Raw genomic sequence first — 49,634 nt, 5'->3', positions numbered from 1 at the left:
CTTTGAGTTGCTCGAAGGAAATCTCGTCGTCGTAATAGGCGGCGGCAATCTCTTGGGTGAGTGCGTCGTCGTGAGCGGCGTCTTGGAGGTACTCCCGAAGCGCGGTCACGAGTACGTCTGTCCGGTCTTCCCCGAGGACTACGGCTAGCGCGTCGGCCCGGTCAATGAGCCGGTTGGGGGCCCGAAACTGCACGCGCTTCTTATCTGTACTCATGATGTGTACAATGCGAGCCAACGCACTTAGTCGTTTTCGTGTGTACAATGTGAGCCACACTCGGATCCTATCGAGCATGTTAGCCTCGATTTAGTATAGCAATATACGGTTTGTAATACCGAAATAGTTTGAAGTATATTTTATTGGTGTTCTCACAGACTCCACCAGTCTGTTAGTCCCCAAAACCTATATCTAATCTGGGAGAAACACGCTACTATCCGAATATGCCAGGTACAGAACCACAGCCTCACTCAGCGAGGCCCCTCCTTCCTGCTCACAGCAGTGAACAATCGATATCGTGGAGTACGACACTGTGAGCGACGTCACATCCACAGATTCCGACCGCGAGTGGGAAAGTGTCGATGATGTCTCCTGGACGCTGCTCAACCGCGAGGAGCTCGTCGAAGCATACTGGGCCGTCGTCGCTCCACTAATGACAGCCGATGACCTCGACCCAGAGCGTGAAAAACCGACATACAAATGGCTTCGTGAGCACGAGCTTCGTCCACTCCTCTATGCTCTGCGGGAGCATCATGACCGCACGTTCGCGGAGTTCTGGCGTGAGGATTTAGCGTTACAGGCTGAAGAAACAGCGTATGAGTGGGCAACAGACCACGAGCGGACTATCGAAGCACTCGAATCCTTCCTCACCTCTCGCCGGGAGCGCAAGGGGCTCGCAGAATCGTCGATCAAGACACTCCAATATCGACTCAACCGATACGTTTGCGCCTATCAGGCTGAGAACGAATCAGACGACCTCATAACACCGATAGCACGCGATAGCGACACACCAGCCTACAGAGCGGTTGATGCCTGTTGGGGGGCATTCGACCGGCTGCACGCAACGCTTGATGGCGGACAAACCAAGCGTCGGATTCACTCAGCTGTCTCAAACTGGTATGCTCATCTCGTTCGACGGAAATGGGCCGCTATCAACCCTGCAGATGGCCTTGATGACGAATTTGACTGGTCACAGGGCTCGTCTGATGATGCTGATACGCCATGTCTCGATACTACCCATGTCCGAGCACTCTACCAAACAGCGACTGAACAGGAAGAGCGTCTTCTCGTCCTCGCCTTATGCGCTTGGGGACTTCGGCCAAATGAGGTTGCCAGCCTCCACACTCGTCAATTTAACCTCGATGTCCCGACTGAGACAGTTCCATATATCGACTTCGAAGCAAGAAAAAACGGTCCTGGAGAGGTCTCGCTGCTCTATGGACAGGACGTCCTCGAAGAACGCCTTGCTACATTAGCTGACCGCGACGACTGGGATGGCTACCTATTCCCGTCACCACACGCCTCGAACGGCCACATCTCTCGATGGACAGTCTGGAATCGGTTCACAAATCTCGCTAGTCGGGCTGGACTACCTAACGAGATCGAAGGTGTCTCACCTACGCCAAAAATGGGGCGACGATTCTGGTACGATGCATATTCTGCGTCACTTGACGTCGTTCTCGGTAGTCTCGATGAAATTGCAGCCGAACAGGGGAGTGCCAGCGCCGACGTCGTTTTACAGAACTACCTCTCAGAAGCACGAGCCCGGAAGCTGCGGCGACAATATATGCATGATAAGCTCGCCGCCGCCTTCGACCCCGACATCGCGTAAACCGCCTCAGGTCGACTCCTCTTGCTTAGCGACAGACGACAGCGCAACTGGATTTCCCAGCTTTGAATTATAGAGCAACGTACTCAATGAATCTGTGAATCAATGAGTGTTACTTGAAGGGGCAGCGATGATACTGAAATTCGTGAATCAAGCCCCCATCGAGCCTGGAGTAGGCTCGAACAGCAGATCAGGGTTAGTAGAAATCAAGACGTTATTGAATTCGCGAATACAAGAATACATGAAGTCTTAAACCACTGAGTCAAGGAATCATAGATCCCAAGGATCAGTGAATTCGTGAGCTATTGATTATTCTATCAATGCTTTCAATAGTTACTGATTCGATGAGTCATAGATTCCATGAATACCAGAGTCGCAGAGTAGGGGAGTCCACGCAGCTTCTATATCGGAGTCAATGAATCCCTACATCATCAATTCAAAGATCTATCGAGCTTTGCTCCAAAACCTAAATGAGTCATTTTCCCCTGTTGCACGGGTGCTAGAACGGTATTGTTGAGGAGCCAAAAGTGAATAACGGTGGAATAAGATCCAAGAGTCAGTGAGTTATTGATTCACTGATGCTCTTCAAGATCCACTCATAATCGGACATGGTTTCGCGATAGCGCTCCGCTACAGGGCGAATAGGGGATTTCCACACAAATATCGGATAGCCAAATGTCTGCCGTAAATTTATGAGTCAGTGATTCAATGATTGGACTATGTCTGAGACACCGCGTGGCTGGGGAGTCTTTCCGTCAACTGGAATTCCCACGGTCGCGTTCGGGAACCAGAAAGGTGGCACCGGGAAAACAACTGCAACAATCAATAGCGCAGCAGCACTGGCAGCTCGCGGCCACGACGTGCTGGCAATCGATCTGGACCCGCAAGCTGACCTGACGAAGGGTCTCGGGCTCGGTCCCGGAGACGAGAACGATGCATCGAATCCAAAAAACGAGCTCCCAAATACGCTCACCACTGACGATGGGAACCTCCTGGACGTACTTGTCGACAACCCACGCACGCACGATACAGCGCTTTCCGAAATCGTGGTCGACGCCGACGAGTACGACCACCTGAACTTCGATATCGTTCCGAGTCACAAAGACATGGGACTCGCCCGTGACTGGATGGATGATGCGAGTGCTCGTCTCTCGCTGAAAGTCGCGCTTGATGAGCTAGTCGAGGAGGGCTATACCTACGACTACATCCTCATCGATTGCCCGCCAGACCTGTCGGTACTTACAGACGCCGCGTTTATCGCCGCCCAGAACGTCTTCCTCGCGGCTCAAACACAAGCGACCTCACGAGATGCACTTGACGACCTCTGGGACCAACTCGAGTCGATAGAGGATAATCAACAGGTCGAGATCGCTATCGTCGGCCTCTTGGCGAACATGTACCGGGACGACGGTCAGTCACAGAAGTTCCTGAAGGCGTTCGACGAGTCATTCGCATCGATGGCACCGATCTTCGAACTCCCAATGCGAGTAGCGATACAGCGAGCTTGGGACAACGGCTGTGACATCTTTGAATGGGAGGATTCGAACGACCAGCAAGTCGAACGGGACGTGTTCCTAGAAATTGCTGGGACGATGAAACGTGCATTCGACAAAGCAGAGGTGGAGGCCTAATATGCCACGAGGAATGGACGAGCGGTTCGACAATCCAGTTGACGAAGATAACGACGCGCCAGCGGATACAGATGAAGCGACCGAAGCTACCGAGACCACAGAAACGTCGGAAGCGACGTCAGCATCTGAAGAGCAGTCGTCACCGGACGAGACTGCGTCGTCGGACGAAGGTGACGACACTGAGGAGCTCAACATTCGCGAGGACTGGGACTCAGCGACGATATACGTCGAACCAGAACAAAGCGAAGATATCGAAGTTACGTTCACTCGCCTGAAAAAACAGCTGAAACGCGAGGACCTTACCCTCGAAAAGAACAAGCACTTCTACCGGGGAATTTTCGAGGTCGCGTTCGAGGAACATCGCGAGGAGACAAAGGAGAAAATCCGAGAACTGGCCAACGAAGCGAGTAATCAATGATTCAGTGACTCCGAGAGAAAGCGGTATAGGATACCAGTGATGCAGAGAGGGAACGTGGTAACTTTTGAGGAGAGGTGCTGTAAACCCTATTCCACAATAGATTCGAGACACCAGTTGTGAAGTTGAGACTATAGTGGGTTTAGCGGGCCTGTGATGCGCGAATTTGACCGGTTCAGTCAGCGGAAACTGCTCCAGATCACTCTCCAAGCGGCCATTATTATCAAATCTCCAACCGTATAGGCAGATTTTTCAGACGTCCAATAGTGTAGCCACTCAGACGGCGCGCTAACCCAGACAGAGTGTCTCTCTACCCGATTCCAGTTTCCTTCTTCAGCAGCGTCAGCGTGTTGTCCGCTGTAATCACCGGTGAGTGCTCATACTCGCCAGTCAATTCGGCTTGGACGAGGAGATCGACAGCTCGCCAGATCGAGTACAGCAGACACGCAAACGCGAAGTAGAAGAATCGCAGCCCAAAATTCTTCGACGTTGTCGCCGCCATGAACCGTTTGATCGACCTGTACCCACTCTCGATCTCCCACCTGTAGCCGTACTCCGTAAGGTGTCCGCTCCCCCGATTCGTCATGAACACCGAATACTGCCGGTGATCGTCGTGCTCGGAGTCCTCTTTCCGTCGGTAGATCAGCCTCGTCTCGTGCCACTCGTTCTTGCCGAGGTGGAGCTTCCGGTCAGTTTCATATCGGCCTTGATCGCGCTGGAGCAATCGCTTGGCCTGGGCTTTCTCGCTGGTCTGCATCCGCTTCGGAACGACGTAGGAGTGCCCGCGCTGACTAATCATCTCCAGGACGTGCTGGCTATCGAACTCCCGGTCCATCAGTACGTTATCGACGTGAACGAGCTCTTCAGCCGAATTCAGCAAGTCCTCGACGATTTCTAGTCGTGACTCGCCTTTCCGTACCGGGCGGGCATCGAGGACGAGTGGGACAGCGTTCCCGACCAGCTAGACGGTCGCCCACTGATAGGCGTACTCGTCGGTCTGTTCTTTCGTCCCGATGATCTCGTCCTCGTGGCCGGTCCGGTCGCCGGTGAAGGGAGCAGCCTCGGTGATGTCGATAGCGACGATCCCTGCCCGGAAGAACTTCTCCGTCTCTGCGACCTCATCAATGAGTCGTCGAATCGCCTGCCGGTACATCGCTCGAATCTGCTCGATAGAGAGATCACGAATGTGGTCGCGGTGGGCGTGTCCGAGTGGTGTCCGCTCCCGCGTTGACTCGTGGACGAAACTGCGAGCACCCTCGTTTGCAGCCAGCCGCTCGCGCAGTCCGAGATACGTCTGTAGGTCCCAAAAAGCGTGCTCGTGGACCTCACAGCCCTCGCCACGATTGAGCGAGAACGCAGGGAACACGACACGGCTGACGTGCTCGGTGACTCTATCGGCGTTGTCCAGAATGGCTCGGTCGTCTGGAACCGATTCGTCCACGTCATCGCAACGAGCCGGGAGGATCTGCTCCGGTTCGCGGGGGACGGTGACGTCGGCGTTCTGCGCTTTGATGAGAATCGTTCGAGCCGCTTTCTGGACCGTCTCGCGAAGCTCATCGTTGAAGCGCGTGTGCCACTGCGCCAGAGTGTCGATTGGTCGGGAACGGCACCCAGCCCAAGACATTCACAGAGTTCGAGATGGCTTTCGAGGTACTCGCAGAGTGCGGTCTGGTGCTCCCATCCGTGGAGTTCCTTCAGGACGAATAACCGAAATAGTGTGTCAATCTCGTAGCGAGTTGGTCCCACGTAGCGGTCGTGTACGTTGAACTGAAAATACGCTAGCGGAAGTGAGCAAACGAACTTCTCAACTGACTCGTGGTGGACGTGATCGAACCAAGCTCCTGCGACGGCGCGAATATCCGACTCTAATCCGGCAAGTGAAGCGCGGTCATACAGCGGGTTTGAAGTATAGACGGACCACTTGATAGTCGGTTGGCGAGCAATTCGACGGAAGACAGTCCGGCGTGACTCACGCGTCACACCCACATCAGGAGATAGCTGGAGAGGCTAAAGAGTCCGTCTAATCGGTGAACGAAATCAGTCTATGAAAGCCACCTCAGACCTCTGAAAAATTGATTCGAACTCAGGTCTGGCTCTGATAGAGGAGAACTAGGATAGCAAGTCCGATGAAGAAGTCCGGGAGAAACACGAAGGCGCCGATATTTGGGCGAGGGCGGAAGCCGAAGACGTTGTGTACTACTGGATTTGACGTACCCGCGTATAGGAGCAGCGCGAGGCTTAGCACAAGCAGGCTTGCTGTGTACTTGTTCGGAAGATCGCGATAAAGCTGCACGTAGATGACTGCGAGTGCCACCAGTAACACGAGGTTCAGGGTGGTAAAGAAAACCTCCATCCGAATGAGCAGTTCAACCTGGGAGGACAGCGCCCTCGACGGAGGGCCATGGGACGGAACTGATGTGAATAGTGCGACTAAGAGTGCGATACCACTCGCGGCGGTCGCACTCGCTACTGTCGTTCCAAGTGGACCCTTGATCCAGTTACGAATCATCATCAACTCCGGCCTGTTCCACCACGTCTTCCATGATGTCGAGGTTGTTCATCATTCTGTCTGAGAGGAAGTACATCTGCCCGTAATTGTCACCCTCCGTGGTCACAATATTGCTCTCCTCGAGGACTTCGAGATGGTGCTGCACTGTTTTGTAGTTCAAACCTAGGTCATTCGACAATTGATTGGTGTTTCGTGGCTGGTCGTTGAGTGCGCGGAGGATACGAAGCCGATTTCGGCCTCCACGAGACCCACCAATGAGCCACCAGAGCAACTGCCGCATCTATCGAGTATTCATTTGGTCGGTGCAAATACATTCTGTCTCGGGCCGAACGATACTACGGCCTCAAATCAGTCACTAATCCAGGAGATAATCCGATCAGCGATTTCACCGTTATTGTCGTCTTGCATCATGAGATGTGTATTTCCGGATATCCCTTCGTCCGGAAGGCTAAGCAGCGTCGATGCGGGACTTGTCTCTCCTGCGAGCTCTGCAGTTGTCTGGGTCGCTTCCTTGCGACCAGTCTGCCCACGCTCGTCGACATAATCGCCATACACGCCCATGAACGGTGCATCACCACCCATCTCCGCCACAGTTTGCGGGTCAGTCGGCGCACCGACCGGCTCAACTGCGACGATCCGTTCAACGAGATCCGGCATAGCTTGTGCAACCGTGAATCCGGAACTACCGCCCGCTGAGTGAACGAGCAGCACTGCCGGACCAACACGGTTGAGAAGCGCCTCTAGGGCGGCAGTCTCCTGAGGTGATGCGAACTGACTCCCACCGCCACCTCCGGTAGTCGTCCCTGGCTGAGTTCCAGTTGCTGCCTCAGTGGAATCCGCAGATGTGGAGTTTTGGTTGCCGCCACGTCCGCCCGTCTGGCCTCCACCTTGCCTACCGCCACCTCCGCCACTGGTGCTGACGTATGCGGGGAATGACGCAATGAGTTGGTCGACCGACTCGACCGGATATCGAACGTCATCGTACGGGTCACTGACTTCAGGTCCGAACCCCCATGTCGGCCATGCTCGATCGATAGACCATCGAGAGAGTGATGCAGAGTCAGAGTTCTGGAGGGCAGCAGTGTCTAAGCCACCTGAATCGACGTTTCGAGGCGGGTTGAATACATACACTGGATGGCCAGCTTCGGCAAAGTACTCCACCCAACCGCGTCGACCGTCAGGTGTCGTCCGGTAAATGTACGGTGACAACCCAAGGCCGGGCACCATTACAACGGGTGACTTGTCGGTGGCCGTATCGGGCCGTGTATATACGACTTCAGCACGTCCGTCGATGACCGTACTACTGCTTGTGCCTGCGTTGCCGACGTAGAAATTACCGAACGTCGGAGAGTCGTCATTCTGTTGTTCGGATTGCGGAGAGGCCTCAGGAGAAGTCTGTGTATCGGTGTTCGGTCCGCTGTTGTCAGTTATGCTATTGCACCCTGCGATAGTCGCAGCAAGTGCGACTCCACTTGCGCGAAGAAACGCTTTCCGAGAGATGCCCGATGACATACAGATCGTACTGACCGGGGAACTGACTTAGTCGATTGCCGAAATCGGCCACAGGTTAGGCACAAATTCATTCCAGTTCATGCAGAACGCCCGATATTGACAAATGATGTTAGATTGGGATAATACTGTATCGCCCAGAGCGTATGCATTGAGAGCGCCAGTCTCAACTACTGGACACCAGTTGGCCAGCGTTGAGAGCCCCACCGAATTATAGGCTCTCTATGCGACCCAAATTCCGTCGTGAATCGAGCGACTGGACCGCTTGTTAGCTTTTATCTCGCCACGGGGGATGTCAGTCGCTCGTTCCGGATCGTGGAGGACGACTCTCGCCCAAATATGACTATATAAAATATAGAGTTACCGTTCTGTCCACAGGTTTATATTTTGAGTGCTAATATACCCAGCTATGGACGAAAAGCGATTCGTTGTCGCCCTGTTTGGACTTCTTGTAACCGCCCTCCTTGGCGCACTTGCGTACCAATTTATTGCCCCACTAACACTATCTGTTTTTCTCTATTACTCGACCCGGCGCTATCACCACTTCTTACGGCGATTCCGCCTCCCCGCGCGAGTGCGTGCAGTCATCGTCATTGTCTCGCTTGCTCTGCCCCTCCTGCTGTTAGTGACGTATGCCGTTGTCTTACTCATCGTTCAGTCCCAACGTTTTGTCGAACAGTATGCACTGATCGACGTCGCCGCCACACACATTGAATGGCTTGGAGATATGGATTCAATTCCGGATTTAACTGTTCACGGGCTCTATGAGGCGTATCAATCCGGACAACTCTCACCACTAATCGAATTTCTCAGCACCCACGCCACACTGCTTACGTCCGTCGTCTCGAACCTCTTTCTCAACCTCTTCGTGACGACTATCGTCACGTATTATCTTCTCGTAGATGGGCAGCGTATCCGCGAGTGGTTGGTGCGATTCGACGATGGGGCCATTATTCGCGAGTACCTCGAAGCCGCTGATGCGGAGCTGGAAGCAGTTCTGTTCGGTAACCTCCTCAATGTCGTAGCCATCGCACTCATTGCGATTGCCGCGTTTTCAGGCTACAATGCGCTGGTCCCGACCTCCGTCCAGGTTCCGTATCCGGCACTGACTGGGGCGTTAACCGGCATCGCAAGCCTCGTCCCGGTCGTCGGGATGAAAATCATCTATCTACCGGTGACTGGGATCACCGCTCTTCCGGCGGTCCTCGATGGGCAATCGTCACTGCTTGTCTATACTGTCGGCCTACTTCTCGTAGCGGTAGTCGTAGTCGACACGATACCGGATCTGGTCTTGCGGCCGCTGCTGAGCGGTGAGCAAACACACGTCGGACTATTGATGCTGGCCTATACGCTTGGTCCGGTGGTGCTGGGGTTTTACGGACTCTTTTTCGCGCCGATACTGCTCGTCATTGTACTCACGTTTGCTAATACGGCACTGCCACGCCTCCTTGGGGCCGACGACCCCGATGGGCTCCATCAAGACCAGTTACGACTCAGCGACTTTCGGTGAGCAGGCATTATCGCTACTCTGGCGCGCTGAACCGATGCCTGAATCCGCTTGTGGGGCCACATTTCAATCTATCAACGCACAATGCTGACAAACTGATGGAAGACTATTGAATCCGCAGTGGAGTGAATCACTGAATCATTGATCCAGTGAGTCGATGAAGTGTACTATTAGAATACGTTCTTCCCGGTGGGCTTGTCAGTAGACTTCCGCTGTGAGCTACTCCGTCGTACTCATTCGATGAGGACAGAGCTTCCTACCGATAGTTCGAGAAACGCAACTGAGCGTACGTCCGCTACTTCTGGCCGCTTACGAGGGACTCGACACACTCAACTAGATCGTCCTCCGTTGACCAGTAGCAGAGTCGGCAAGCATCGTCAAGCATGTCAAAGAGTGCTGTCTGCATTCCGCTATACGAGCCGTCGATATCAATTCCCGTATCGATTGTATCTCTATCTAGTGTGTCGTATTCACGTTTGAAGACGTGGATCTTAGCAAAGTACTTCTCAAATCCCACAGCGGTCGCAGTCTCCACGGGCGTCAATTCGGTCTGTCCCAGACCTAACTTCTGAAGACCGCGGGAAAGAACGTTGTACGACGCATTCGCGTCCCTATCTGGCGTGAACCCGCAACTCGGACAGCTGTGTTCCCGCACCCATAATGGCTTGTCTGTCTCCACACCACATTCAGCACACTCTTTGGTCGTGCCACGCGCATCCACCTGGGCGACGTGCGTGCCGTACAGGTCGCCTTTGTACTCTAGCATTTCGATGAATCTTCACCACGCGGCGTCCTATTTATACAGAATCAAAGAGAATACCTGCGTCTTTAGCCGCAGAATGAATCTGACACTACTCGAGACAATCCACCGCTCGATAGCACTACAGAGTTTCCAATCCACAATGTCCAAGTAGTGCCACTTTGTAGCAGGGGGCAAGGTCAGGTCGGAACGGAGCGGATTCCGAACGACCTTCGGAGGCGGCCAGCCCGCCTACGATAACGAGGTCGTTCGAAAATCACAGATTTTCGTGATCACGAGAGACTTCGTCTCTCGGACGACAGTATCCGAAACGCCGACGCGGTGAACACGAATCCTCGAAGGGTTTGTCTTTCGTGCCTGTCGGTTGAGCAAAGCCTCAAAGATACCTCTGAGTCCGTTGAAGTCTGCCGGACTCTCCGTGGCAAAAATAACACGAAGAGTCCGAAGACGATGAAGGATAGGAGTACCGGCGGGTTGGCACCGCCAGACAGCCACCGACCACGACGACTGGGTTAGACGCGGACTCCCGTGAAGTGGTGGCGTCCCTGGTTGCAGACCTGAAACTCCCGCCGCTCGGGATTCCTCCGCGTTTACGCGGAGGAGGATGTCAATCTATCAGACTACACGCCTTGCCAGCGCCCGAGTGGCTGCTCTTGGGACCAACGTAGCTACAGAAACCTCACCACTGCTAACCAACACAGCAGCGACCTTCCAACTCATGTTGGTTAGCTATAGTCGCCTGCGAGTATCGGTGTACTCGATCTGACTCTACTACTGGCACCCTCACTGACGGAAGAAATCTTCTGCGGTGCAGCTGCGGTTGAGAAACGCCTGAGTAATCCTGTTATCGACGTAATACTCCCCAAATAGAGACCCATAGAGCGATAGGTCATATACTGGTTAGTGTCCTCATATAGCTGATAACAAAAACGTAACAAAGCACATCGTGACGCTACATGGGGGTATGGATTGGAATGCCGCCATCCAACGAAACTCTGGACGTGACTCCAGTGCCGCCTCTATATGGGCACTTGCCATTTTGCTCTTTGGGGTAGGTGACCTAATCACCACTGGCGTCGGGCTTCGTGTCGGGGGCGTCGTTGAAACAAATCCAATTCCTCGACTGTTCTTCCAATACTCAGTGCTTGGCGCAATGGGCGCGCTCAAAATTGCTGCCTTTGGGGGTTTCTATGTCTGCTGGAGGCTTGTGCCACGGCCCTATTCGATGGGGATTCCGCTTGGGCTCGCAGTACTCGGTGGGGTTGTCACTAGCTGGAATCTGCGTGTCGTGCTCTTGGCGCTGACAGCGTGAAGGTGCAGGACTGAACGGCGGCCTCTCGTTCCGGAGGCAAATGCGTGTTTATCACTCTAGATGAGGTGGTGATAGTGTTCAGCGGAAAACAATGGATCTGTCTCGTCTCATCTCAAAACACACTCACGCTTCACAGACGCACGTCGGACAGGTGAGCCCGAGTTCCGCACAAAGCTTCCAGATGAACGTGAGAAGCCAACAACGGGCCGTCGAAGACGCTAGTCGTCAGCAGGCGTGACGTTCACGTTCTTCGTGAGCGCATTCGCCGTGTCATATTGGGCCTTGACCCGAGCGAGTCGCTCGATATTGTCACCGTACACACGGTCGGTCACATCTTCAGTCTCGCGCGTGCTGACACCGGTGAACCCACCATAGGCACCGTACCCACCCAGACGCCGGAACCGATCGTCACTGTCCCGCGCCCACGTGATGTTCGCCGTGTCGTCGCCTTCCTCCCAGTTTGACTCGACTGTGACCATGTACTGTGCATCACGGTGTGGATACGCGGTCGCGTCACTGGCCGGCTCACTGATCGCCCCACCCATCTGCCAGATCCCGACACCGGAGAGGGGCGACGGTGCCGTCTCCGCCTCCTCGAGCATCGCATCGATCATCTCGTCCGAGAGTTCGTCGACGAAACACGATCGGTGACAGTAGTTTCGGCCCTCCGGGAACATCATCGACCCGAGCTGGTGGAGCATCAAATACGGCATCGGCTCACTCATGTCCAGCAGCGGCTCGGCTGCGAGGTCACGGAACGGCTGGAGCGCGTCCATGCCATCCTCGGGATCGCCGATATAGCAACCCAGCACTGCAACAGCTTCCTCGCCGACAAGGTCCGCGGGCATCGGCGGCAGATCGGGCACGTGGCTTCGCAAGGCAAGCGTCGTCACCTCGTCGGGTGCAGCTGCCGCTGCCGCACGATAGGCCTGCAACACAGCCTTCGACTGTGTGCCCGGATAGAACACACCCAGCCCAGCGACGATCGGGCCGACTTCGTACAACTCGAATTCGAAATTCGTGACGATACCGAAATTCCCACCACCACCACGGACGGCCCAGAACAGATCGGCGTTTTCGTCTGCACTGGCTGTGACGAGTTCGCCGCTGGGCGTAACGACGTCAACCGATCGCAGCGCATCGATACCAAGCCCGTGTTTCCGGCGCATCCAGCCGATGCCCCCACTGAGTGTCGACCCCGGAATACCGACGTCGCCTGCGCTCCCGGTCGGTGGTGCGAGACCAAAATGTTGCGCCTCGATGAGCACGTCGCGGGCTCTGCACCCCGGTCCAACCTGTGCGACCCGCTCGGTAGGATCGACGCGAACATGGGCCATTTCCGAGAGATCGAGTACGAGCCCATCCTCAACTATCGCACTGCCGGTCTGATGGTGAGCACCGCCACGAATCGAGAGTGGCAGGTCGTGCTCGTCGGCAAATTGGATTCCATTTCCGACATCAGCAGCCCCCCGACACTGAACGATGAGCTGTGGATGTTTATCGATAAGTCCGTTCCAGACCGTCCGCGCTTCGGAATAGCGGTCGTCGTCCTGTGAAATGATTTCCCCTCGAATCGTCTGTGCAAAATCGACAATGTCGTTACCGAGGTCACCCTCCATTTGTGATTCCCCTGATGACATTCAAATAAGCCAATTGTACTCTTTTTATATAACTTCTTTCTGACACGCAGAACTTGCCGACGCTGGTCGTCGCTGGGCCGATTCCCCCGTTCAATACAGCGCTACTCGACACAGCAGCGACTTCTGCCTCGTGTTGAGTAGCTAAATCTCGTCTCGTATTGGTTGGACAATCGTCGCCTCGGGAGACCCTCTCCAATTGACCTGACCAGCGGAGACGGTCCGCAGCTACTGTGTTCAGCCAGTTCGTTCGAGATACTCTGTTAACCGAGAGAATGTAAGCCCGTGTTCGGCTTGGAGCTTGTCGATCGGCGACTCGTATCCATGCTCGTTGAACCACTCGAACATCACACGATACTCTTCGCCGCCTTGGTCCATCATCTCCGCCAGGTCGGCCGGTGAGACATGGTTGGCAGTGACGTCGACGCCAGTCACGTCCGCCATTCGGATGGCAGTCGCGGTCAGCGTGAGCTCGTCGCTCGCCAGTTCGAACTCTTCACCGATGTACCGGTCAGGGTTGGCGAAAATCTGGGCAACGAACGTCCCGAGGTCGTCGACGTCGAGCATTTGTAGCGGGACGTGTCGCTCCATCGCGAGTGTAATTGTTCCGTCCATGACCTCCTCACGATTGCCCTCCAGATTCTGCATGAAGAACACCGGTCGGACGATGGTCGCGTCCAGGTCAGCCTCGTTGAGGTACTGTTCGATCTCCCACTTGGAATCGAAATGAGAGATTCCCGTATCGCGCTCAGCCCCACCGACAGAGCTGAACACAAAGTGATCAATCTCTGACGCGACGGCGGCATCGACTGCGTTTTTCCCATGTTGGACCTCGGTTTCATACCCATGTTCCCAGAAATTGGTGACACAGAACACGCCCGCAACCTCGTCCATAGCTGCTTCGAGCGTCTCAGGCTCGTCGAGATTGCCTTCGACAACGTCTGCACCGCGCTCTTCAAGAGACTGAGCCGCGTCACTCTCGGCATCGCGCGTGAGTGCGTACACTGTAACGTCCTCGTCCAGCAGCTGGTCGGCCACTGCGCCGCCTTGTGTCCCCGTGGCTCCAAGTACGAGAATGGACTCGCTCATAGCCTCAATATGGATTCAACAGTCAAAACCCTCCTTGCCGATTGGTACCCAGTCGCGAGACGAAAATACAGATTAGGAACACCGACACTACTGGGGAAGTGCTGGACCCACGCTACGTCGGATGACTCTCAGAGATCGGTGACTGCTCCCAGAGGACTCGCCGCGTCGCTAACCGCTCCTGCACTGTTGTCGTGCTGGTGAACCAGTAGTTCCCTGAGAGAGCCTTCTACAACCGGTGGCCCGGGTCGGCTAATCACATCTTCGCCGGCGGAAGACATCTTCTGCGGTGTGGGTGCGACTGCAATCGCGGTCGAAATTCTTATAGAAGCTTTTAGCAGCCACCCTTACGTGTTATCTATAATATCAACCAAACTGATGGAGGCTATCAAGAAGTCTCTTCGCCAGATGGGACTGAGTAATCCGGTATTGCCGGCCAGCACAAGCTAGTAATCTCCGTAGCAATGTTTCATGCTAGCTCATAACAAAGTCAGCGATACACCTACAAAGTAGCGCACTCAGTGCTCCCAGCAGCGGGGCCCGTGGTGCAGGAGTCTAACTGATGCCTTCACAAAACCCGGACGAAACCGCAACACGGGAGGAACCACGATTCCGACTGAACCGACGGGAGTGGCTCGCAGGCTCGGCAGGCGTACTCGGCCTCTGGAGCCTGGATACTGCGACGGCCCATCCATTGTCCGCTGCAATGCAGGAATCGGATACTGGCACCGAATCGTCCCAACAGCAACCATACGTCCTCGAAGACCTCGGCGATGGGCTGTACTTTCTGACCAATGGCACGTACCAAAATATGTTTCTCGTCACCAACGAGGGTGTCGTTGTCGTGGATGCACCGCCGTCACTCGTTACAAGTCTCTTTGCAGCCATCGAGGAAGTTACTAACCAACCGATCACCCACCTCGTCTATAGCCATTACCATGCCGACCACATCGGGGGCGCGAGCTTATTCGACGACGAGGTGGAAATCATCGCTCACGAGATGACCGAACAGTTGCTCTCGCAGTTCGACGACCCCAATCGACCGGCACCGACGAAAACATTCGCTGGGAGTTACAACCTCGAGGTCGGCGGTGGGGAACTCGAACTCGATTACCGGGGCCCGAACCACACGCCGGACAACCTCTTCATATACGCGCCCGACCAGGCGGTCTTGATGTTAGTCGACGTGATCTTCCCTGGCTGGATTCCTTTCAAAGCCCTCGCCGTCTCGCAGAACATTCAAGGCTTCATTCAGGCTCACGAGACCGCGTTACGCTACGATTTCGAAACGCTCGTCGCGGGGCACCTCGCGGAGCCGGGGACACGGGCAGACGTTCGAACCCAGCTCGAGTTCGTCACCGATCTGAAAGCTAACGCGGAGGCAGCGATCGAGTCGGTGAACTTCCAATCTGTCGCTCAGGAAGTTGGGACTGACAACCCGTGGGTGCTCTTTGACGCGTATCTGGACGCTCTGACCGAACACGCCGCGGCGGCAACACTCGAAACGTGGGCAGGACGGCTCCGAGGCGCCGAGGTATTCATGGCGAGCCATGCGGAGACGATGGTCGAGGCACTTCGGATCGATTACGGTATTCTCGGGCCATTCGGTCCTCCAGAGGAGGTCGGCGGAGCCTGACGTGGCGACGCGACCATTTCTCGCTGCTTGAATCGACGAGTGTTGATGCTCCCCTCTGAATCTTGCATGATCGGCTATGGCGACATGGCAAGAGACACGTTCGTCTCGTTGACGGCGTTGCAGAGATTACGCGCAGTTAGTGGGAATTCCCTGAACAGCGATGCTATTGCCGTACCGCGCCTCGGTAAGAGGGGACACTACTATGAACGACGTGACGGTCAGAACCCAAGCCAGTTTAGAAAAATCGGATGAGACGGCCGATGTCTCACGGCACACGATTTTCGAGACCGAGGATACCATCGTGGTGCAGTCGCGAGTCGCCGGTGGGATGACGACCGGGTGGCACCACAATAGCGACCGGCACGTCTACGGCTACGTGGTGGCAGGACACGCAAGACTGGAGTACGGACCAGCGGGCGATGACTCAGTTGCACTTGATGCGGGTGACTTCGTGTACGTGCCACCGCAAACAATCCGACGAGTGGTGAACCCGACCACCGAAGACTGGGTAATCGTCATTAGCTTCGTCGGCACCGGTCCACCTGCGATACCTGTTGCTGGGCCACGGCCGGACACCAAGTAGTCGACACACCCTCTGAATACTCTCGTGCCTCTCTTGTGCAACCAGCAGACACATCGAGGCGACCGTCGGACAGCAATATCTGCAAGACTATTACGCAGCAAATTTTAGAGAGAGTCGGTGAGTTAGCTTGGCAACGAATCTACTCTACGGACTCTATATTTTCACCTTCGCCGCCGCTGCGCTCGGCTGTTTCCTCAGTCTGCCGCGACTACGGCGCGTGCGAGACCGTGATACTCGCTGGGGTTTACTGACGCTTGTCGGCACGAGTGGGGGATGGGCGGCTGCCCAGGTGGGCTTTCTCATCGCACCAACGATCGCTCTCAAACTCGGCAGCTACGTGGTCGGTCTCGTTCTAGGATTCGCCGCAGTTGGCGCCTGGCTCTACTTCTGTTCTGCCTATACCGGGCGTGGCTACCATCACAACTCACCGTACCGACGGCTGGCCTTCGTCGTCTTCATCATGGTTGTCGCGGTCAAGATCACCAATCCACTCCATCACGAGTATTTCACGACCACGATCATCTCGACCCCGTTCCCGCATCTCTCCGTTCATACCGGGCCACTCCACTGGCCCGCGATGGGCCTGTCCTATGCGCTGGCGTTCGTCGGCTTCTTTATGCTGCTCGAACTGTTCACCGCCGTCGATTACGATACACGACCGCTCGGCGTGCTCGTCGGCCTTACCGGGCTCCCCGTCGTCTTTGACATCGTCGGGTACGCCACGCCCTATCTCATCGATATGACGTACGAACCGCTCGGTGTCGCCGTATTCGCCCTTGGTGTGGCCTTTGTACACTTGGATCGCTTCGAAGCGGTTCGCCTCGCGGCAGAACGGGATACGCCAATCATCGCTCTCGACCAGCAAGAGCGGGTTCGTGATACGAACCAGGCTGCACACGACCTCTTTCCCGCGTTGGATACTGCACGCGGACAACACCTTCGGACGGTCCTCCCATCGGTCGCTGCGTGTCTGCAGCGTGCCGAGCCGATCTTGAAACTCGAACAGAACAACCAGACCCGGTATTTTCACGTCACACAGAGTCCATTCAGTACCGCGAAAGCCGGCCTCGGGCGGACAATCGTCTTTACCGACGTGACTGAACGGGAACGCTATCGGACGGAGCTGGAGCGCCAGAACCAGCGACTGGAGCAGTTTGCGAGTATGGTGAGTCACGATCTGCGCAATCCACTCACCGTCGCTCAGGGGCGGCTCGAACTCGCCCGCGAGACACTCGACAGCGAAGACGAGGATCTGTCGGCTGTTCACCAGGCTCTTGTCCGCATGGACACTCTCATCGACGAGGTGTTATCGCTCGCTCGGCACGGCCAACCAGTCGACGAGACAGAGAAAATCACCCTCTCGACCATCACAGCAGACAGCTGGGCAATGGTTGCGACAGCGGAAGCCGACCTCACTATCGCAGCCGACGTCACATTCGCGGGAGATCGGAAGCGATTGCAGCGACTGTTCGAAAACCTGTTTCGAAACGCGATCGACCACGCAGGTACAGACGTTGCAATCACGGTCGGCAGCCTCGATGATCACGGCTTCTATGTTGAAGACAATGGCCCTGGCATCCCGTCTCCAGACCGCGAGCACGTGTTTGAGCCAGGATTTACTACACAGTCGGGCGGCACTGGGTTCGGGCTCGCTATCGTTGCCGAGATCGTCGCGGCTCACGGCTGGAACATCTCTATCACCGAAACCGACGCTGGCGGTGCACGGTTCGAAATTAGTGGGATTGAATCTATTGCCGAAGCCTAGTGAGCAAGGCGAAAGCCGCCTCTGAACATGAACGAGGCGACGCCAGTATTCGGGGAAATCACGGATCTGACGGATCGAACGGCGATCTCCGGTACAACTTATCCCAGAGTCTCGCCGCGTAGCTAACCAACACACATCGAGATTCTCCCGTCGAGTTGGTTAGCCAGCTGTAGCCTTAGCAAGCCACAGATTGCGACCCGAGTCGGCTGCTGACACTCTCGCCAGCTGAGGACATCCTCTACGGTATTGCTGCTGCGGTCGACAGATACTAGAATCACTGATTCAATGACTCAATGATTCAGTGAGGTGCTGATATGGGTGAACCAGAGCAAGCGCCGGAGATCGTGCCGCCGGGGTCCCAAGCATGGCTGACATCAACCACGGAAGAGAGCCACGTGACAGCAGATGAGACCGATTCTATGTACGCCACTCGGAAAGCGGTGGCCACGTTGTCGCCACTGTCTCTTCGATGAGTTGCGCGCTACATTGAGCAGGTCCTCCACCCCGACGGCATCGATGATCTCGATGCGTGGTTAGCAGAGTGGCCGGTCTGGCCGGACTGTGTGAAGCTCGCCGAAGAGGTCGTCCGAATGAACCGTGCCGTCGAACAGTACCAGCTACCTGCTATGCTCGATGTCCCCGCGCCCGTGCTCGTGATGACAGGCACGAACGGGCCGGACTTCCTTCGTGAGAGCGCCCGCGACGTTCACGAGGCGCTGCCATACAGCCGTCTCGTCGAATTCGACGGGATCAGCCACAGCGGCCCCGGCGAAGCACCGGGCGTGATCTCGGCGGAATTCGAGTCGTTCCTCCAGCAAAACCGATAGCGAGCCAGCGTTCGTCGAGATGGCGTGACTACTGCCGTTCTGCTCTCTTTCACTGGTTGGGTGCGATTCCACCCTCGTTTCTGGTCAGCACGTACAGAACGAACGATGAGAGCCAGTGTGCGCCCGCGTAGTCGTCGGTGAATGCCGGCTCCACACTCTGCTCGATATGGCGCTGTGCCGCTTGCTCAAGCGCTTCAGCGGTCGGCTGGTCATCGAGTGCACTAGCAATACCCGCCATCGACCACGCCTTCGAAAGATTCAGCCCCACAAAGTGGAGTTCGAGGCCGTCGTCGCCATCCGCATCAACGTCAATCGGTTGCAAGAGGGAATCGTACGGTGAATCAGTAATCGCGGGACTAAACGTTTCAAACCACTGCTGGAATGCTTCGCGGTCGAGTACCCGCCGCATTAAGTCCGCCTCAGTGAGTGCCGGTGAGACGAAGTCCCATCCGAGCGGTTCGTACTCGACAGGATAGTCCTCGTCGTCGAGAAAAAATTCGCGTGATGTCTCGACGATGGCTCTCTCAAGAGCGTCGTCAGCAACGACCCGTGCATAGTCGAGGGCAAATGCGAGCGCGAAGGCGGAATTGGTGTGGGTGCCGACCCGAAACGGCCGCTCCTGCGTGAGGAACTCGCGTTCGAAGAGTTCGACAATCTGCCGTTCAAGGGGTTCGAACATCTCTCGCCATGCTGCTGCGCGATCCTCATCCCAGAGGTGCAACTCTGCAACGAAGCGCAGGAACCAAGCCCAGCCATACGGCTTCTCGAAGGACGCGTTGTCCTCGAAATACGTGGCTTCCTGCACTATCTTCTCGCGAGTGAACCGGTCTTCTAGCAGCGAGACGATAGCGGACGCTTCGGGATGGTCCTCGAAGAGACGGAGTTGTCGAACGAGACACCAGTGGTTGTGAACGGCGGAGTGCCAGTCGAAACTCCCGTAGAAGACTGGGTGGGCCTCACTTGGCTGAACCATGTCGTCGGGCCCATCAACCGATCGCGCGAAGTGCGGGTATTCTGTGTTGATCGAGTCGAGTGGGTACTCCGACAGGGTTGAAAGCAACTCGGCGTCGATCCAGTCGGCGTGGCCCGATAGTATCGTTGTCGCGCCGTTCCTCTGAAGGGCGTCCATAGAGTGCGTATCGTTCGGTGCCTGTTTGATTAATTGGGTATCGGTTCGACTTACGGCGGGAGGAATCCGAGCGTAGCGAGTTGCCAGCAAAACCCAAGTCCCAGAAGCGCCAAGATTGTTTGGTGGATCCGGGCACGTAGCGACCAGTAGTTGTTCCACCACGCAAGTCCTGCCCCAACCGTCGTCACAGCAGTGAGAAACGCAATCACAGCTGGGAGTGCTAACGCCACCTGCATCGGGACTGGTCGCGCGATGAGCGTGAGATCGCCGCCGGTCTCCAGTACGAACAGGAAGAGCCCGACGAACCCGATGGAGACACTGCTCAAGCCGGCGCCCGCTGCACGGGCAAGCCACGGGAGACTCGTCAACCGACGTTTGACGTTATAGACGAACCCGCTACGATCGTTCCGTTCGTGCTGTTGTCCAGTTCCTTGCTGTGAGACGTGCTGGTCACTCATTCGAAGTCCTCCGTGTCAGGTCCGTCGTTGGTACGATACTGCTTCCATTGCTGCCAAACGCTGTGGCCGCCCCAGTCGGCAAGTGAGAGCCCGAACCCAGAGACTGCCATCCCGAGGACACTGCCAGTAACGAGCTGGCGTTCGTGGAACGGCACCGGCCGGTAGACGCCAGTGGGTTCGCTGCTCATATTCAGTACGTCAACCTCGCCATCTGTGACCTCAAAAGCGAGGACATCGTGACCGCTCTTTTCCCGATACACGTACGGGTCGGTCTCGACCCACTCCCGAGCATCACCCTCGAGAGTTGTTGTCCGCAACCCACCGTTGACTGCGGGTTCGACGGTCAGGTGTGCGAGTAAATCGACGACTTGGAGTGGTCCACTCTGCGGGAGAGACGTGCGGCTGTACTCACCGGCAACGATTTCAGCGCGCTCCTGACCACCCGATTTCGAAGTCGGTGTCGGCATAGTTGGCGCGTGCTGGAGCTCGTATTCCGCGACGATTTCATCGACGACCGCTTTCGGCCCCTCATTCGGATTACTGTTGTAGGCAACGAAGATACCGACATCGTGGTCCGGGGCGAGCAAGAGATAACTCGTGAAGTTCACCGTCGCACCCGAGTGACCGATAAGATTAGCATCCGGATTGCCGTACTCGTGGAATCCATATCGCCAATTCGTGACTGCTGGGTGACGGACGTGGTGGCGACTGTGCATCGTCTTGGCGGTTTCCACGTCGAAAATCCGCGTCTCGCCGATTGCACCGTCACCGAGGTGTGTACGCATGAACGCGGCCATATCCGTAGCCGTCGCACTCAGCGAGCCCGCAGGACGCATATTGATGTACACGTCATCAGCTACCTGAAACGACTCACCGTCGCGAATATGTGGTGCAGCGAGATCACCAGGTTGGTCGGCCGGGACGGGCTGAGCGAACGTACTGTGGGCCATCCCGAGCGGATCGAGGAGTTCCGATTGCACGTGTTTCTCGAACGTTGTATCATGAGCTTCGGCAACGATGTGGCCAGCGAGCCCTGCGCCGTAATTTGAGTACCCGACGAGTTCGCCGGGCGGACGGATGCGCGAGCGCTGTTGGTCGATGAGTACCGTCTCCAAGGAATCGAGAGCGGTTGGATCAGCGACGATCTCGGGGTCAAGCGTGGATTCGAAGCCGGCGGTATGGGTCCCGAGATGCCGGAGCGTCACGGGGTCGTCGTACGTATCCGGCACTGTGACAGCGGAGTCGCTGAGATACGAGTTGACATCGGTGTCGAGGTCAAGTACGCCCTGTTCGACGCCCTGCATAACGGCTGTGTAAGTCAGGAGCTTGCCGACCGACCCAACTCGGAATACCGTCTCGTCGGCTTGGACTGGGACACCCGCATCGACGTCAGCAGTGCCATATCCTTTAGTGAGGACAGGTGTGTCTCCCGAGATGATGGCGACAGTAGCTCCAGGCGTCGTCGTTCCGACCCGTTCGGCCATCACATCGTCGACGAACGCTTCGAGTTCATCCGAGTCCGTGAACGGACTTTCGCCTGGCTGTGACCCAGCGCTCTGAGGGTCGGTCTTGGCGCTCGTTCGGTTGACCGCAGTTCTACAGCCCAAGAGTCCGAGACTGCTGAGACCAGCGAGAAATGCTCGTCTCGTAGGTCTATCGGAGCTGTCGTTCGTCGTGGAGAGGCGTTGTCTCGTCATCAGGTGGTCACCGTGGAGTGGCGTCGATGGTGGTGATGAGACCACAGAACGCAGTCGAGACGTGCTCAATTGAGAGCCCCGCCTGTTCGACGGTCGTCAGCGGGTCGTGGTTCAACCGACAGCCGTTCTTCTGGTAATGAGCCTCGGCGCGCCAGTCTTGCAGCCAGGCGAGTGGCCTAAGGTCGCTGCGCCTGTGTTCGAGCAACAGGATCTCGCCGTCGGGGGCACAGACTCGCTCCATTTCGTGAAGCGCGGCGATCGGGTCCGGGAATGTGCACGTGGAAAACGACGAGATGACAGTGTCGAAGCTATCAGCAGGGAAATCGAGTGTCTGGGCGTCCATCTGCTGGACAGTGCCGTCCATTTCGAGTCTGCCGAGCTCTTTCCGGGCGTGAGCGAGCATCTTCTCACTGATGTCGATGCCGACGACTTCGCTCGCCGCCTCGAGATAGCGGAAGTTCCGCCCGGTGCCACAGGCGACGTCGAGGACGCGGCCGTTCGCGTCCTCGAACCGGCGACGACGATAACGCCCGGCGAAAAGCTGGTCAAGTCGTTGCCACCGGGCAAGTTTGTCAGCGACATCTGCATATGCGTCGGCGATCTCGTCGGTCGATTTTGGGCGGCGCTGTACTGACTGCTGGTGGTCGGTATTCTCACCATGTGTTCGATGCTGCTGGCCTGTTGAGTCGTGGGAATCGTTCGATTGCATGTGTTGGGCCTCCGATAGCTGCGAGTATGGGTCAGGCCCTCAACTCCAATAATAATATTGGAAATTTGATATCTTATCGGATCTGCTTCAAAATCTGCGTTGAGTAGCAAACCAGTATAACATAGTTCTACCACCGATACGCAGAGAACGACCCGATTAGCACTACCGTCTACTCAACACTGATTTCGTAAGAATTCTATCAAGAAGGTCGAAATTCACCACTCTCGCCTCGCACGCGTTCTGTCTGTACCACTGTCGCAGTCGAATCGAGATAAAGTCGAACTGCATCATCCCCGTGACGCAACACTACCTCGTATTCGTCAGGATCAGACGCTGTCTGTTCGGATGTCCACTGGCCCTCGTAGACGTACTCATGGAATTCCCAGAGACCGCGTGTCGTCACGTCGATGCCACGATCCCAGTGGAAGGCAATTGACGCCGGATGGTAAACAACACTGTAGGTCAACGGGCTGTTGTACTCTCGGAGACACGCGTTGCAGGTACTCGTCACCACGAACGAATCTGCAGCAGGTAACGGACTGTCGGGGACCGCAACTATGTCGGCAGCCAGCTGCGCCCCACACTCCGGACACATATCCTGTCGAATCTGCTTGGCAACCTCCGCACTACGTACCTTCACACTCTGTACGAGCGATTCGCTGTCCCGCGTCCTAACTTGTGCGGGCGTGATTGGTTGTCCCATGACCTGTTGGTCACAGGCCGTACAGTCAATCCGGAAAAATTGATGCGAGCGCTCCGCTTCCAACGCTTCCTCGCCACAGTAGACGCACGTTCCAGCAACCGGCTCAGGACCAAATGACTCCGGTTGCTCGTAGTTCCCCGACAGAATAAACCGAACAATCCGTTCACCAGCGTGCGAGAGCGAGTATCCATCGTCGCTTTTCCGCAGATAGGCCCCCGTGAGTTCGCCAAGGTGGTACGACAGTTTCGATGTGTTCTCCACGTCGACGTGATCGTAGATTTCAGAAAACGCGAGTTCAGCAGCCCCTGCCCCAACCTGTTCACCTTCGTATTGCGACACAGCAACAGCACGCAGGATGTCAATCCGTGTGTCGTCAGCGAGCAGACCAAAAATATCCGTCGCCGAACGGTTCTCGGTCATTGTCGTTCGTATCTACTTCCAGTTCAGCAGTGATATTGAAACCGCTAGTCGTTGTGCTTTCATAGGTTCTTCTCACTACAGAATGGTGGGTCGGCATCACCGTTTGACTCCCTCCCACCCCTGAAGGGGTGGGCTTCCGCTAACACCGTGTCACGTCTCCGAACTGATACTGCTCGAACGGATACGCTGGATAGAGCGTTGTCATGAGCCGCATATCCCGCGCGTCTCGAGACTCGAACGTGTATCGGTCGTCGTACATTCCCGACCGATATGCTATCTTCCTCTCTTCGGTACTCGGGCGCTCACCCCCTGCCACTGTGGTAATCTCTGGCATAGCTAGCTAAGTGTGTTACTAGATAAAGAATATTCACCGTATGCGACACTTTCAGACAGTCGCTACAATCCGAAGATAGTGTCTACGCCTATTTGTGATTCGTTACCAGTCCTCAAGGACGGCCCTACGCTGGTAATTTATGAATTATTAATAATCATGAACTTCTGTGGAGAGTACATGTACGAGGTTACCTGTGAAGAGTGTGGACAGATCGGTTCCCATCCAACACGAACCGCAGCGGAATCGAAAGCGGAACGTCACCAAGATGCGACTGAACATACACTGACAATCGAAACTACCGATCGCCTGTAAATCGCCAGTCTCTATTCCCGCTGAGGCGGCTGATTTCTGGCATAGGCACCAAGAAATCCGTCCGCCTCACTTTTCACGCTTAACTAAACACGGCCATGCTGAGACGCCTCAGGAATAGATGCGCGTAAAACGCAGATGATTGGTACAGAGGAGATCTCCACTACTTGTAATCAGTCGATAGATACCTCGCTATGCCCTACCCCGACAGGAAACTCCGTTGTGAGCTGTTGTCCGGCGAGGGTGACAGTGACTGTTATTGTCCGAGGTGCCACCGAAGTGAGTTGTTCGAGCGTTACGTTCGGTTCGCTACCTATCGAGCCGTCTCTATTTCGGGTAACAGTATGGTCACCAGTAATGACGGGGCCGAAAATCAGATACCGGACTCCTGAACCAACACCCGCTACTGTCGTTTCGAGACGGTCATCGACAACTGGGACGATTTCGTTTGCCCCGATCCCCGCACACTCTCTCCGTGCCCACTTATTGAATGGTTGAGTATGGCCGTTCTCTTCGACAGTATTCGTCGATTCCAGATACTCTACTGACTCACGGCTAATCGTTTTTGCTATTGTTATGGCTTCTCCCTCTCCTCGAGTCAGTTCGGTATCAGCGAGAATATCTGCTCTTGTTGCATCTGCGACCGCTGTGCCGCCCGCCAACGCTACGACAGTCCCACCCCCTGCGATGAGGAATTGACGACGGTTCATGTCCAATAGATAACCGGTATACCTGAATATATCTCTGGGTCAATCAAAGAGCCGTTTGAGCGATCCGCACACCTGCTGAAGGGACTGTTACTCTCCCTTCGCATAAAATGAAGGCACGCACCACGTCGAGAGAATGCGGTCTGTCATGTCTCAATAATCGACGGGGTGATTCATAGTAACTCGGGTACTGTGGACAGTGGCTCGGCTCCTCTACCGCGCTTCGTTCGTGTGGTCGTGGTCACTCTGCCAAACGATGAAGGACGTAGCCTCCGAAATTTCATCCAAGATGTATGACCATATCGTAATCGCTGTGGATGGAAGTGACGAAGCGAGGCAAGCAGCACGACGTGGACTCAAACTCGCTCGGGCCTTCGACGCGACCGTCACCGTCCTCTATGTTGTCCCACAGAGAGCAGTTCGGCTCACTAAAACGTCTGCTGAGAAAACTCAGCTGCACGAACGTGGAGAGATGACCCTTACGGAGATCGAGGGGCTGGCGTCAGAATTCGACCAGACCGTTACCACGAAACTGCTCGAAGGAAAGCCCGCTGTCCGAATCAGCGAGTTCGCAGACGAGCAGGACGCGGACTTGATCGTCGTCGGAAGACGGGGATTGACCGGGCTCGGTCGGCGTCTCTTGGGCGGTGTTACCGAACGGATCCTCCATCGAAGTGACGTCCCCGTGCTCGTCATCTCGGGCGACGACAACGAAGGCGAGAGGGAGACAGATCACTCACGAGTTCTCATCACGACAGACGGTAGTGAAAACGCTCAAGCAGCGGTTCCCTACGGAACAGCCATCGCGCAGCGCTACGGTTCTGACGTGCACGTGTTGAACGTCGTGGATATTCAGGCAGCAGCAGGCCCGTTCAACGCGGGGGGTCTCGAAGAAGAATTCCTCGAACGGCTCGACGCGAGAGGACAAGACGCCGTGGACAGCGTTGCAAGCAATATTGAGGAATCTACCCCCAATTTGACTGTTGAGACTGCCGTCGAACGGACCGCGTCGTTCAAGGGGGCGGCTGCCGGTGTCCGTGAGTACGTCGAGGAAAACGAAATCGATTTCGTCGTAATGGGGTCACACGGCCGGTCGAATCTCAAACGCCAACTTCTCGGCAGTGTTGCGTCTACCGTACTTCGGACCGTTGACGTTCCGGTTCTCGTGGTTAAGCGGTCTGATTGACCCATAGCAGTATCGACCAACTTAGAGTAGGATACCGCAGAGGGAGGCTTTTTGCAGGTTCGGCAAATCGTCAGTTCCAACTTATAAGAAAGCCGCCGAGGTTGTAATATGGAACTCCCTGACTCAGTAACGCGGCGTCGGGCTATTTTTGGCGGTGTCGGCACGATTATCGCAGGTGGCGGAATTGTCTATGGTGCGTCCACGCTTGAGTCAGAGCAGACGACATCGGTGACGGCCCAGTTTCACGCTAGCTCTGCCACGACTGGCTTCGGGATCGAGCTTGGGGGTCATCCAATTATGGGCGCTCTCGATGCGCCGGTCGACATCTACTATTGGACGGATTACCAGTGCCCGTTCTGTCGCCAATTTGAACAGAACGCGTTTCCGAAAATCATCAGGAACTACGTTCAAGCCGGGACTGTCCGGGTCGTGTTCCTCGAATATCCATACATCGGAGAAGCATCGATGACCGCTGCGGTGATGGACCGCTGTGTCTGGCGGCAAGTGCGAAACGATTCCCCGAAAGCATACTGGCGATGGCATTCGACACTGTTTGATAAACAGGGGTCGGAAAACGAAGGCTGGGCATCGAAGGCGAATCTCCTCGATATTACGAGGGATGTCGACGGTGTCGATGCGAGCGCTGTCGAATCGTGTCTGAACGAGAGCCGAAGTGATATCGAGACGAGGATAAACGAGGAGATGAATCAGGCAGTGAGGTTAGGCATTCGCGGCACGCCGGTCTTCATCTTGTATAACCGGGACGCCGATGCGGCGGGAAAACTCGTCGGCGCACAGCCGTACAGCCGATTCGACGCGGCGATCACACGGGCGAAAAACGCATGACCGGCTTGCGACTGTCATCCGACAGTGAACAACTCATTACAGCACTCATCTACTCACAACTACACCGCGGGCACTCTTGTTTATCGGAGGGACCACGGTGACCAACGTCGGCCTCAGTTTGAGTTCGTTCCCGAACTACGCAACCCGGATGCTAAGTTCGGGTTGGAGATTCCTTGACATTACTCTCCTGTGGTACTGTATCGTTCCACCAGTCGGCGGGGAGGCGTAACTGATGGCACTGTTTTCGTCGCCATCGTTGCTCGCAGCCGCATATGCTGCAGGCGTATTGATGTTCTTCGCGCCGTGTAGCGTCGGCCTCCTCCCAGCGTACCTCTCGTATTTCTATACGCACGATTCGAGCCAGACCGACCAGACAGAAGATGTAGAACGTGGACCGCTTCGGACAGTAGTCCTCGTTCACGGCATCGTCGTGTTTCTCGTTGGGGCGATTCCACTATTTTACATGGCGGTGGCTGGTATCCGTGTCTTGCTCCCCGGCTACAAGCTAATCGTCCCCCTTGCGAAACTGGGAACAGGGAGCTACTTGCCCCCGGTCGCAGTTGTCGTCATCGGCACCGTTCTCATGCTACTGGCGCTCGGACAACGAGCAGTTCGTGACGGGCTTCGCGTCGGCGGGTTCGTGACACTCGGCGTGATTGCCGTCTATCTGCTAATTGGCGCGGTCGTCCTCGGTATCGGCCACTGGATCAAGCCGTATTTGGTTTCGATGGAGCTCCTCGTGGGCCCACTCTTGATCGGCGTGGGCATCATGTATTACTACGATATCTCACCGATACGGTCGGCTCGGTTACCTGAGCGAGGGGCCACGACAATTCCCGCGTTCGTCGGCTTCGGTATCGTCTACGGGATCGGAAGTCTGGCGTGTAACCTCCCTGTCTTTCTGGGGATGGTTCTCACGTCGTTTACTACGGCAGGATTCGTCGAGGGGCTCGCTGTGTTCGGCGCCTTTGCGGCCGGCATGGGAACGCTCGTTCTCGGTGTCAGCGTTGCCGCTCGCGTTACTGGCAACACCGTCTCACTCGGGCAGTATGGTCGCCCAGCACGTCTCGTGGGAAGTACCGCCTTTGTGATAATCGGGATATACGTGACCTGGTACTCGCTTCGCTCTTTCAGGCATCTCCCAGCAAGCGGATTCGTGGGCTGATACGCTACGACTCTTCAAGCTCCATTCAGCGCTACGTCTCACAGGACTGTGAGTCAGTCAACAAGCGGAGAGCGAGTCCAATACCGGCGACCGTGACTGCTGATACGAGGATGCGTATGAACCCGCCACCAAGCGCTGCTGTTGTCCCACCGGCAATCGTACTTCCGACAGCAGTAGTCGCTGCCGGTGCAGTAAAGAGACAACAGAGACTTACTGCGCCGCCGAGTCCGAGGAGCGGCCATCGGCTCGTCGAGTTCGTCTCGTCGGTCGAATCTCTGGACGCGTCTGACATAGTCTAGGCGTTATTGGTGCGTTTTCGATTGCTGCGACGTGACATCACAGGAAGTGCAGGTGCGCTGCGAGCGGACGTAGAGGAGTCCGGCAAAGAGTATGACACTCACGACGCCCAGCAGGGGCCGGAGGGGGTTGAAATACGTCATGAGCGCAGAGCTGCTAAACAGGGCAAGCAGGAACGCATTGCAGATCGGGCAGCCAAATGCCAGAAAGCCAAGGGCGGCGCTCGCCGTTGCAGTCTTCCCATCCCTGGACTTCCTGGTTGTTCGCTGGAGCGTATAGAAGCCCAGGAATCCGGCTGTGAGTGCGAGAAATAGATAATCAAGTGTAGTCCGTGGGATCATCCGAACATAGATTGGATTCGGAAGTAAGCCAGTCACGACGCCAAAGAGTACGAATGAGCCCGCGCTAACGGCCGCCGCCTTGAGGTGTCGCCTCGAAGGTGAGTTCATTCGTCTCCCTGCTTTGCGCTGGAGAACGTAAAGCAAACCGGCTGTTTGCTCGTTCGTAGAAAAGCCTCTGCCGCAGTCACAGCCTCCGATATCGGTATGCTGTACTCCCCCGCGCCATTAGTGGGAGAACCACCGCTTCTTTACACGTGACGCGATAAGCGAACATATGGAGCGTGGAGAGAACGATTCGCCTGCGGCTCTCCTGCAAGTTTTTGCGGACGACTACTCGCGAATGATTTTGCTTGCGGCCGACGAGGAGCCACGGACGGCCAAAGACCTCAGCGACGTATGTGATGCGTCACTGGCGACGATTTACCGTCGGCTCTCTACGTTACGAGAACACGACCTCGTTACGGTCCATTCGACGGTCGGTTCCGGTGGCGAACACAAGCAGCTATTCGAAACGACGATTGACGCATTCCATGTATCGATCTCGGAGGGGGACCTCGACTTATCCGTCGAAACGCGTGATGAACTTGCGGACAACTTCACCGCTCTCTGGGAAAATTTCCGAGAAAGCACATGATTAGTCTGCCAATCATTGCCGTTAAACTGATTACGCTGTTACTGAGTCTTTCAGTTGCATATCTGGCCTTCTATGCGTACCAGCGGAGTGATAGCTCCCCGATGTTCTATGTGGCGGTTGGGTTCATTTTCATCGGCGTTGGCGCTATCTGCGAAGGTCTCGTCTACAGGATGCTGGGGACATCGTTGTTTTCAGCGGCCGTCGTTCAAGCAGTGCTCGTCTCGTTTGGAATGTTACTGATTTTACGCTCTATTCTGGCCGGTCCGGAGACACAGAACGTCTGATTCCCTAAGTGGGGTCGCTCTCACAGACACTCTACCAGTAGTCGACGGATAGTGCCTATTCGCACTAGCGTCGCCGAGGATTCCGGACTCCAATCGTCGACGACGGCTGTCCGGACTAACGCTCTCTGATCTCAGCGGCACGACGACGGTGAGCTACGTGGTTCGTTCTATGCTCGTCTCCCCGTATTGAGTGTCGAATACGACCGAAAATCGAGGGTGGACAGCGGTTGGCCTATCCTTCGTTTGCGCGAGTCGCGGGGTCGTCCGTCTCCACTTCGACGGGCGAGCGGATGAGGTTGCCCCACTCGGTCCACGAGCCGTCGTAGTTCCGGACGTCATCGTACCCCAGCAATTCGTGGAGGGTGAACCACGTGATCGACGAGCGCTCGCCGATACGACAGTACGTGATAACGCCGCTGTCGTCGGTGACACCGTACTCGTCGTACATCCCTTCTAACTCCTCGCGCGTCTTGAACCGGCCATCCTCGGCGAGATTCTCGCTCCACGTGATGTTCTCTGCCCCAGGGATGTGACCGGCTCGCTGTGCAGTCTCGGGACTCCCCTCAGGAGCGATCTTCTCGCCGCGGTACTCCTCCTCGCTCCGAACGTCCACTAGCGGCACGCCTATCTCGGCCGCATCCTCGACTCCCTCGCGGTAGATCCGGATCCCGTCGAACGGGCCGCCGGCGTCGTACTCCCGTTCGGGGAAGTCGGGCTCCTCGGTCGTCATCTCATAGTCGTTGTCCTCCCAGTAGGCGCGGCCGCCGTTCAACAGGTGGACGTCGTCGTGGCCGTAATACTTGAACTGCCAGTAGGTGTATGCGGCCCACTGGTTCGACTCGTCGCCATAGAGCACAACGGTCGAGTCCTCGGTGATTCCTGCCTCTCCCATGATGTCCTCGAACGCGTCGCGCTTCAGAATGTCCCGCTGGATCGAATCTTGAAGGTGCGTCCCCCATCGGAACCCAACGGCGTTCGGGATGTGTCCCTCCGCGTACGACTCGTCGTAGTCGATGTCCGCCTCAACGAGTCGGTACTCGGGGTCGTCGCGACCAAACTCATCGAGGTGATCGTCGACCCACTCCGCCGAGACGAGTGCATCGCTCGCGTAGTCGTTGGTACTCATACGTGTTTCCTAGGTCGGCGAACCCATTTAGTAGTGCTCATCTGGAGCAAAACCGGTTATCAATTAGAGACCGTTGTCTCGTATACCACTACCGCTCTCGAAGGTATAACTGCTTTTTTATTTCCTTATATACACAGAGATCGGTCTTGGTGCCGACTTCCATTCTATCTCTTCGCGATAGAATTGCACGCTCTGGACAATATACATTCAGGATGAGCCGCGATCACGAAGCAAAATGTTCGAGACTCGCTGTACTTCTATGAATTATTATAGGAAATGATGGATTTAGTCAGTCGTCGACCGAAATCGTGTATCGAGTAGACCGGATAACTCATTGGAAAGATGGTCAGTAATCGAATAGAGGGTTGGTCGTGATCAAGGTAGTACCACTACAGTGCATCGGAAGGCAGAAGGCACCAAAAGAGCAGCGGCAACAAAACCACGAGCCACGGCAGTCGTGAATGAAGAGGTAAACTTGAGCGGCCGAGAAAAGTCACGCTGTCATGGTCGACGTCGGTTCGTCTGGGTCTTGAAGTGTCTCAAGGAATGCTTCGGCATCGAGCGCAGCCATACTTCCGGTGCCGGCGGATGTGATCGCCTGCCGATAGCGGGGGTCAGCGACATCGCCAGCAGCGAACACCCCCTCGACTGCTGTCCGGGCTGTGGGTCGACCAGCGCCGTCGGTTTGTGTGAAGAGGTAGCCACTCTCGTCCTGTTCGACGCCGGTGCCGTCAAGGAACTGCGTGTTCGGCGTGTGACCGACGGCGTAGAACACGCCGCTGACGTCGACGGTCTCTCGTTCGACGTCGATGCCGGACTCGGCCTGCTCTCTGGGGTATCCGTCTGAGTGGGAAACGAGTGTGGCGCCGGTGACGCCAGTCTCTTGGGAGCCGTGAATGGTCTCGAGTTCTGTGTTCCAGCGGAAGTGGATGTCGTCGTGTTCGCGGGCGCGGTCGGCCATAATCTCGGACGCAGATAGCTCCTCGCGGCGGTGGACGATTGTCACGGAGTCGGCAAATTTCACGAGGAACAATGCCTCTTCCATTGCACTGTCGCCACCACCGACAACGAGGACGTCATCACCGCGGTGGAACGCCCCGTCACAGGTCGCACACGTCGACAGTCCGTGGCCCATCAGTTCGTCTTCGTTCTCCGCTCCGACCCAGCGTGCGCTCGCGCCGGTCGCCGCGATCAGCGACCGTGTGTAGATCGTATCGCCGTTCGACAGCGACAGCTCCAGCGGCTGCTCGTCTAGGACCGCATCCTCGATGCGGCCGTGTTGGAACTGTGCGCCGAACTGCTCGGCTTGCTCCTTCCCGCGCTGGATGAAATCCATGCCGCCGACGCCATCGGGGAAGCCGAGATAGTTCTCAACGTCGGTCGTCAGTGTGAGCTGGCCGCCCGGTTCGTCGCCCTCGAGGACAAGGGGGTGGAGGTCGGCGCGCGCAGCGTAGACCGCTGCCGAGAGGCCAGCAACGCCTGAGCCAGCGATGACGAGGTCGTGGACGTCCTCAGTCATTTATTTAGTGTAGGACTCGATGAGTGCTCGGAGTTCGTCTTCACCCTTGAGACCGACGACTTCCTCGACCTGTTCACCGTCGGCGAATAGGACGAGTGTTGGAACGCCTCGAACGCCGTAGGCAGCAGCGAGTTGCTGATTGGCGTCGACGTCGATTTTGGCGACGGTCGCGTCGGTCTCGGCAGCCAGCGTCTCGACGATAGGTTCGAGCATCTGGCAGGGGCCACACCAGTCGGCGTAGAAATCTGTGAGGACGACGTCCTGCTCTGCGACGACGTCGTCAAGCTGGGACTGGTCGTCGACGTAGATGGGTTCGTTCGCGGCCGCGGTGCCAGTGTCAGATGCAGTGTCAGTTGCCATCACCAGTACGTATGTGCCAGCGCTAATTAAGAGTATTGGTTAATATATACAATACTAAACAATACCGACTTCCAGTGCGAAATATCAGTCGTAACTCAGCCTTACGCGAAGTTCAGTTCACTGTCGAGAATATCGGGCCCCGACACAGAAAGAAGTAGGTAAGTTAACTTTCGGCGGCCGGTACTGCAGTCTCGGACTGTTCGTATTTGGTCTCGAATTCCTGAATGAGTTGCCCCATCTTTGCGTACCAGTCGTTGAGCAAGCGCTGCATGTCAGCGGCGATCTTGGAAGAATCCGTCGGCGAGTAGACGTGGTAGTAGCCGCCCTGATCGTAGTTGATCTGGTCTTTCTCGATAAAGCCGGTCTGCAGCAGCCGCTGGACGGCCCGATACGCAGTGGAACGCTCACGGTCGACAGCATCAGCGATTTCATCGACGGTTAGCGGTTCCTCAACCTCGACGAGTGCTCGGTAGCATGTCTTATCGAGCTCTTTGAGACCATGGAAACACTCGAGTAGCCCCTCACATTCCATGTCCTGACGGAGCTGTTCAGACATCGAATCTGGCATCGTTATCGATTCTACGTAGGGATTGTGCCGTTAAAAGACTTTTGCACAGTTCGCACAATTTCGCGAGGAATTACGATACGTGAAATAGGAACAACCCGTGAGTAACTACCTCTCGCCCCAAGGATGTTTACAGAGAATATGGTCACATTCGAGCGAATCGGTCAAGCTCCCATCCGTAGAAGACGACAGTTCGTTCGAATCCGATCTGTCCGGTCGTGCATACGAACAGGACATGCAGCAAGAACTGCCCGAGATGCTTGCGGATTCTGTTGACCGAGTTCAGTTGTCTCACCCATTAAATAATTCATCTGACTCATCTCTGGATCATAGTAGGAAGAACGCAGCGGCGTACGCGAGCGCGAACGACAGGACGAACGAACCTGCCCACGCTCCGAGCGTCACGAGAATTTTTCGTGCATCCACCGCCTCACGACCGCCGACCGCCGCGCCGCTTCCGATGATGGCGCTGACGACGATCTCGTTGAACGAAACCGGGACTCCCAGCAGGACTGCCAGCTGTGCAATCAGGAACGACGGGACAAGCGCCGAGATGGAGCGCCGAGGGCCAAGCGACGAGTAGTCCTGGGCGAGCGACTTAATCATCCGCGGCGCACCCGTCCATGAGCCAACGAGCATTCCGAGGCCGCCACCGACGAGTACGGCGAACGTCGAAACCATCCCCATCTCGTTAAGCAGCGGCAGCAGCGGCCCGACGGCAAGTCCGACCTGACTCCCGCCCGCGGAGAACGCGACAAGCGACCCGAGTGCGAGCAGCACGCGTCGCAGGCCACCGCGTTCGTCGCGACTAACGTCCCACCAGACGACCGCCGCGACGGCCAGCGCCATGAGGCCGGTAATGCCGACCGTTGAGGCGAGCCCCTCAACTGCCAGCACGCGCTGTCCAAGACCACGGACAGTCCCCGACGCGTTCCCTTCACCCAGGAAGCTGAACCGGACGTTCATAAGAACGGCCCCGACGAGGCCGGCGAGGACGGGAATACTGTACCGTTCGGGAATATCTGGACGTGGGAGGAGACTCGCGATGGTGAATGCGATGCCGCCGCCGACGAAGGGTGTCAACACCCACACTGCGGCGATCTGCTGGTACTTCGACCAGATCGGCGTCCCACCGAGTGCAAGCCCGACACCGATGACGGCACCCGTTACGGTGAACGCGGTCGCGATCGGATAGCCGGTCGTGATGCCGATCGCCATCAACCCTGCTCCCAACACGAGCACGAGGATAACACCGGCAATGGGCAGGCTGATGCCGCCGACGAGGCCGCTACCGATGGCTTCCGAGACGTTGCCGCCCTGAGTAACGGCACCGGCGAAGCCGAAAATGCCGACTAGAAAGGCGGCGCGCATCGTCACGATAGCGTTTGCGCCGACAGCAGGGGCATACGGCGTCGCGCCGCTCGACCCGGCGCCGATGACCCACGCCATAAACAGGCTCGCGAGTGCAGCACCGATGAAGAGGGCGATGAGAGGGAAGTCCATAGAAATGGGTTAGTCTGCACCCGTCGCAGCGGTGTCCTGCGCCTGACTCCGACTCCGCCAGTAGCCCTGCGCGTACGCACCGAGGAACATGCCGGCGAGCGCCCAGAGGATGGTGACGTTGCCGACGCCGAGGCTGGCGTAGGCCGCGCCCGGGCAGATGCCGGAGAGTCCCCAGCCGACGCCGAAGACGGCGCCGCCGACGAGGACGTTCCGGTCGAACGGCTTCAGGCGCCGCTCGTAGGGGTCGCTCGTGAGGGGCGCGGCGTCCCGAATCCGGGGTAGCAGGGCGAACGCGATCCCGGAGACGATTGCGGCCCCGAACATGACGAACGGGAGTCCGAGGTCGTCGAACTGGAGGAAGTTCAGCACTACCTCCGGCCGCGCCATGTGGCTGAACCCGAGTCCGAACCCAAAGATCAGGCCGCCGACGAAGATCAACGGCTTGAACAGCGGATGCCGGTCCTCGCTCACGTGTCGCTCCCTCCGGTCGCTCCCGTTCGCGCGTTTCGAGACCCTCGCTCCGCTTGCGTCTCGCAGCTCATGGGCTCACCCCCAACGCGGCGACGACCTGTGCGGTCCCGATCGCCACGGTCAGGAACGTCAGTACGCCGACCAGCGACGTCTTCGACGCCGAGCCGACGCCACAGACGCCGTGTCCGGACGTACAGCCCTTGCCGATCCGGGTTCCGATGCCGACTAGGATGCCACCAATGAACAGCCGCCACGGCTGGACGTCGGTCATCCAGAGTGTCACGCCGGCGACCTCGTACAGCTGGCCGGTCGTACCGGGTTCGTACAGCGAGCTTGTGACCAGACCGGACTGGAACGTCGCCGCGAACGCTAGGCCGCCCAGGATGATGCCGGCCGTGAACACGAGCCGCCAGTCACGCGAGCCGACGTACTGCTGGAACCGGGACTGGCCAGAGACGTACGACAGCGTCGACTCCAGGAACGTACTCGCCCCGGCTGGGATCCCCGTTCCGATGTAGATCAGGACGGTCCCGAGGCCGACGAGCAGGCCGCCGACGGCGTACCGGCTGATCCCGTTGGGGAAGAGGTCGGCAACCGCCTGGAGCAGTACAGGGTCAGTGACCATCGGCGTCGTTAGTCACCCGCGAGCGAGTTCTGGCTGGCGGCACAGTTGTTCGGCCCGAGTTCCAGGATGAACGCTTTCTCGTCGTCGACGGCGTTCTGCCCGAGGTTCGTCGCGATGATGTCCTCGTAGTTGGCCGGTCGCGGCGGCATGTCCGAGAGGATCAGGTCTACGAACGCGTCTTCGTCCATCGTGAGTGCGCCCATCTCCTCGACGAGCTCGCCGATGGGAGCCGTGTAGGTACCGTCTGCGGCGGGCTCGGCGGCGTCGCTGAAGTGCGCGCCACCGACGAGCGTGTCATCAGGCAGCGCGAGCACGCGTTCCTGGAGGGACTCGTAGAGCATGCGCGCGGCATCTGGCGCACCCTCGTCGCCCTCTTCGAGGTCGGGGCGGGCGACGCTCTCGACGAACAGCCCGTCGCCGGTCGCGAGCAGGCTGTCGTCGACGAGATACGAGGTCATCCCGGTCGTGTGGCCGGGCGTGTAGACGGCCTCGATGGTGGCGTCGCCGATGTCGAAGGTGTCGCCGTCCTCGGCCATGGTCAGTTCGTCCGCGTAGGTGACGCCGCGGTCGACGGCTGCCTCGGGGATGACGCCCTCGACACCCTCCGCGTCGAGATCGCGCACGCCCGAAATATGGTCTGCGTGGATGTGAGTGTCCAGCGCATACTGCAGGTCGACACCGAGGTCGTCGGCGTCCTCGAGGTAGCGGTCGGTGAACGCCCGCAACGGGTCGATGATCGCGGCTTCGTCGTCGTCGTAGAGGAGGTAGCCGAGACAGCCCGAGGACGGCCGCTGGTACTGCAACAGCGTACCGGCGCCGTCGTAGCGTTCGACTTCGACGGCCTCGTAGATGCTCGCCCAGCCATTCATTCCTTCTTCGAGGTGGTCGACGTCGTACCCGCGCTCCGCGAGCGTGCCCGCGACGTACTCGCTGGCGCCGCCCTTCGCGCAGAGGACGGTCACCTCGCGGTCGTCGGGGATCTGGTCGAGGACGGCGTCGTCGATGTCGTCGTCGAGGAACTCGAAATAGGGGACGTTGATCGACGTGACGTTCTCGCCGTCGATCCGCCACTCCTCGTAGTCCGATTGCATGCGCGCGTCGAGGAGTGTGACGTCCTCACCGGCGTCGATACGGTCCTTGAGCGATTCCGGGTCGACGGATTCGACGTCGACGTCCGGAGTCGGGAAGTCGTCGGCGTTCATGTTGTACAGTCGTTTCTACTGGGTGGACGCACAAAAGGATTTGCATAGTAATTCCTATTATGGACAATACTGCTAGCGGGAGAACGCGTATCAACTCGATTAAAACGTCTTTTAGGGCCTGAGAATGTTCCGACGCCTTAATGCGGGCCCACAGTAGTTATCGTCATCCACAAGAATCGACAATATTTTACTTGGCTAGGTGGTATTGTGCGATAGCTCCAATACAGACTTTCGGAGCAGATAACCAATGAGTGCTGAATTCGACATTACGGAGACGCTCGAAGTGAAAGGGGTATCGTGTCCCATGCCAGTGGTGAAGACGAAAACCGCCATCGACGATCTCGCTGAGGGAGAAGTCCTCGAAGTGCTAGCGACCGACCCTGGAAGCATGAGCGACATCGACGGCTGGGCCGACGGTACCGAGGGCGTTGAACTCGTCGACCAAACTGAGGGCGACGACGTGTACAAACACTACGTCCGCAAGACGGAGTGACGATGAGCACGGACACACCCGACGCGTCGGCTGACGACACGCCCACCAGGACATGGCTGACGCCGATATACAGCTCCTCGTCTAATTTCCGATGACCAAACTCAAAAACCCGGTCTCCCGGATTGTTGACGCCGTCGCGGAGGAAGAGGGCAGTGAGCCGGTCACACTCGAACCGCCACTAGCAGAGGTTGTCGATTCGGATGCACTAGAAACGCTGATTAAGGATTCGACGATATCTGACATCGAGATTCGCTTCACGTATCGCGGTCACGACGTCGTCGTCGATGAAAGCGGTCGCGTGCATGTCGACTGAAGCAGACCGCCGTTTCTCCCCCGTGTGCAGTATCCCGCTGACCACCACTTCAGCAGCGCTGTCCGGTTTCAACAAGTAGACCGTGAGAAACTGTCGTTGCGGGTTCCCGCGGAGAACGATGATTGCGTCAGGTCCACTCCGGTTCGAGGGCGTCCAGCAGCCTATCGACCTCAGCGCGAGTGTTGACCGCGTGGACCGACGCGCGGACGGCGTTCGGCGTCGGCAAGGCACGAACGACGATTCCCTCTGACGCGAGTCGGTCGACCGTCGCTTCGGGGTCGTCCACGTCGATGGTCACGAGTCCCGACTCGGGGTTTATCGGACTGAGAAGTCGATCGTCGGGGATGCCATTGGCCAGCTGGCCAGCCAATTCCTGGATCCGGTCAGCGATACGGTCGACTCCGACCTCGTCGATTGCCTCGATGGCCTCAGCCAAGGCAACGTGTGGTGCCGGGTTAGACGACCCAATCTCGAACCGTCGGGCGCCGGGCGCAAACTCGTAGGGGTCTGCAGTCGGCGTTTCGACGCTTCGGTAGCCAACTGTAGTGGGCAGAAGGGAGTCAGCGGCTTGGCGGTCGACGTAGAGGAAGCCGCCACCCCACAGCCCTAATAGCCACTTGTGGCCAGCAGCCGCGACGGCGTCCGCACCCCATTCGCCGACGTTTATCGGAAGCTGTCCCGGCACCTGCACAGCATCGACGAGGGCGAACGCGTTAGCCTCGTGGGCGATATCGACGAGGTCAGGGACGGGTAACCGGGTGCCGTGCGTCCACGTCACCGCACTGAAACACGCCAGGCGCGCGTCGTCGACGGCCTCAGCGAAGGCGTCGAGATCAACGCGACCCTCTTCGGTCTCGACGACGCGAACGTCGACGCCCTCCCGTTTCAGGCGTTGCCATGGGAGCGTCCCGGCCGGGTGCTCGAGGTCTGTCCGAACAACGGTATCGTTGGGCTCCCAGTCGATAGCGTTCGCGACGGCGTTGATGCCCGCGGTCGTGCTCTCCGTGAGCGCGATCTCGTCGTCGTTCGCACCGACGAAACTGGCGACGCGCTCCCGCACTCGGTCGTATGCGTCGAACGCTACCTCGTAGGGGTCGTTTCGAGTACTCGTTTCGTACTCGTGTGACCGTACGAATTCGTCGGCGGCTTCGACGACGTATCGTGGGCTCGGCCCATGAGCACCGAAATTCAGGTAGACATCTTCGTGCAGGGCAGGCGTGTCGGCGCGAAGTTCTCTGGGATTCATGTCGTTTCCGGTGAGTTAGTCGCGATACTGGGCGATCAGGTCGCGGAGTGTCTGTTCGTTCTGGCCGCCTCGAAGTTGTTTCACCGGTTGCCCATCGACGAACAAGACGAACGTGGGCGCGCTCTGAGCACCGAATTCGATCGCCGTTTCGAGATTCGATTCGATGTCGATCGTCAGGATCGTCGCGTCAGTGTCTTCCGCGAGTGCTTCGAGAACCGGCTCCATTCGTTTGCAGGTGCCGCACCACTCTGTGTAGAATTCCACGAGCGCGACGCTACTGTTTTCGACGACCGTCTCGATTTCGTCACCACCGAGCGAAACCACGCTGTCCATCTCCGTTGTCTGTGTTGCCATTACCAGACTCTACGCGTCGGATAGTTAATAGTCTTGGGCTAAGCGTGCAATACAGACCGGCGCGGTTAATCCCTCGACGGCATTGAGTGAGAGAGTGAAGTGAATCGGAAGCCGCCCGCTAGTGTGATTCCCCGTCGGCATACTCACGGCCGATTGCGCTTGCAACCGCCAGCAGGTAGCCCAGTCCGTACTGGACATCCGGATCACGTAATCCGCGAAGCAGGCCGACGGCCCCGACCTGCTCGGGCGGTTCGCGTTCCGCTTCACCGACACCCTTTAGCAGCGTCTCGATGCCGTCACGAGTGTCGCCGTCGGAAGCCGTCTGTGCGACCTCGCCCAGCGCGGCGCCGGTACCGGCTAGTGACCTGACCATCTCGTCGTCGAGCGCCGCGGTCGCCAGTGAGCCGACCTCCGCGAGCTCGGCCAGTTCGTCGAGCGTGCCGCTCCGCTGGAGCGCGAGCAACGTATCGAGTGCCTCACGCAGGTCGTCGCCGTTCTCTCCAACTGTCTCGGCTAGCGCCACCGTCTCGTCGGTCGCCAGCCCGTCGGCAGACTCCGCGAGCGTCGACCCCGTGGCCGAGAGCTCGCGGACCATCTCGTCGTCGAGCGCGCTCTCACCCAGCGAGAGCACGTCCAGTAGCTCGTTGACGGCGCCGAGGCGGTCCACGAACTCGGCAACCGCCTCGGGGTTCTGTTCAATCGCCGCCTCCAGCTCGGACTGCTCAGTATCTTGCTGTTCCGACATGATCAGAGTAGCCCTCGTGCAGTCAGCCAGTAGGACTCGTTGTACGCCAGCTTCGACCAGTGGAGCTTCTCCGAGGACGGTACCGGCGACGGCGGATTCTCGTAGTCGAACTCGACGAACGACGCCGCATCCATCCCCGTCTCGATGAAGCACAGGGTCTTCCCGTCGTAGGTCGCCGTCGCCGGGCGGTCCCGAATCTCGCTGGCGAGGCGCTGCCCGACGACGCCGGCCTGGTAGTGGGCGACGCTGCCCGCCTTCGGGACACCGGTGTCGGCGGTGTCCCCGAGCGCGTAGACGTTCTCGGCGGCCTCGGCTTCCAGCGTGTGCTTATCGACGTCGACCCAGCCGTCGTCACCGAGCCCCGCCTCCTCGATCAGGTTGACGCCGCCGTGGGGCGGGATCGTCACGAGGAGGTCGTAGTCGAGTTCGGTTCCCTCCATCGACGTGATAGTCTCCGCCTCGGAGTCGACCTCTTCGGCGTTGAAGAACGTCTCTACCTGGATGCCGCGTTCCTCCATGATCGGGCGGGCCCACTCGGCGATGTGGGGGTTGCCGTGGACGCGCTGGATGGGATACGTGTAGGTGATATCGACGTCCTCCTGCAAGCCCCGCTCGCGGAGCCAGTCGTCAGCCATGAAGACGAACTCCAGTGGTGCCGCCGGACACATGTGGGGAGTCCCGATGACACTCAACACGAGGTCGCCCTCGGTGAACTCCAGCAGTTCGTCGCGCAGGGCGGTCGCGCCCGACTCGCTGTAGTAGTTATGACCGCCCTCCCTGAGTCCGGGAATTTGGTCGCGCTCCAGCGTCGACCCGGTCGCCAACACGAGGTAATCGTAGTCGACTGACGGGGCGCTACCGTGGAACTGGAGCCGCTGGGACTCGGTGTCGATGTCGGACACGCGGTCGATCTTCAGGTCGACCGCATCGTCGACGAGGCCGTCGAGCGGGCGTCTGCCGTCGCCCGGTTCGCGCTGACCGAACGGCACGTACAGCCAGACCGGCTTGTAGACGTGATCGGGATCATCGTTGACCAGCGTGATGTGGGCGTCGCCGGTGCCAAGTTCGGGTTCGAGCCGGTCGGCGAGGTCGTTCGCGAGGACAGTTCCACCGGTCCCGCCGCCGACGATGACGACGTGCTCGGTCACGCTTTCTCCACGTAGAACGCGTTGTAGTCGTCGAACTCTTCGACGGCGAGCAGTTCGTTGCCGGCTTCCTCGGCCCACTCGGAAACGTCGGTAAGCGACTGGTTGTTGTCGCTCAGGAGCCGGATTACGTCGCCGGATTCGGCACTCCGAATCTTTCCGATGAGGTCCATCAATGGACCAGGGCAGGCTGCGCCTCTGGCATCGACGGTTTCGTCAGGTTCGATGTCAGTCATAGATGCCTCACAGGTGGTAGTTGGAAGTGAATTGTATTAGTATTGTGCGGTGATTCCAAGATTCTGAAAATCCGTGCATACGGTAGTCAGTGTGGCAGCCGGAGACTCACAGGAAAGCGGGAGAACTTATCGCTCGAACACGAGCCCGTAGTGATACGGCGGCAGATCGACATGCCGATTGAACACGAACGCCGACGACGAGCGCACGGTATCTTCGGTCTCTCCGGGCGTCATTCGAAGTTTCGTCGGGGGCCCACGGGGCTCACCCTCGACAGTCGTTGTTTCGCGCGGTCGCTCGTGCCAGTTGATGATCACGAGACTCCCGTCAGGTTCGACTGCGTCGAAAGCGTTCTGGACAAACCCCGCCTGGTCGTCGATGCCGTGGAACGTGTTTGCCACGACCAGTGTATCGACACGTTCGGGGAGTACCGCGGACAGGTTTCGAGCGTCGCCGTGAATCGGGACGACGTTCTCGATATTTTGTTGGTCTGCGAGTCGATTGAGTTCGGCGAGTAGGTCCTCGTCGAGGTCCAGCGCGTACACCGATCCCGGCTCGATGATGCGGGCGGCCGGCAACGCGAAGTACCCGCTTCCACATCCCACTTCAGCGACCGATTCGCCAGCCCCGATACCGAGCTTCCGGAGTGTCGCACCGGGCGTCGGCCAGAGCTTGCTCCACCAGCCCCAGTCTGGCTGGCCGGTGTTCTGGAACCGCTCCATCGCTATCAGGGGCAGGACGTATCGATACTCGACGGACGGTACAGGGGACCCACTCGAACGAGCCCAGTGCCGACGAGGATGAGGCCCGCCAGGGACAGCGCTGCGCCGAACATCGCCCCGAGTTCCAGGAGCCCGCCGAGTGTCACCAGGCCGAGGAGCCCAACCGCGAACCCGACGACAGTCCGAGTTCGCCTGTCCGTCGCACTAATATTGTTCATCATATCCACAATTACACAATACAGTTACCTAAGTCTTTCCCGACGAACAGACTGGCACTTGAGACGTTCTGACGGCAGATATATCGTGTCGCCGGGTCGCTACTGCTTGATCTGGGACCGCCACGCGGATGGAAGCTGTGTGTAGACGATTGCATTCTCGACGAGTAGGTCGACAGGGACGTACTCGTCGGGTGCATGCACGGTGTCGGTTCCGAGCGCGAATTCGATGGTTGGGATGCCCGCGTTCCGGAGTTTCTTCGCATCACCACCGCCTGTAGCACTCCGGCGGTAAACCCGGGTACCTGTGACAGCCGCTGCCGTCGACGCGACGGCCTCGACGAGCGGGCTGTCGGGCACCTCGGCGGTGCCGACACTCCAAGATACGTCCGCAATCGTGATCCCCTCACAGTCGGCAACGCAGTCGCGAATCTCCGCGAGCACGTCGGGAGTGTGGATACCAGCTGCCAACCGCACGTCGACCTCGGCGCGGGCAGACTGCGGGACGCTATTGATGGCGTCGCCACCTTCGAGGACGCCGAGATTGATCGAGGGGTACCAGAACAGCTCACGAGCGACGTCCTCGCCCATCGACGACGCGTAATACTCGATCGATTCCTCGATGATCGGGACTACGTCAGCGGCAATCTCGAGTCGCTTGGAACCGAACCGTTCACGCATGGTCTCGACCGCCTCGTACAGTCGGTCGATTGCATTCACGCCGAGTGGTGGCCGTGAGCCGTGGGCCCCCTCACCGCTCGCTTCGAGCGTCAACCAGATGCTCCCCCGATCGGCGACCGTCACTGAGTGCCGGCCTGCCTCGCAGGTCGGTTCGCCGATCACGCACGCGTCCGCATCGAGTCGTCCGTCCTCCAGCAGCGATGGGAGACCGGCGTCACCACCCACCTCTTCGTCGCTGACGAAGGCGAACAACAGATCGACGGGTGGAACAGCATCAGTGGCTGCAAAGGCCTGAATCGCGAACAGCATCGACGCCACGGCCCCCTTCATGTCGGTCGCGCCACGGCCGTACACCCGGTCATTGACGTGTTCGCCGAGTGGGTCGTATGTCCACGCGTCGGCATCGAACGGCACCGTGTCAAGATGTCCGTTGTACAGCAGCGTATGGTCCGTCTGGCCGGGGACCCGTACGAGGAGGTTCGGTTTCGCCGGATCGGCTACGAGACGCTCGACGTCGTACGGAAGCGGGTCGAGGAACTGCTCGATCTCGGAGACGATCTCACGCGTGTCGCCGGGCGGGTTCGACGTATCAATCCCAAGGAGATCGAGGGTGAGCGCGACCAGATCCTCGCGGTGTGCTCGGACGTACTCGGGAAGAGTCGTGTCGCTCATTCGTCCGCTACCTCTCCCTCGAGGACTTTCGCCGCCGTGAGAATCGGGTCCCAAACGGGGCTGAACGGCGGCGCGTACGCTAGGTCTGCGTTCCGGAGCTCGGTCACCGTCATACCGGCTGTGAGTGCCGTCGCGACCGTGTCGATGCGCTTCGCGCCTTCCTGACCGACCACGCTCCCACCCAGCAACCGACCGGAGTCCCGGTCGGCCAGCAGCGTGACCGTGAGTTCGGAAGCACCGGGATAGTAGTGGGCCCGCGTCGGTGCCGATATCGTCATCGAGACGGGGTCAAAACCAGCCTCTCGAGCCTGCTCCTCGTCGACGATTCCGGTCCGGGCGGCACCCAGGTCGAACGCCTTGACGATGGCCGTCCCGGCAATCTCTCCGACCTGTTCCGGGTTGCCGGCGACGGTCTGGCCGATGGCTCGGCCGGCGCGATTAGCCGTCAGCGCCAGCGGCACGTGGTCCGAGTTGCCGGTTACGACGTGGCGTGCCTCCGCGCAGTCGCCCGCAGCGTAGATAGTTTCGTAGTTCGTTCGGCCGTACTCGTCGGTCGCGATTGCCCCGGTTTCACCCAGCTCGATGCCGGCGTCTGCCGCGAGGTCGGTGTTCGATTCGACACCGACGCCGACGATGGCAATATCGGCGGGATGGGATTCGTCATCAAGGGTAACACGTTCAACCCGCTCGGCACCCGTGAAGCCCGAGACGGCGGTGGCAAGATGCAACTGGACTCCCTGCTCCCGGAGATGATCCTCGACGGCTTCTGCCACCGCCTCACCGAACGGCTGGAGGACGTGTGGCAGCATCTCGTAGAGGTGGACGTCGATGCCGTGTGCCGACAGCGCCTCGACCATCTCGATGCCGACGTACCCGCCGCCGACGATAGCTGCGGAGTCGGGTGAGTGTGCAGCGACGTAGTTCTCAATAGCGTCGGCCTCGTCCATGGCATGAATGGTGAACACGCCGTCGAGGCCGAGTCCGTCAAACGGTGGTTCGATAGCGCTTGCGCCCGTCGCGATGAGGAGGTGGTCGTAGGGCTGTTCGAACGTCTTGCCATCACCGCTGACGGTGACGGTTTCGGCCCCGGGGTCGATGCCGATGACTTCGTGGCCGGTCCGGAGATCGATATCGCGCTCGTCGCGGAACTCCTCGGGCGTCACGGTGACCAAGTCGTTCAGGTCCTCGACCTCGCCTTTGACGTAGTAGGGCATTCCGCAGGCCGCGTAGGACACCCACTCGCCCTTCTCGAAGACGACCACGTCCATCTCTGGGTCTTCGCGCTTGGCCTTGCTCGCGGCGCTCATCCCCGCAGCGTCACCGCCGACGACCACAAACGTGTCGCTCATGTCTTGAGATTGGTGCGACGATGCGAAAAGTATTTCGCGAAATCCACAATATTACAAAGCTCGGCTATGCGGCTCGAAGAGACCTTATCCGGAGTGGATCTCGGTCAAGTATTCGGCCATGGAAACTTGAGGTTCAAATGCAGTCCAAAGATACCCTTTTCACTAGAGCGGTCTGAAGCAGTTCAATTGACAGATACTGCGCTCTTTCGGAAGAGTATCCGAAGAGCTTTGTTCTTTAGACCCAATATAGTACATGAATGGCGCTCCCAATCGATCCGAGCCAGATCAATCCTGAGGACATCGGCGAAAAACAGGCAACCCTCGAAATGAGCCACGAAGACGCCATCGAACACGTCCGCGACGTGTTCACCGACGCCGGCTTCGGCGTCCCTGTCGAGTTCTCTCCCTCGGAAATGCTTAATGAGAAGATCGATGCGGGCCGCGACCCCTACTACGTGCTTGGCGCGTGCAACCCCGAGGTCGCCGACCGCGCCCTTGATGCGACCGACAACAAGCTCGGTGCTCTCATGGCCTGCAACGTCGTCATCTGGGAAGAGGAATCCGACAAGCAGCTCGTCTACCACGTCTCCATCATGCGTATCGCGCGCCTGGTCGGGATGGCGCCCGACAACGAGGAGATGGCTGACATCGTCGCCGACACCGGCGAACTCGTCGACGAAGCCTTCGAGAACCTCTAAGATGGGGCATCATACGTTCGACGCCGACCGTGCTGACAAACTCGAAGACGCACAGCGACGGTACCAGTTTCTCTCAGCGGAAGAGCTCTGCTGGGCCCTGTCACCCGACGGTGACGAAACGGTCGCGGACCTCGGGAGCGGGACCGGGTTCTACACCGACGACGTCGCACCGGCTGTCGACCATGTGTATGCTGTCGACATCCAAGAAGCGATGCACGACTACTACCGGGAGAAGGGTGTCCCCGAGAACGTCGACCTAGTGACGAGTGGCGTCGACGGCCTCCCGCTCGAGACCGATAGCCTCGATACTGTATTCTCGACGATGACCTACCACGAGTTCGCGAGCGAGCAGGCGTTGAGCGAAATCACACGCGTGCTCAAGCCACAGGGGACGTTCGTTATCGTTGACTGGGCAGCTTCTGGAAATGGGAGCCACGGCCCACCCGTCGACGAGCGGTTTTCCGCCGCTGAGACGTCAAGCGCGCTACGTCAGCACGGGTTCACAGTCGAGTTTGAGGCGGTGCGACCAGAAACATTCCTGGTGACGGCAACCGCCGATTGACATCTTCCTCCACCTAGGTGGAGAATATCACGACTTTGAAGCGACCTGGGAACGACGTACAGGTCGGAGTAAGGACAGTATTGGACGAGAGATCACTCATACCATATCGTCGAATACATGATTCGACGCGTACCGCTTCGGCTTTGCGAAGCCTGTATGAGACGGTCGAGCGCGGACAATCGAGTTTCGCTGCACGTTCGTTAAAAGTCGCCTCCCGTGGTGTCTTGTAGCACCCCTTTTTCCGAAACCCTATTCGTGAGCTCCTGTCTCCTACTACGCACATCTACTGAACGGCTGTTTCAGCAGGAAGGGTATCGAACTCATAGATCGTAACAGAGCCAGTAGCTCCGAATATCTCTCCCAGAGGCGGGCCGGACTTGGAAGCCCGTCACACCCGTTGTGAAGAGGAGTTCGGGCCTGGTCGCTCCGTTCGTGTGACGAACACTCACTCCACTCCTGCAAGAAGGGGTCACTCTCGGTTGCTGCACTCTGTGCCGATACAGCAGACAAATTTGGGGGCAAATTATTTTTGTGACCACGCCGAAGTCGCGTCTATGTCTCACGAGGTCGAAGACGAAACGACGGTGAACGAGAGCTACTCGGTGACAGTCCCAGCAGCAATCCGACGAGAGGCGGGTGTCGAAGCTGGCGACAAACTACGGTGGCACGTCGACGAAGACGGGCAACTCTCAGTCAAACTCGTGAAGCAACAGTATGGTGCGTTTTCGGAACTTGAGCCAGTCGATATCGGCGAATCGACTGACGCTGCCGACGATCACGACCTTATTGCGGGCGACTACTGATGGCCGTCGTCGTCGATGCGAATATTCTCATCGCAGCCCGCCTCACGCGCGATCAAAATCACGAGCGTGGAGCAGCGATCGTACAAGCTATCGACCAGGGTACACTCCCAACGGCGTACGTCCTGAGCGATGTACTCGAAGAGACACTCAATTACCTTCAGGCGAGGGGTGGACACGATGTGGCTACCGACACGCTCGATGCACTTATCGAGAGCAGTGGATTCTCACTGCGGCAGACGCCGAAGGCTGACTTCGACGCCGGCCGCTCGTTGTTCCGGCGATACGAGTCACTCTCCTTGACCGATGCAATTATCGCCGCAGCGATGCAACGAGAGGAGATTGACTATCTCTACAGTTTCGACGACGGATTTGACAGTGTCGCTGCGATCACTCGTCTCACAACCCCCGATAATCCGTTTGAACAGTAACCGCGACACGCTATGGTGGTAGTGCGGCGTCTGAAACCGTCCTACTGTACGACAATCGCAAGAAGAGTTAGCAGTTGTACCGAGTGGTTCTTAGGGTCTCTGCTCAATGGCGTTCTTTGCTCGGGCGGTCCGTCACACCCGTTGTGAACCAGAGATTCAGACTGGTCGCTCCCGATTTCTGCAGCTACCGAACAGCAACGCCAGCGGCAGCAGGGCACGTGCCACCGCGTCCATCGACGCCGGTTCTCTGTCGATTCTCTCTTTAGAGCGGGCTCGTCACAGGGTTACCCCGAAGACTCCACACAACGGGCGTGACGCCACCTGTGGTTGCCTTTCGGTCACTACTCTCTAGAAGACCCAGCCCAACGTAGCGTCGCTCGACTAAGCTCTCGGCAGTCTCGATGCCCATCGCGAGCAACTCGGTCTGGGTCTGGTCCCGGCCGACCTATCGGGTCTTCTCGATAAGGTCGTCACCGCCGATCTCGATCAGCTTCTCCCAGACCCGTTTGACTGTTTGACGATGCGGCTCTTTCCCCAGTTCGATGGTCAGGGCCGTCTCCACATCGTCCTTGGTGAAGAAGACGCCGCTGCCATCTGTCCGTTCAGTCGCCAACTCGGGCCACCGCTTCGCGACGCTGACCGATTGATCAAACGCTACGCTAGTGACGTGATCTTTGACTCAGGAGCGACGGTGGTAATCTTCTCCCGTCGTGACCTTCGATGACCATTCCGCTTGGGTCGTCAAGCGCAGTGGCCAGCTCTTTCGCTATCGTAGCCGACTGACCCGTAGCCTCCGAGGATCAGCGTCGTCATGCGGAGAGATCGACTCCCTTGAGTCGCCGAGCGTTAATGGCGACAATAATCGTCGACAGAGACATGAACACCGCACCGACCGCTGGCGACAGAAGGATGCCGATGGGTGCGAGGATTCCCGCGGCAAGGGGCAGCGCGAACACGTTGTAGCCAGTCGCCCAGACGAGGTTCTCCTGCATTTTCCGGTAACTCGCCTTCGAGAGCTTGATGAGACGGACGACATCCAGGGGATTGTTGTCGACGAGGATGATATCGCCCGACTCGATGGCTACGTCAGTCCCCGAGCCGATGGCGATACCCACGTCAGCTCTGGTGAGTGCGGGGGCGTCGTTGACGCCGTCACCGACCATCGCGACCAGCTTCCCCTCGGACTGGATCTGTTCGACCTTTGTGTCCTTCTCCTCCGGGAGCACCTCCGAGAAGTACTGGTCGATACCGAGTTCCTCGGAGACGGCCTTCGCGACGTCCTCGCTGTCACCGGTGAGCATCGCCACCTCGATGCCCATCGCGTGCAGCGCCTCGATAGCCTGCCGGCTTTCTTCACGAACGACGTCCGCCAGTGCGAACGCCG

General features: G+C 57.8%; 50 protein-coding genes and 5 pseudogenes. 20 read left to right on the top strand and 35 right to left on the bottom strand.

The window, feature by feature from the left end; genetic code table 11:
* Positions 1-214 (bottom strand): annotated as a pseudogene (locus tag EGH23_RS22445) (hypothetical protein); the annotation flags it as partial.
* A 313-nt stretch (positions 215-527) separates the two neighbouring features.
* Here EGH23_RS22445 and EGH23_RS22440 point away from each other — a divergent pair.
* The 3 genes from EGH23_RS22440 to EGH23_RS22430 all read left to right on the top strand — a co-directional run bounded on the left by EGH23_RS22440 (position 528) and on the right by EGH23_RS22430 (position 3,872).
* Entirely contained in the window at positions 528-1,826 is a 1,299-nt protein-coding gene (locus EGH23_RS22440; protein ID WP_220582217.1) for a tyrosine-type recombinase/integrase, read from the top strand.
* Between the two features lie 716 nt (positions 1,827-2,542).
* Positions 2,543-3,454 carry a ParA family protein gene (locus tag EGH23_RS22435; protein WP_220582216.1) on the top strand — a complete coding sequence of 304 codons (912 nt, stop codon included), beginning with the start codon at positions 2,543-2,545 and terminating at the stop codon, positions 3,452-3,454.
* 13 nt (positions 3,455-3,467) lie between these two features.
* Positions 3,468-3,872 (top strand): DUF8160 family protein, encoded by a 405-nt coding sequence (locus tag EGH23_RS22430; RefSeq protein ID WP_220582223.1) that lies wholly within the window; start codon positions 3,468-3,470, stop codon positions 3,870-3,872.
* 307 nt (positions 3,873-4,179) lie between these two features.
* Here the strand turns inward: EGH23_RS22430 and EGH23_RS22425 are convergent.
* The 4 genes and pseudogenes from EGH23_RS22425 to EGH23_RS22410 all read right to left on the bottom strand — a co-directional run bounded on the left by EGH23_RS22425 (position 4,180) and on the right by EGH23_RS22410 (position 7,089).
* A pseudogene (locus tag EGH23_RS22425) lies at positions 4,180-5,855 on the bottom strand (transposase).
* A gap of 97 nt (positions 5,856-5,952) precedes the next feature.
* Positions 5,953-6,222 (bottom strand): DUF8036 family membrane protein, encoded by a 270-nt coding sequence (locus tag EGH23_RS22420; protein WP_007344095.1) that lies wholly within the window; start codon positions 6,220-6,222, stop codon positions 5,953-5,955.
* Positions 6,223-6,367: 145 nt separating this feature from the next.
* A complete protein-coding gene (locus tag EGH23_RS22415) occupies positions 6,368-6,658 on the bottom strand; it encodes an ArsR/SmtB family transcription factor (RefSeq protein WP_220582215.1) in 291 nt (96 codons plus the stop codon).
* A 68-nt stretch (positions 6,659-6,726) separates the two neighbouring features.
* Positions 6,727-7,089, bottom strand: a complete 363-nt coding sequence (locus EGH23_RS22410; RefSeq protein WP_328766843.1) for an alpha/beta hydrolase family protein — start codon at positions 7,087-7,089, stop codon at positions 6,727-6,729.
* A gap of 1,207 nt (positions 7,090-8,296) precedes the next feature.
* Here EGH23_RS22410 and EGH23_RS22405 point away from each other — a divergent pair.
* Positions 8,297-9,397, top strand: coding sequence for an AI-2E family transporter (locus EGH23_RS22405; protein WP_220582214.1), 1,101 nt, complete (start codon positions 8,297-8,299; stop codon positions 9,395-9,397).
* A 511-nt stretch (positions 9,398-9,908) separates the two neighbouring features.
* Here EGH23_RS22405 and EGH23_RS22400 read toward each other — a convergent pair.
* A pseudogene (locus EGH23_RS22400) lies at positions 9,909-10,172 on the bottom strand (zinc ribbon domain-containing protein); the annotation flags it as partial.
* Between the two features lie 946 nt (positions 10,173-11,118).
* Here EGH23_RS22400 and EGH23_RS27325 point away from each other — a divergent pair.
* Positions 11,119-11,466: a DUF5658 family protein gene (locus EGH23_RS27325; RefSeq protein WP_220582213.1), complete on the top strand. Its 348-nt coding sequence runs from the start codon at positions 11,119-11,121 to the stop codon at positions 11,464-11,466.
* Between the two features lie 218 nt (positions 11,467-11,684).
* On the opposite strand, the gene EGH23_RS22390 is transcribed toward EGH23_RS27325, so the two are convergent.
* Together EGH23_RS22390 and EGH23_RS22385 are read right to left on the bottom strand one after the other, a co-directional pair.
* Complete coding sequence (locus EGH23_RS22390) at positions 11,685-13,085, bottom strand: FAD-binding oxidoreductase (protein ID WP_220582212.1); 1,401 nt, start codon at positions 13,083-13,085, stop codon at positions 11,685-11,687.
* 255 nt (positions 13,086-13,340) lie between these two features.
* Positions 13,341-14,192 carry an NmrA/HSCARG family protein gene (locus tag EGH23_RS22385; RefSeq protein WP_220582211.1) on the bottom strand — a complete coding sequence of 284 codons (852 nt, stop codon included), beginning with the start codon at positions 14,190-14,192 and terminating at the stop codon, positions 13,341-13,343.
* A 559-nt stretch (positions 14,193-14,751) separates the two neighbouring features.
* On the opposite strand from EGH23_RS22385, the gene EGH23_RS22380 reads away from it, so the two are divergent.
* The 4 genes and pseudogenes from EGH23_RS22380 to EGH23_RS22365 all read left to right on the top strand — a co-directional run.
* The gene (locus tag EGH23_RS22380; protein ID WP_220582210.1) at positions 14,752-15,825 is read left to right on the top strand and encodes an MBL fold metallo-hydrolase; all 1,074 of its coding nucleotides are present in this window, start codon (positions 14,752-14,754) and stop codon (positions 15,823-15,825) included.
* Positions 15,826-16,027: 202 nt separating this feature from the next.
* Entirely contained in the window at positions 16,028-16,408 is a 381-nt protein-coding gene (locus EGH23_RS22375) for a cupin domain-containing protein (RefSeq protein WP_220582209.1), read from the top strand.
* A 127-nt stretch (positions 16,409-16,535) separates the two neighbouring features.
* Positions 16,536-18,173: an ATP-binding protein gene (locus tag EGH23_RS22370; protein ID WP_220582208.1), complete on the top strand. Its 1,638-nt coding sequence runs from the start codon at positions 16,536-16,538 to the stop codon at positions 18,171-18,173.
* A gap of 473 nt (positions 18,174-18,646) precedes the next feature.
* Positions 18,647-19,000: pseudogene (locus EGH23_RS22365) on the top strand (alpha/beta fold hydrolase); the annotation flags it as partial.
* A 49-nt stretch (positions 19,001-19,049) separates the two neighbouring features.
* Here EGH23_RS22365 and EGH23_RS22360 read toward each other — a convergent pair.
* The 7 genes from EGH23_RS22360 to EGH23_RS22330 all read right to left on the bottom strand — a co-directional run bounded on the left by EGH23_RS22360 (position 19,050) and on the right by EGH23_RS22330 (position 25,469).
* On the bottom strand, positions 19,050-20,129 hold the full coding sequence (locus tag EGH23_RS22360; RefSeq protein ID WP_220582207.1) for a DUF2891 domain-containing protein: 1,080 nt from the start codon (positions 20,127-20,129) through the stop codon (positions 19,050-19,052).
* Between the two features lie 50 nt (positions 20,130-20,179).
* Entirely contained in the window at positions 20,180-20,587 is a 408-nt protein-coding gene (locus EGH23_RS22355; protein WP_220582206.1) for a hypothetical protein, read from the bottom strand.
* Positions 20,584-22,194 carry a serine hydrolase domain-containing protein gene (locus tag EGH23_RS22350; RefSeq protein ID WP_220582205.1) on the bottom strand — a complete coding sequence of 537 codons (1,611 nt, stop codon included), beginning with the start codon at positions 22,192-22,194 and terminating at the stop codon, positions 20,584-20,586. Before EGH23_RS22350 ends, EGH23_RS22355 begins: the two co-directional genes overlap by 4 nt.
* A gap of 97 nt (positions 22,195-22,291) precedes the next feature.
* Positions 22,292-22,993 carry a class I SAM-dependent methyltransferase gene (locus tag EGH23_RS22345; protein ID WP_220582204.1) on the bottom strand — a complete coding sequence of 234 codons (702 nt, stop codon included), beginning with the start codon at positions 22,991-22,993 and terminating at the stop codon, positions 22,292-22,294.
* A 199-nt stretch (positions 22,994-23,192) separates the two neighbouring features.
* Positions 23,193-24,116: a winged helix-turn-helix domain-containing protein gene (locus tag EGH23_RS22340; protein WP_220582203.1), complete on the bottom strand. Its 924-nt coding sequence runs from the start codon at positions 24,114-24,116 to the stop codon at positions 23,193-23,195.
* 139 nt (positions 24,117-24,255) lie between these two features.
* Positions 24,256-24,450 (bottom strand): hypothetical protein, encoded by a 195-nt coding sequence (locus EGH23_RS22335; protein ID WP_220582202.1) that lies wholly within the window; start codon positions 24,448-24,450, stop codon positions 24,256-24,258.
* A 482-nt stretch (positions 24,451-24,932) separates the two neighbouring features.
* On the bottom strand, positions 24,933-25,469 hold the full coding sequence (locus tag EGH23_RS22330) for a hypothetical protein (RefSeq protein ID WP_220582201.1): 537 nt from the start codon (positions 25,467-25,469) through the stop codon (positions 24,933-24,935).
* A gap of 286 nt (positions 25,470-25,755) precedes the next feature.
* Between EGH23_RS22330 and EGH23_RS22325 the strand changes: the two genes are divergently transcribed.
* The 3 genes from EGH23_RS22325 to EGH23_RS22315 all read left to right on the top strand — a co-directional run bounded on the left by EGH23_RS22325 (position 25,756) and on the right by EGH23_RS22315 (position 28,663).
* Positions 25,756-26,652, top strand: coding sequence for a universal stress protein (locus EGH23_RS22325; RefSeq protein ID WP_220582222.1), 897 nt, complete (start codon positions 25,756-25,758; stop codon positions 26,650-26,652).
* Positions 26,653-26,760: 108 nt separating this feature from the next.
* On the top strand, positions 26,761-27,498 hold the full coding sequence (locus EGH23_RS22320; protein WP_236045014.1) for a DsbA family protein: 738 nt from the start codon (positions 26,761-26,763) through the stop codon (positions 27,496-27,498).
* A 232-nt stretch (positions 27,499-27,730) separates the two neighbouring features.
* Positions 27,731-28,663 carry a cytochrome c biogenesis CcdA family protein gene (locus EGH23_RS22315; RefSeq protein ID WP_220582200.1) on the top strand — a complete coding sequence of 311 codons (933 nt, stop codon included), beginning with the start codon at positions 27,731-27,733 and terminating at the stop codon, positions 28,661-28,663.
* 302 nt (positions 28,664-28,965) lie between these two features.
* Here EGH23_RS22315 and EGH23_RS27320 read toward each other — a convergent pair whose 3' ends face one another.
* On the bottom strand, positions 28,966-29,409 hold the full coding sequence (locus tag EGH23_RS27320) for a hypothetical protein (protein ID WP_425433266.1): 444 nt from the start codon (positions 29,407-29,409) through the stop codon (positions 28,966-28,968).
* Between the two features lie 166 nt (positions 29,410-29,575).
* On the opposite strand from EGH23_RS27320, the gene EGH23_RS22305 reads away from it, so the two are divergent.
* Together EGH23_RS22305 and EGH23_RS22300 are read left to right on the top strand one after the other, a co-directional pair.
* On the top strand, positions 29,576-29,935 hold the full coding sequence (locus EGH23_RS22305; RefSeq protein WP_220582198.1) for a winged helix-turn-helix domain-containing protein: 360 nt from the start codon (positions 29,576-29,578) through the stop codon (positions 29,933-29,935).
* Positions 29,932-30,219: a DUF7521 family protein gene (locus EGH23_RS22300; protein ID WP_220582197.1), complete on the top strand. Its 288-nt coding sequence runs from the start codon at positions 29,932-29,934 to the stop codon at positions 30,217-30,219. The genes EGH23_RS22305 and EGH23_RS22300 overlap by 4 nt, the downstream gene beginning before the upstream one ends.
* Before the next feature lie 232 nt (positions 30,220-30,451).
* Here EGH23_RS22300 and EGH23_RS22295 read toward each other — a convergent pair whose 3' ends face one another.
* The 8 genes from EGH23_RS22295 to EGH23_RS22260 all read right to left on the bottom strand — a co-directional run bounded on the left by EGH23_RS22295 (position 30,452) and on the right by EGH23_RS22260 (position 37,590).
* Positions 30,452-31,345 (bottom strand): sulfurtransferase, encoded by an 894-nt coding sequence (locus EGH23_RS22295; protein ID WP_220582196.1) that lies wholly within the window; start codon positions 31,343-31,345, stop codon positions 30,452-30,454.
* Positions 31,346-31,838: 493 nt separating this feature from the next.
* Complete coding sequence (locus EGH23_RS22290; RefSeq protein WP_220582195.1) at positions 31,839-32,864, bottom strand: NAD(P)/FAD-dependent oxidoreductase; 1,026 nt, start codon at positions 32,862-32,864, stop codon at positions 31,839-31,841.
* Positions 32,865-33,224, bottom strand: coding sequence for a thioredoxin (trxA, locus tag EGH23_RS22285; RefSeq protein WP_220582194.1), 360 nt, complete (start codon positions 33,222-33,224; stop codon positions 32,865-32,867).
* A gap of 163 nt (positions 33,225-33,387) precedes the next feature.
* Positions 33,388-33,792 carry a helix-turn-helix domain-containing protein gene (locus EGH23_RS22280; protein ID WP_220582193.1) on the bottom strand — a complete coding sequence of 135 codons (405 nt, stop codon included), beginning with the start codon at positions 33,790-33,792 and terminating at the stop codon, positions 33,388-33,390.
* Between the two features lie 324 nt (positions 33,793-34,116).
* Entirely contained in the window at positions 34,117-35,292 is a 1,176-nt protein-coding gene (locus tag EGH23_RS22275; RefSeq protein ID WP_220582192.1) for an inorganic phosphate transporter, read from the bottom strand.
* A 9-nt stretch (positions 35,293-35,301) separates the two neighbouring features.
* Positions 35,302-35,763: a YeeE/YedE family protein gene (locus EGH23_RS22270; RefSeq protein ID WP_220582191.1), complete on the bottom strand. Its 462-nt coding sequence runs from the start codon at positions 35,761-35,763 to the stop codon at positions 35,302-35,304.
* Positions 35,764-35,830: 67 nt separating this feature from the next.
* A complete protein-coding gene (locus EGH23_RS22265; RefSeq protein ID WP_220582190.1) occupies positions 35,831-36,388 on the bottom strand; it encodes a YeeE/YedE family protein in 558 nt (185 codons plus the stop codon).
* 8 nt (positions 36,389-36,396) lie between these two features.
* Positions 36,397-37,590, bottom strand: a complete 1,194-nt coding sequence (locus tag EGH23_RS22260; RefSeq protein WP_220582189.1) for an MBL fold metallo-hydrolase — start codon at positions 37,588-37,590, stop codon at positions 36,397-36,399.
* Positions 37,591-37,837: 247 nt separating this feature from the next.
* Here EGH23_RS22260 and EGH23_RS22255 point away from each other — a divergent pair, with 247 nt between their 5' ends.
* Both EGH23_RS22255 and EGH23_RS22250 read left to right on the top strand, forming a co-directional pair.
* Positions 37,838-38,083: a sulfurtransferase TusA family protein gene (locus EGH23_RS22255; protein ID WP_220582188.1), complete on the top strand. Its 246-nt coding sequence runs from the start codon at positions 37,838-37,840 to the stop codon at positions 38,081-38,083.
* Positions 38,084-38,174: 91 nt separating this feature from the next.
* Positions 38,175-38,396, top strand: a complete 222-nt coding sequence (locus tag EGH23_RS22250) for a HalOD1 output domain-containing protein (RefSeq protein ID WP_236045013.1) — start codon at positions 38,175-38,177, stop codon at positions 38,394-38,396.
* Positions 38,397-38,523: 127 nt separating this feature from the next.
* On the opposite strand, the gene EGH23_RS22245 is transcribed toward EGH23_RS22250, so the two are convergent.
* The 9 genes from EGH23_RS22245 to EGH23_RS22205 form a co-directional block, all read right to left on the bottom strand.
* Positions 38,524-39,642 carry an aminotransferase class V-fold PLP-dependent enzyme gene (locus tag EGH23_RS22245; protein ID WP_220582187.1) on the bottom strand — a complete coding sequence of 373 codons (1,119 nt, stop codon included), beginning with the start codon at positions 39,640-39,642 and terminating at the stop codon, positions 38,524-38,526.
* A 15-nt stretch (positions 39,643-39,657) separates the two neighbouring features.
* A complete protein-coding gene (locus EGH23_RS22240) occupies positions 39,658-39,996 on the bottom strand; it encodes a thioredoxin family protein (protein WP_220582186.1) in 339 nt (112 codons plus the stop codon).
* Between the two features lie 118 nt (positions 39,997-40,114).
* Positions 40,115-40,741 carry a helical membrane plugin domain-containing protein gene (locus EGH23_RS22235; RefSeq protein ID WP_220582185.1) on the bottom strand — a complete coding sequence of 209 codons (627 nt, stop codon included), beginning with the start codon at positions 40,739-40,741 and terminating at the stop codon, positions 40,115-40,117.
* Between the two features lie 2 nt (positions 40,742-40,743).
* A complete protein-coding gene (locus tag EGH23_RS22230; RefSeq protein WP_220582184.1) occupies positions 40,744-41,889 on the bottom strand; it encodes an NAD(P)/FAD-dependent oxidoreductase in 1,146 nt (381 codons plus the stop codon).
* On the bottom strand, positions 41,886-42,122 hold the full coding sequence (locus EGH23_RS22225) for a sulfurtransferase TusA family protein (RefSeq protein WP_220582183.1): 237 nt from the start codon (positions 42,120-42,122) through the stop codon (positions 41,886-41,888). Before EGH23_RS22225 ends, EGH23_RS22230 begins: the two co-directional genes overlap by 4 nt.
* A 126-nt stretch (positions 42,123-42,248) precedes the next feature.
* A complete protein-coding gene (locus EGH23_RS22220) occupies positions 42,249-42,842 on the bottom strand; it encodes a class I SAM-dependent methyltransferase (RefSeq protein WP_220582182.1) in 594 nt (197 codons plus the stop codon).
* Positions 42,843-42,847: 5 nt separating this feature from the next.
* Positions 42,848-43,063 carry a YgaP-like transmembrane domain gene (locus EGH23_RS22215; RefSeq protein WP_220582181.1) on the bottom strand — a complete coding sequence of 72 codons (216 nt, stop codon included), beginning with the start codon at positions 43,061-43,063 and terminating at the stop codon, positions 42,848-42,850.
* A gap of 96 nt (positions 43,064-43,159) precedes the next feature.
* On the bottom strand, positions 43,160-44,410 hold the full coding sequence (locus EGH23_RS22210; RefSeq protein ID WP_220582180.1) for a M20 family metallopeptidase: 1,251 nt from the start codon (positions 44,408-44,410) through the stop codon (positions 43,160-43,162).
* Positions 44,407-45,759, bottom strand: a complete 1,353-nt coding sequence (locus EGH23_RS22205; protein WP_220582179.1) for an FAD-dependent oxidoreductase — start codon at positions 45,757-45,759, stop codon at positions 44,407-44,409. Before EGH23_RS22205 ends, EGH23_RS22210 begins: the two co-directional genes overlap by 4 nt.
* Before the next feature lie 257 nt (positions 45,760-46,016).
* On the opposite strand from EGH23_RS22205, the gene EGH23_RS22200 reads away from it, so the two are divergent.
* The 4 genes from EGH23_RS22200 to EGH23_RS22185 all read left to right on the top strand — a co-directional run bounded on the left by EGH23_RS22200 (position 46,017) and on the right by EGH23_RS22185 (position 48,250).
* Positions 46,017-46,457, top strand: coding sequence for a DUF302 domain-containing protein (locus EGH23_RS22200; RefSeq protein WP_220582178.1), 441 nt, complete (start codon positions 46,017-46,019; stop codon positions 46,455-46,457).
* A gap of 1 nt (position 46,458) precedes the next feature.
* Entirely contained in the window at positions 46,459-47,019 is a 561-nt protein-coding gene (locus tag EGH23_RS22195; protein WP_220582177.1) for a class I SAM-dependent methyltransferase, read from the top strand.
* 554 nt (positions 47,020-47,573) lie between these two features.
* On the top strand, positions 47,574-47,822 hold the full coding sequence (locus EGH23_RS22190) for an AbrB/MazE/SpoVT family DNA-binding domain-containing protein (RefSeq protein ID WP_220582176.1): 249 nt from the start codon (positions 47,574-47,576) through the stop codon (positions 47,820-47,822).
* The gene (locus EGH23_RS22185) at positions 47,819-48,250 is read left to right on the top strand and encodes a type II toxin-antitoxin system VapC family toxin (protein WP_220582219.1); all 432 of its coding nucleotides are present in this window, start codon (positions 47,819-47,821) and stop codon (positions 48,248-48,250) included. Before EGH23_RS22190 ends, EGH23_RS22185 begins: the two co-directional genes overlap by 4 nt.
* Before the next feature lie 262 nt (positions 48,251-48,512).
* Here the strand turns inward: EGH23_RS22185 and EGH23_RS22180 are convergent.
* A pseudogene (locus EGH23_RS22180) lies at positions 48,513-48,896 on the bottom strand (hypothetical protein); the annotation flags it as partial.
* Positions 48,897-49,059: 163 nt separating this feature from the next.
* Positions 49,060-49,634, bottom strand: a 575-nt coding sequence (locus EGH23_RS22175) for an HAD-IC family P-type ATPase (RefSeq protein ID WP_220582175.1), incomplete at its 5' end; no start/stop codon positions are given.

It is taken from the genome of Haloarcula nitratireducens (assembly GCF_019599505.1).
The sequence above is the reverse complement of the archived record's forward strand: the minus strand, read 5'-3'. Positions and strand labels throughout refer to the sequence as shown.

Bases quoted from the DNA above. Each gene is read 5' to 3' on its own strand.
- EGH23_RS22390 (WP_220582212.1), bottom strand. From the start codon at position 13,085: ATGGAGGGTGACCTCGGTAACGACATTGTCGATTTTGCACAGACGATT.
- EGH23_RS22335 (WP_220582202.1), bottom strand. From the start codon at position 24,450: ATGCCAGAGATTACCACAGTGGCAGGGGGTGAGCGCCCGAGTACCGAA.
- EGH23_RS22250 (WP_236045013.1), top strand. From the start codon at position 38,175: ATGACCAAACTCAAAAACCCGGTCTCCCGGATTGTTGACGCCGTCGCG.
- EGH23_RS22210 (WP_220582180.1), bottom strand. From the start codon at position 44,410: ATGAGCGACACGACTCTTCCCGAGTACGTCCGAGCACACCGCGAGGAT.
- EGH23_RS22430 (WP_220582223.1), top strand. From the start codon at position 3,468: ATGGACGAGCGGTTCGACAATCCAGTTGACGAAGATAACGACGCGCCA.
- trxA (WP_220582194.1), bottom strand. From the start codon at position 33,224: ATGGCAACTGACACTGCATCTGACACTGGCACCGCGGCCGCGAACGAA.
- EGH23_RS22330 (WP_220582201.1), bottom strand. From the start codon at position 25,469: ATGAACCGTCGTCAATTCCTCATCGCAGGGGGTGGGACTGTCGTAGCG.
- EGH23_RS22275 (WP_220582192.1), bottom strand. From the start codon at position 35,292: ATGGACTTCCCTCTCATCGCCCTCTTCATCGGTGCTGCACTCGCGAGC.
- EGH23_RS22325 (WP_220582222.1), top strand. From the start codon at position 25,756: ATGTATGACCATATCGTAATCGCTGTGGATGGAAGTGACGAAGCGAGG.
- EGH23_RS22220 (WP_220582182.1), bottom strand. From the start codon at position 42,842: ATGGAGCGGTTCCAGAACACCGGCCAGCCAGACTGGGGCTGGTGGAGC.
- EGH23_RS22255 (WP_220582188.1), top strand. From the start codon at position 37,838: ATGAGTGCTGAATTCGACATTACGGAGACGCTCGAAGTGAAAGGGGTA.
- EGH23_RS22345 (WP_220582204.1), bottom strand. From the start codon at position 22,993: ATGCAATCGAACGATTCCCACGACTCAACAGGCCAGCAGCATCGAACA.
- EGH23_RS22420 (WP_007344095.1), bottom strand. From the start codon at position 6,222: ATGGAGGTTTTCTTTACCACCCTGAACCTCGTGTTACTGGTGGCACTC.
- EGH23_RS22360 (WP_220582207.1), bottom strand. From the start codon at position 20,129: ATGGACGCCCTTCAGAGGAACGGCGCGACAACGATACTATCGGGCCAC.
- EGH23_RS27325 (WP_220582213.1), top strand. From the start codon at position 11,119: ATGGATTGGAATGCCGCCATCCAACGAAACTCTGGACGTGACTCCAGT.
- EGH23_RS22315 (WP_220582200.1), top strand. From the start codon at position 27,731: ATGGCACTGTTTTCGTCGCCATCGTTGCTCGCAGCCGCATATGCTGCA.
- EGH23_RS22295 (WP_220582196.1), bottom strand. From the start codon at position 31,345: ATGAGTACCAACGACTACGCGAGCGATGCACTCGTCTCGGCGGAGTGG.
- EGH23_RS22245 (WP_220582187.1), bottom strand. From the start codon at position 39,642: ATGAATCCCAGAGAACTTCGCGCCGACACGCCTGCCCTGCACGAAGAT.
- EGH23_RS22405 (WP_220582214.1), top strand. From the start codon at position 8,297: ATGGACGAAAAGCGATTCGTTGTCGCCCTGTTTGGACTTCTTGTAACC.
- EGH23_RS22320 (WP_236045014.1), top strand. From the start codon at position 26,761: ATGGAACTCCCTGACTCAGTAACGCGGCGTCGGGCTATTTTTGGCGGT.
- EGH23_RS22235 (WP_220582185.1), bottom strand. From the start codon at position 40,741: ATGTCGGAACAGCAAGATACTGAGCAGTCCGAGCTGGAGGCGGCGATT.
- EGH23_RS22280 (WP_220582193.1), bottom strand. From the start codon at position 33,792: ATGCCAGATTCGATGTCTGAACAGCTCCGTCAGGACATGGAATGTGAG.
- EGH23_RS22340 (WP_220582203.1), bottom strand. From the start codon at position 24,116: ATGACCGAGAACCGTTCGGCGACGGATATTTTTGGTCTGCTCGCTGAC.
- EGH23_RS22300 (WP_220582197.1), top strand. From the start codon at position 29,932: ATGATTAGTCTGCCAATCATTGCCGTTAAACTGATTACGCTGTTACTG.
- EGH23_RS22380 (WP_220582210.1), top strand. From the start codon at position 14,752: ATGCCTTCACAAAACCCGGACGAAACCGCAACACGGGAGGAACCACGA.
- EGH23_RS22355 (WP_220582206.1), bottom strand. From the start codon at position 20,587: ATGAGTGACCAGCACGTCTCACAGCAAGGAACTGGACAACAGCACGAA.
- EGH23_RS22265 (WP_220582190.1), bottom strand. From the start codon at position 36,388: ATGGTCACTGACCCTGTACTGCTCCAGGCGGTTGCCGACCTCTTCCCC.
- EGH23_RS22240 (WP_220582186.1), bottom strand. From the start codon at position 39,996: ATGGCAACACAGACAACGGAGATGGACAGCGTGGTTTCGCTCGGTGGT.
- EGH23_RS27320 (WP_425433266.1), bottom strand. From the start codon at position 29,409: ATGAACTCACCTTCGAGGCGACACCTCAAGGCGGCGGCCGTTAGCGCG.
- EGH23_RS22260 (WP_220582189.1), bottom strand. From the start codon at position 37,590: ATGAACGCCGACGACTTCCCGACTCCGGACGTCGACGTCGAATCCGTC.
- EGH23_RS22190 (WP_220582176.1), top strand. From the start codon at position 47,574: ATGTCTCACGAGGTCGAAGACGAAACGACGGTGAACGAGAGCTACTCG.
- EGH23_RS22195 (WP_220582177.1), top strand. From the start codon at position 46,459: ATGGGGCATCATACGTTCGACGCCGACCGTGCTGACAAACTCGAAGAC.
- EGH23_RS22200 (WP_220582178.1), top strand. From the start codon at position 46,017: ATGGCGCTCCCAATCGATCCGAGCCAGATCAATCCTGAGGACATCGGC.
- EGH23_RS22215 (WP_220582181.1), bottom strand. From the start codon at position 43,063: ATGATGAACAATATTAGTGCGACGGACAGGCGAACTCGGACTGTCGTC.
- EGH23_RS22435 (WP_220582216.1), top strand. From the start codon at position 2,543: ATGTCTGAGACACCGCGTGGCTGGGGAGTCTTTCCGTCAACTGGAATT.
- EGH23_RS22375 (WP_220582209.1), top strand. From the start codon at position 16,028: ATGAACGACGTGACGGTCAGAACCCAAGCCAGTTTAGAAAAATCGGAT.
- EGH23_RS22225 (WP_220582183.1), bottom strand. From the start codon at position 42,122: ATGACTGACATCGAACCTGACGAAACCGTCGATGCCAGAGGCGCAGCC.
- EGH23_RS22385 (WP_220582211.1), bottom strand. From the start codon at position 14,192: ATGAGCGAGTCCATTCTCGTACTTGGAGCCACGGGGACACAAGGCGGC.
- EGH23_RS22415 (WP_220582215.1), bottom strand. From the start codon at position 6,658: ATGCGGCAGTTGCTCTGGTGGCTCATTGGTGGGTCTCGTGGAGGCCGA.
- EGH23_RS22305 (WP_220582198.1), top strand. From the start codon at position 29,576: ATGGAGCGTGGAGAGAACGATTCGCCTGCGGCTCTCCTGCAAGTTTTT.
- EGH23_RS22290 (WP_220582195.1), bottom strand. From the start codon at position 32,864: ATGACTGAGGACGTCCACGACCTCGTCATCGCTGGCTCAGGCGTTGCT.
- EGH23_RS22205 (WP_220582179.1), bottom strand. From the start codon at position 45,759: ATGAGCGACACGTTTGTGGTCGTCGGCGGTGACGCTGCGGGGATGAGC.